Annotated in this window: 54 protein-coding genes and 2 riboswitches (2 of these 56 cut by a window edge); of the genes, 31 read left to right on the forward strand and 23 right to left on the reverse strand. The window is 45.9% G+C overall.

Annotated features, from left to right (window positions below; translation table 11 throughout):
* A protein-coding gene (locus tag TOI97_RS02130) for a c-type cytochrome (protein ID WP_321552484.1) crosses the window boundary here: on the forward strand, positions 1–131 show its end. It extends 325 nt beyond the left edge of the window; only the last 131 of its 456 coding nucleotides appear in the window; the start codon falls outside the window, past its left edge; it ends in the stop codon at positions 129–131.
* 65 nt (positions 132–196) lie between these two features.
* On the opposite strand, the gene TOI97_RS02135 is transcribed toward TOI97_RS02130, so the two are convergent.
* Positions 197–1,672, reverse strand: coding sequence for a DUF3360 family protein (locus TOI97_RS02135; protein ID WP_321552485.1), 1,476 nt, complete (start codon positions 1,670–1,672; stop codon positions 197–199).
* 219 nt (positions 1,673–1,891) lie between these two features.
* Positions 1,892–3,583 (reverse strand): NAD-dependent DNA ligase LigB, encoded by a 1,692-nt coding sequence (gene ligB, locus TOI97_RS02140; RefSeq protein ID WP_321552486.1) that lies wholly within the window; start codon positions 3,581–3,583, stop codon positions 1,892–1,894.
* 114 nt (positions 3,584–3,697) lie between these two features.
* On the opposite strand from ligB, the gene TOI97_RS02145 reads away from it, so the two are divergent.
* On the forward strand, positions 3,698–3,934 hold the full coding sequence (locus TOI97_RS02145) for a transposase (protein ID WP_321552487.1): 237 nt from the start codon (positions 3,698–3,700) through the stop codon (positions 3,932–3,934).
* A 208-nt stretch (positions 3,935–4,142) separates the two neighbouring features.
* Here TOI97_RS02145 and TOI97_RS02150 read toward each other — a convergent pair whose 3' ends face one another.
* Both TOI97_RS02150 and TOI97_RS02155 read right to left on the reverse strand, forming a co-directional pair.
* Positions 4,143–4,727 (reverse strand): YiiX/YebB-like N1pC/P60 family cysteine hydrolase, encoded by a 585-nt coding sequence (locus TOI97_RS02150; RefSeq protein ID WP_321552488.1) that lies wholly within the window; start codon positions 4,725–4,727, stop codon positions 4,143–4,145.
* A 130-nt stretch (positions 4,728–4,857) separates the two neighbouring features.
* A complete protein-coding gene (locus TOI97_RS02155) occupies positions 4,858–5,262 on the reverse strand; it encodes a DUF4878 domain-containing protein (protein ID WP_321552489.1) in 405 nt (134 codons plus the stop codon).
* 219 nt (positions 5,263–5,481) lie between these two features.
* Between TOI97_RS02155 and TOI97_RS02160 the strand changes: the two genes are divergently transcribed.
* Entirely contained in the window at positions 5,482–6,639 is a 1,158-nt protein-coding gene (locus TOI97_RS02160) for an iron-containing alcohol dehydrogenase (RefSeq protein ID WP_321552490.1), read from the forward strand.
* Between the two features lie 117 nt (positions 6,640–6,756).
* Complete coding sequence (locus TOI97_RS02165; protein ID WP_407651298.1) at positions 6,757–7,422, forward strand: DNA-3-methyladenine glycosylase; 666 nt, start codon at positions 6,757–6,759, stop codon at positions 7,420–7,422.
* Here the strand turns inward: TOI97_RS02165 and yccS are convergent.
* Positions 7,419–9,587, reverse strand: a complete 2,169-nt coding sequence (gene yccS / locus TOI97_RS02170; protein WP_321552491.1) for a YccS family putative transporter — start codon at positions 9,585–9,587, stop codon at positions 7,419–7,421. The two genes, TOI97_RS02165 and yccS, sit on opposite strands and share 4 nt — an antisense overlap.
* A gap of 90 nt (positions 9,588–9,677) precedes the next feature.
* The gene (locus TOI97_RS02175; protein ID WP_321552492.1) at positions 9,678–9,869 is read right to left on the reverse strand and encodes a hypothetical protein; all 192 of its coding nucleotides are present in this window, start codon (positions 9,867–9,869) and stop codon (positions 9,678–9,680) included.
* A 227-nt stretch (positions 9,870–10,096) separates the two neighbouring features.
* On the opposite strand from TOI97_RS02175, the gene TOI97_RS02180 reads away from it, so the two are divergent.
* The 8 genes from TOI97_RS02180 (at position 10,097) to TOI97_RS02215 (ending at position 19,450) form a co-directional block, all read left to right on the forward strand.
* Entirely contained in the window at positions 10,097–11,101 is a 1,005-nt protein-coding gene (locus tag TOI97_RS02180) for an ArsR/SmtB family transcription factor (protein ID WP_321552493.1), read from the forward strand.
* Positions 11,102–11,111: 10 nt separating this feature from the next.
* Entirely contained in the window at positions 11,112–12,302 is a 1,191-nt protein-coding gene (gene metK / locus TOI97_RS02185; protein WP_321552494.1) for a methionine adenosyltransferase, read from the forward strand.
* 268 nt (positions 12,303–12,570) lie between these two features.
* Positions 12,571–14,571: a transketolase gene (gene tkt, locus TOI97_RS02190; protein WP_321552495.1), complete on the forward strand. Its 2,001-nt coding sequence runs from the start codon at positions 12,571–12,573 to the stop codon at positions 14,569–14,571.
* A gap of 61 nt (positions 14,572–14,632) precedes the next feature.
* Complete coding sequence (gene epd / locus TOI97_RS02195; protein ID WP_321552496.1) at positions 14,633–15,691, forward strand: erythrose-4-phosphate dehydrogenase; 1,059 nt, start codon at positions 14,633–14,635, stop codon at positions 15,689–15,691.
* A gap of 13 nt (positions 15,692–15,704) precedes the next feature.
* Complete coding sequence (locus tag TOI97_RS02200) at positions 15,705–16,868, forward strand: phosphoglycerate kinase (protein ID WP_321552497.1); 1,164 nt, start codon at positions 15,705–15,707, stop codon at positions 16,866–16,868.
* Between the two features lie 86 nt (positions 16,869–16,954).
* Positions 16,955–18,019 (forward strand): class II fructose-bisphosphate aldolase, encoded by a 1,065-nt coding sequence (gene fba / locus TOI97_RS02205; protein WP_321552498.1) that lies wholly within the window; start codon positions 16,955–16,957, stop codon positions 18,017–18,019.
* Positions 18,020–18,280: 261 nt separating this feature from the next.
* Positions 18,281–18,835, forward strand: coding sequence for a cytochrome b (locus TOI97_RS02210; RefSeq protein WP_321552499.1), 555 nt, complete (start codon positions 18,281–18,283; stop codon positions 18,833–18,835).
* 39 nt (positions 18,836–18,874) lie between these two features.
* Positions 18,875–19,450 (forward strand): YceI family protein, encoded by a 576-nt coding sequence (locus tag TOI97_RS02215; protein WP_321552500.1) that lies wholly within the window; start codon positions 18,875–18,877, stop codon positions 19,448–19,450.
* A gap of 84 nt (positions 19,451–19,534) precedes the next feature.
* Here TOI97_RS02215 and TOI97_RS02220 read toward each other — a convergent pair whose 3' ends face one another.
* Both TOI97_RS02220 and TOI97_RS02225 read right to left on the reverse strand, forming a co-directional pair.
* Positions 19,535–20,443 carry a LysR family transcriptional regulator gene (locus TOI97_RS02220; protein ID WP_321552501.1) on the reverse strand — a complete coding sequence of 303 codons (909 nt, stop codon included), beginning with the start codon at positions 20,441–20,443 and terminating at the stop codon, positions 19,535–19,537.
* 286 nt (positions 20,444–20,729) lie between these two features.
* Positions 20,730–21,398 carry a TetR/AcrR family transcriptional regulator gene (locus TOI97_RS02225; protein WP_321552502.1) on the reverse strand — a complete coding sequence of 223 codons (669 nt, stop codon included), beginning with the start codon at positions 21,396–21,398 and terminating at the stop codon, positions 20,730–20,732.
* 159 nt (positions 21,399–21,557) lie between these two features.
* Here TOI97_RS02225 and TOI97_RS02230 point away from each other — a divergent pair, with 159 nt between their 5' ends.
* Positions 21,558–23,294: an FAD-binding protein gene (locus tag TOI97_RS02230; RefSeq protein WP_321552503.1), complete on the forward strand. Its 1,737-nt coding sequence runs from the start codon at positions 21,558–21,560 to the stop codon at positions 23,292–23,294.
* 67 nt (positions 23,295–23,361) lie between these two features.
* On the opposite strand, the gene TOI97_RS02235 is transcribed toward TOI97_RS02230, so the two are convergent.
* The gene (locus TOI97_RS02235) at positions 23,362–24,801 is read right to left on the reverse strand and encodes a sodium:solute symporter family transporter (protein ID WP_321552504.1); all 1,440 of its coding nucleotides are present in this window, start codon (positions 24,799–24,801) and stop codon (positions 23,362–23,364) included.
* Positions 24,802–24,897: 96 nt separating this feature from the next.
* Positions 24,898–25,004, reverse strand: a riboswitch (TPP riboswitch).
* 102 nt (positions 25,005–25,106) lie between these two features.
* Positions 25,107–25,202: riboswitch (TPP riboswitch) on the forward strand.
* Between the two features lie 47 nt (positions 25,203–25,249).
* Between TOI97_RS02235 and TOI97_RS02240 the strand changes: the two genes are divergently transcribed.
* Genes TOI97_RS02240 through TOI97_RS02250 form a run of 3 tightly spaced genes read left to right on the forward strand, consistent with a single transcriptional unit; the run spans position 25,250 to position 28,194 of the window.
* Positions 25,250–26,023, forward strand: a complete 774-nt coding sequence (locus TOI97_RS02240; RefSeq protein ID WP_321552505.1) for a 3-oxoacyl-ACP reductase — start codon at positions 25,250–25,252, stop codon at positions 26,021–26,023.
* Positions 26,023–27,339, forward strand: coding sequence for an LLM class flavin-dependent oxidoreductase (locus TOI97_RS02245; RefSeq protein ID WP_321552506.1), 1,317 nt, complete (start codon positions 26,023–26,025; stop codon positions 27,337–27,339). The genes TOI97_RS02240 and TOI97_RS02245 overlap by 1 nt, the downstream gene beginning before the upstream one ends.
* A 45-nt stretch (positions 27,340–27,384) precedes the next feature.
* Positions 27,385–28,194, forward strand: a complete 810-nt coding sequence (locus TOI97_RS02250) for a DUF3298 and DUF4163 domain-containing protein (RefSeq protein ID WP_321552507.1) — start codon at positions 27,385–27,387, stop codon at positions 28,192–28,194.
* 52 nt (positions 28,195–28,246) lie between these two features.
* Here the strand turns inward: TOI97_RS02250 and yrfG are convergent, their stop codons facing one another.
* Positions 28,247–28,921 (reverse strand): GMP/IMP nucleotidase, encoded by a 675-nt coding sequence (gene yrfG, locus TOI97_RS02255; RefSeq protein WP_321552508.1) that lies wholly within the window; start codon positions 28,919–28,921, stop codon positions 28,247–28,249.
* A 69-nt stretch (positions 28,922–28,990) separates the two neighbouring features.
* Between yrfG and nudE the strand changes: the two genes are divergently transcribed.
* The 8 genes from nudE to TOI97_RS02295 all read left to right on the forward strand — a co-directional run bounded on the left by nudE (position 28,991) and on the right by TOI97_RS02295 (position 35,184).
* On the forward strand, positions 28,991–29,557 hold the full coding sequence (gene nudE, locus TOI97_RS02260) for an ADP compounds hydrolase NudE (protein ID WP_321552509.1): 567 nt from the start codon (positions 28,991–28,993) through the stop codon (positions 29,555–29,557).
* Entirely contained in the window at positions 29,554–30,378 is an 825-nt protein-coding gene (gene cysQ, locus TOI97_RS02265) for a 3'(2'),5'-bisphosphate nucleotidase CysQ (RefSeq protein WP_321552510.1), read from the forward strand. Before nudE ends, cysQ begins: the two co-directional genes overlap by 4 nt.
* Positions 30,379–30,593: 215 nt before the next feature.
* A complete protein-coding gene (locus tag TOI97_RS02270; protein WP_321552511.1) occupies positions 30,594–31,775 on the forward strand; it encodes a YbfB/YjiJ family MFS transporter in 1,182 nt (393 codons plus the stop codon).
* A gap of 229 nt (positions 31,776–32,004) precedes the next feature.
* Complete coding sequence (locus tag TOI97_RS02275; RefSeq protein ID WP_321552512.1) at positions 32,005–32,328, forward strand: ArsR/SmtB family transcription factor; 324 nt, start codon at positions 32,005–32,007, stop codon at positions 32,326–32,328.
* Between the two features lie 93 nt (positions 32,329–32,421).
* Positions 32,422–32,625: a YgaP family membrane protein gene (locus TOI97_RS02280; RefSeq protein ID WP_321552513.1), complete on the forward strand. Its 204-nt coding sequence runs from the start codon at positions 32,422–32,424 to the stop codon at positions 32,623–32,625.
* Between the two features lie 116 nt (positions 32,626–32,741).
* A complete protein-coding gene (locus TOI97_RS02285) occupies positions 32,742–33,605 on the forward strand; it encodes an MBL fold metallo-hydrolase (RefSeq protein ID WP_321552514.1) in 864 nt (287 codons plus the stop codon).
* A 17-nt stretch (positions 33,606–33,622) separates the two neighbouring features.
* Entirely contained in the window at positions 33,623–34,051 is a 429-nt protein-coding gene (locus tag TOI97_RS02290; protein ID WP_321552515.1) for a TIGR01244 family sulfur transferase, read from the forward strand.
* A 125-nt stretch (positions 34,052–34,176) separates the two neighbouring features.
* The gene (locus tag TOI97_RS02295; protein ID WP_321552516.1) at positions 34,177–35,184 is read left to right on the forward strand and encodes a cytochrome-c peroxidase; all 1,008 of its coding nucleotides are present in this window, start codon (positions 34,177–34,179) and stop codon (positions 35,182–35,184) included.
* Positions 35,185–35,242: 58 nt separating this feature from the next.
* Here the strand turns inward: TOI97_RS02295 and TOI97_RS02300 are convergent, their stop codons facing one another.
* Together TOI97_RS02300 and prlC are read right to left on the reverse strand one after the other, a co-directional pair.
* A complete protein-coding gene (locus tag TOI97_RS02300) occupies positions 35,243–35,518 on the reverse strand; it encodes a YheV family putative zinc ribbon protein (RefSeq protein ID WP_321552517.1) in 276 nt (91 codons plus the stop codon).
* 14 nt (positions 35,519–35,532) lie between these two features.
* Positions 35,533–37,578, reverse strand: a complete 2,046-nt coding sequence (prlC, locus tag TOI97_RS02305) for an oligopeptidase A (RefSeq protein ID WP_321552687.1) — start codon at positions 37,576–37,578, stop codon at positions 35,533–35,535.
* 109 nt (positions 37,579–37,687) lie between these two features.
* On the opposite strand from prlC, the gene TOI97_RS02310 reads away from it, so the two are divergent.
* Entirely contained in the window at positions 37,688–38,218 is a 531-nt protein-coding gene (locus TOI97_RS02310; RefSeq protein WP_407651305.1) for a gamma carbonic anhydrase family protein, read from the forward strand.
* A gap of 33 nt (positions 38,219–38,251) precedes the next feature.
* Here TOI97_RS02310 and TOI97_RS02315 read toward each other — a convergent pair whose 3' ends face one another.
* Genes TOI97_RS02315 through def form a run of 5 tightly spaced genes read right to left on the reverse strand, consistent with a single transcriptional unit; the run spans position 38,252 to position 43,944 of the window.
* Positions 38,252–39,703, reverse strand: coding sequence for a TrkH family potassium uptake protein (locus tag TOI97_RS02315; RefSeq protein WP_321552519.1), 1,452 nt, complete (start codon positions 39,701–39,703; stop codon positions 38,252–38,254).
* Positions 39,704–39,736: 33 nt separating this feature from the next.
* Entirely contained in the window at positions 39,737–41,110 is a 1,374-nt protein-coding gene (gene trkA / locus TOI97_RS02320; protein ID WP_321552520.1) for a Trk system potassium transporter TrkA, read from the reverse strand.
* A 10-nt stretch (positions 41,111–41,120) separates the two neighbouring features.
* The gene (gene rsmB, locus TOI97_RS02325) at positions 41,121–42,434 is read right to left on the reverse strand and encodes a 16S rRNA (cytosine(967)-C(5))-methyltransferase RsmB (RefSeq protein ID WP_321552521.1); all 1,314 of its coding nucleotides are present in this window, start codon (positions 42,432–42,434) and stop codon (positions 41,121–41,123) included.
* The gene (gene fmt, locus TOI97_RS02330) at positions 42,431–43,375 is read right to left on the reverse strand and encodes a methionyl-tRNA formyltransferase (RefSeq protein ID WP_321552522.1); all 945 of its coding nucleotides are present in this window, start codon (positions 43,373–43,375) and stop codon (positions 42,431–42,433) included. The genes rsmB and fmt overlap by 4 nt, the downstream gene beginning before the upstream one ends.
* A gap of 59 nt (positions 43,376–43,434) precedes the next feature.
* Entirely contained in the window at positions 43,435–43,944 is a 510-nt protein-coding gene (gene def / locus TOI97_RS02335; protein WP_321552523.1) for a peptide deformylase, read from the reverse strand.
* A gap of 305 nt (positions 43,945–44,249) precedes the next feature.
* Between def and dprA the strand changes: the two genes are divergently transcribed.
* Together dprA and TOI97_RS02345 are read left to right on the forward strand one after the other, a co-directional pair.
* A complete protein-coding gene (gene dprA, locus TOI97_RS02340; RefSeq protein WP_321552524.1) occupies positions 44,250–45,359 on the forward strand; it encodes a DNA-processing protein DprA in 1,110 nt (369 codons plus the stop codon).
* 48 nt (positions 45,360–45,407) lie between these two features.
* On the forward strand, positions 45,408–45,965 hold the full coding sequence (locus TOI97_RS02345) for an L-threonylcarbamoyladenylate synthase (RefSeq protein WP_321552525.1): 558 nt from the start codon (positions 45,408–45,410) through the stop codon (positions 45,963–45,965).
* 4 nt (positions 45,966–45,969) lie between these two features.
* Here the strand turns inward: TOI97_RS02345 and aroE are convergent, their stop codons facing one another.
* Both aroE and hemF read right to left on the reverse strand, forming a co-directional pair.
* Positions 45,970–46,782 carry a shikimate dehydrogenase gene (gene aroE / locus TOI97_RS02350; protein ID WP_321552526.1) on the reverse strand — a complete coding sequence of 271 codons (813 nt, stop codon included), beginning with the start codon at positions 46,780–46,782 and terminating at the stop codon, positions 45,970–45,972.
* On the reverse strand, positions 46,782–47,702 hold the full coding sequence (hemF, locus tag TOI97_RS02355; protein WP_321552527.1) for an oxygen-dependent coproporphyrinogen oxidase: 921 nt from the start codon (positions 47,700–47,702) through the stop codon (positions 46,782–46,784). Before hemF ends, aroE begins: the two co-directional genes overlap by 1 nt.
* A 341-nt stretch (positions 47,703–48,043) precedes the next feature.
* Between hemF and mgtE the strand changes: the two genes are divergently transcribed.
* Positions 48,044–49,405 (forward strand): magnesium transporter, encoded by a 1,362-nt coding sequence (gene mgtE, locus TOI97_RS02360; protein WP_321552528.1) that lies wholly within the window; start codon positions 48,044–48,046, stop codon positions 49,403–49,405.
* A gap of 128 nt (positions 49,406–49,533) precedes the next feature.
* Here the strand turns inward: mgtE and ilvD are convergent, their stop codons facing one another.
* A complete protein-coding gene (gene ilvD / locus TOI97_RS02365; protein WP_321552529.1) occupies positions 49,534–51,378 on the reverse strand; it encodes a dihydroxy-acid dehydratase in 1,845 nt (614 codons plus the stop codon).
* Positions 51,379–51,570: 192 nt separating this feature from the next.
* Entirely contained in the window at positions 51,571–52,767 is a 1,197-nt protein-coding gene (locus tag TOI97_RS02370) for a class I SAM-dependent rRNA methyltransferase (RefSeq protein ID WP_321552530.1), read from the reverse strand.
* A 157-nt stretch (positions 52,768–52,924) separates the two neighbouring features.
* Here TOI97_RS02370 and TOI97_RS02375 point away from each other — a divergent pair, with 157 nt between their 5' ends.
* Positions 52,925–53,824, forward strand: coding sequence for an SdiA-regulated domain-containing protein (locus TOI97_RS02375; RefSeq protein ID WP_321552531.1), 900 nt, complete (start codon positions 52,925–52,927; stop codon positions 53,822–53,824).
* A gap of 137 nt (positions 53,825–53,961) precedes the next feature.
* Here TOI97_RS02375 and rpiA read toward each other — a convergent pair whose 3' ends face one another.
* Positions 53,962–54,642, reverse strand: a complete 681-nt coding sequence (rpiA, locus tag TOI97_RS02380) for a ribose-5-phosphate isomerase RpiA (RefSeq protein ID WP_321552532.1) — start codon at positions 54,640–54,642, stop codon at positions 53,962–53,964.
* Between the two features lie 122 nt (positions 54,643–54,764).
* Between rpiA and ilvA the strand changes: the two genes are divergently transcribed.
* Together ilvA and TOI97_RS02390 are read left to right on the forward strand one after the other, a co-directional pair.
* On the forward strand, positions 54,765–56,279 hold the full coding sequence (gene ilvA / locus TOI97_RS02385) for a threonine ammonia-lyase, biosynthetic (protein ID WP_321552533.1): 1,515 nt from the start codon (positions 54,765–54,767) through the stop codon (positions 56,277–56,279).
* 63 nt (positions 56,280–56,342) lie between these two features.
* Positions 56,343–56,792, forward strand: a complete 450-nt coding sequence (locus tag TOI97_RS02390; protein WP_321552534.1) for a DUF2269 family protein — start codon at positions 56,343–56,345, stop codon at positions 56,790–56,792.
* An 84-nt stretch (positions 56,793–56,876) separates the two neighbouring features.
* Here TOI97_RS02390 and TOI97_RS02395 read toward each other — a convergent pair whose 3' ends face one another.
* Positions 56,877–57,671, reverse strand: partial view of an adenosine deaminase gene (locus TOI97_RS02395; protein WP_321552535.1) — the 3' portion only. The gene runs 156 nt beyond the window's last position; only the last 795 of its 951 coding nucleotides appear in the window; its start codon lies off the right edge, out of view — the gene reads right to left on this strand; its stop codon occupies positions 56,877–56,879.

The raw sequence follows: 57,671 nt of genomic DNA on the forward strand, positions 1-57,671 counted from the left end.
TAGAGAGTACAACAGAACATTTAATTGCTAGCACTACAGAGGCACCACTCAATCAAAGCATCTTAAGGGTGCGTGTACAGGCTGTGGAAGATGCCTGTGAGTCATGTCATCAAGAGTTTCGTGCGTATTAATTCGTGTTAAGTAAAGCGACTGAGCTTGTTGTACTAAAACAGAGGCTCAGTCGGTTTGTATTGTGTTAATGCAGTGCGTTAAAGGATTCAAAAATGGCAGGAATACCAGGGAACATCCCGACACCAGCCATAATTGTGCATAACACAATGAACACAAAAGTAGGAATAATCCAACGATCTATATTGCTCATTTTTCGACCACGTTCCTTGTCGCCAATGATGCCAATATTGTCCAGTAAGACCGTGAGTGACCAACCGAAAACTGGGTTTACTAAGCTGGATGAGAAAATCACAATTGCAGCAGATTGCGCTGTTTTACCTTCACGAGTCATCTGCATACCGGCTTCCAGTAAAGGTAAGTACACTCCAACTATCAGTGCCACACTTAAGACAGGTGGCCAGATAGCCAAGTCCATAGGGTAACCCCAAACGGCCGCTATGATACAAAGTAAACCGGTTAAAATAGCACCGGCGGGAATGGGGCGTTTGGCAATGGCCGCTGGCACAATATAAGTACCCCACGAAGATGCAATATTCGCCCCACCTAGCACTGTACCCACTACCTGACGAGCGGATGCGACACACATGGTGTCATCAATGTTCATCACAACATTTTTGGCATTTTTAGGATAATTTAAATGTTGAAAGGCTCGATGTCCGAGAAAGTCAGGGGACCACATAGCCACTGCTAAAACAGCAAAAGGCGCAACAGCAATAAAGTGATGGAGTTCAGGTAATCCCAGTTTCCAACCGGTATCTTCGCCCCACCAATACGCAGGATTGAGGTTTGGCAGGCCTGGCTCTGTGGTGAATTCAAAGGGTGCACCTAAAGTAAAAGCAATTACTGCAGCCAATACTGAACCAAGTGGGATAGCGAGCCATCGCTTGCCTAAGTGTTCGAGGTAAGCATACATAATGATGGTGGCCAGAATGACTGTGAAGGCTAGATAGCCCATATCAAAACCATCGGCCCAAGTGTATAAATTTTTGATTTGTGAGGTTATACCGACGAAACCTAAGAATAATAGTAGGCCGCCACACACACCGTCACTGGTGAGGCGTGCCAGTAAGCTACCGCCTCGAAAGACGCCTAAGGTAAATCCCAATACGCCAATCATGATCCCTAGAGCCATAGGGTGGCCGCCGGAAGCAACGATGATGGGGACTAGCGGGATGAGTGGGCCGTGGGTTCCTGCTAAGTTGGCTGTAGGGATCAAGATACCGGAAAATAGCACCACAAATAAAATGGCAGCAATGAGCATTTCATAGCGAGCATTTTCAATTACAAAGGCATCAGGGAGCCCTAGTGGGGCAGCAAAGGCGGCAACAATAGCTGCAACCATGACAATTTTACCGATGGTAGCGGCCATGGCTGGCACCCAATCTTCGGCTTCGAAACGATAATCGCGCAAAGGTAAGTTGATCCGCCACCGGCGTGGCGACATGATACTGAGTTCGTGCTCTAAGTATTCTTGTCGTGAAGCAAATTCGCTGCGTGGGCGGTGTAGGGCACGGTAACTATTTGGGTCGTTATTTGCCATTTTACTGCTCTTATATGGTTTTGCCTCAAAAAAACGGGCACAGCGTATTACTTTCTAGTAACACTATGAATGAACTGTCTTGGCCGCTATTTTTATTTTTATGAGGGGCGCACAGGCGCGCTTTTATACTGACTTAGAATATAGTCGTAATAAAGCGCAAGTATTCTCCGTACTGGGGGGTGGGCTCGCAATACGCCTTTGGGAGGGGGTAATTTTAGCTTAAAAACCAGTAATACCCTGCTTGCGTAGATTGAGGGCGATTGTCTGCACTGCAGGGTGTTGGAAAAAAGCAACAGCGCGTTGTGCATTATTTGTGCTTAAGTGGCGTTGTATTTGCCAATCATTTTCATCGAGCGCAGTAAGTTGTTGCCAGGTGTCTTCTGGTTTAGGACGAATGAATGAGGGTGCACTTAGAGCGGTTAACCAAGAGCTAAAAGGTTGCTGTTTAGCTTGAGTAAAGACATTAAGTAGATGCTGACTGCGTTTGTGTGCAAAAAGAGGCAATGTAACTAAGTCCTCATGATCTAGTTCGAGCCAAGCTGTGAGATGAGGTATTTTTCCGGCATCTAATAAAGTTTGCCAAGTTTGTCTTCCTATGCCCGACATGTTGAGGGCTTTTTTATGGCCTAACCACGTCAGACGTGCAAGAAACTGTTGTCGACATTCGGGGGTATCTTGCCAACAACTGAGAGCATGATACTGCTTAGCGTTTGGTAAGTTGACTTGTTGTCGCTGAGGACTGCGCCATATAACTTTTTTGAGCTGTGGAATTGAATGACCAGATAGAGCAATAGCAACATGATCACCAAGCTGAAGATTCAATTTTTCCAGTCGCTTTAAAGAGCCTAAGCTGACCTTGCGGATAGTTTTTCCATGTAAGGGCGTGGCTGTAAGGTGAGCAATGGGGGTGATACGGCCGCTGCGGCCAATATTAAAAGTTATATCCGTGACAGTACTAAGTGCTTGTTGAATAGGATATTTATAAGCCACTGCCCACAAAGGAGGATAAGAGCTGCGTGGATGTGGAATGTGGCGTTGGCTTTGTTTAATAACGACACCATCACTGGCAAAGGGAAGGGCTGAGCTGTACCAATGGTTGCGCCAATGTTTAACCTGCGGGAGGTTTTGGACAGGCTGACTATAGTTAATACTATGGATAAAACCAAAGTCTTGTAGCTGTTGTAAGCGGTCGAGCATGCTGTCTGGACCGTCTGGCCATTCCCAAATAAAGATACCAATTTTATGTCCCTCTACGGTGCTAAGGGTTTGTCGATTTAACAGACCGGCTACTTGAGTACGTGCTGAATTATTATGTTGTTGGGCTTGAACGGTATTGGGCTGTTTTAAAAAGAGTTCACCTTGCAAAGTGATACGGTTTTGCTGAGCAGGAAGTTGTTTAGGAATTGCAGAGATGACTTGAGCGTGTTGCAACCAACTATGCCCTTTTAAGCCATCACCGCGGCTGAGCATTTGGCTCAGTTGTCCATTTTGATAAATTAAAGTGACGGCCACGCCATCCACTTTGGGTTGAACCCATAAATTTGTTCGCTGCTGCATCCAATGTTGTAGCTCTTTTTCGTTGAGTTTGCGTAAACCCATTTGACTAAAAGGGTGCATCCATTCACCGCGTGCGGATTGTAAAGCAACATTAGCCGGCTCTTCCGTTTTTTCTGTGCTGAAACAGTGTTGCCAGACACGTAATTGCTGTCGTGCTTGATCATAAACTTCATCAGGGATGAGTGGAATACCGTCATTGTGGTAACTGCTATCCCATTGAGCCAGTTGTTGTTGCAGGGTGTTAATTTCTTGTTGGGCTTGTTGGGAGTTCCAAACTGGGCAATCAATGGCGGCTAAAACAGGTGTAGCGAAACCACTAGCTAAGCATAAAACAATCAATATATAGATAAGCATAATTAGCATCCTTGCTGTTGATGGGGCTTATGTAGTGTAGTCAAGAAATTCAAAATGGCTTGGCATGGATCATGCTGCTAGCGGTATGGCTTATATGGTTGGAAAAGCGTTTACATGGTTTGGATAAAATGTATTGCCTATGCAGGCATTATTTTTAAGGATGTCAACGGGGCATATACCACCCAAACCTATAGCAGTTGTGGCGCATTGCCTGATAGCAGGCCGAAAGGTGGAATAAGAGAATGGACGTGCAGTGAGTGTGGTGCCGCCCACGACCGTGATATAAACGCGGCGCAAAACATTCTTGCGGTCGAGCATGGCCATCTAGCAGTGGGAATCCCCGTCCTTTAGAGCGGGGAGGATGTCAAAAGGTCAGTCGCAGAATACGCAAGTCTGGTTTTGTAGATGCTATTCAAAAAGGTATGCAAAAGTTGGGCTGTCCGGCTGACCATTTCCACAAAGAATACTTTCAAATGCGTTAAAGATTTTGATTGTTTATAGAGCACCGTGCTCGATCTTCTTTTGCTACTCAAGTATTACAGCATAGCTCGTTGTATATTTATTTTAGGGTATTGTGCGAGTGATAAATCCAATCGATGTCGGGGTGGGCAGCAAAGGCGCTAGGGAACAGGTATTCGCCGCTAAATAATGGAGCATTAATGTGTTGCCATACTGGTTGAAAGGACGTGTTGCTGTGTTGCAGTGCATCAGCAATGAGGGTGGTGCAATATAAGGGTTGATGTTTACGTTGGGTGAGTACAAAAGGCTGCCCAAGTTTCCGTAGTGCATGCTGGGCGGCTTTTTGCGCATCTGTGGTGGATAGAAACTTAGGGCGTGCAATAGCAAAACGACGAGCGCGTTTGGGGTCAATAAACTCACTGAGGGTTGAGGTTAGAACTTGATTAGCACGCTGTGGATCATCATCAGTGGTGGCATGTACAATCAAAGGCTCAGGGTGCAGGTTCACAATCATGCCTATATGGGAAAATTCACCACTACTTAAGGATTGAATCAGCTGGCTCTCACTTGATGTGCCGGCGCGAAAGATCCAATCTCCGACTGCAAGTTGTGGCAGTTCGGTGAGAGCTGGAGTGGCTATATTGCGTGCAGCCAATGCTTGGGCAATGTAGAGTGCAAAACTCAAGCTAAGTATTGCGAGAGTTAAGATAAGGTACAGCGGTTGTTTAAATTTTAGTTTAAAAGAGTGTCCCATAGGGCAGGGATTTATCCGTAATGTACTAAAGCGTCCGTGCTTTTAGAGTACTGTAAAGGCTTTAGAGTGAGACTTTCCAACCTTTATCGGTTTTTCTTAGAGCAATATTTTCTGTTTTAACAGGAGCGTCTTCCCGTTTGTAATGAATGGTGACGCCGATGTTAGCGCGGGTTTTATCTTCATTGTATTCAGTTTTGGAGTAGCTGACATCTTTCACACCACCCATGCTAATGGTGCGGGTACTGGTTTCTGCAAGCAATATAGTCAGTTTGCCGCGTACCAGTGAGCGTTCTTCGGCATCAGCCCCATCAGGAAAATATAAGGTATCCATCAAGCCGTCAATGTCATTGGCAAGTATTGTATCAATATAGTTTTGTGCAGCTTTTTCGGGCGTACTGTTGGGGGAGCATGCGATTAAAAAAGCTGCGGTCAGCAGTAAAAATAAGCTATTACGTAAAGTTTGCATAGAAAGTCCTTTGCGTGAATAAATGAAGTTCAATAAGTATAACTGTTGTTACCTGTGACGTACTAAACATATACCTTCAGGAGTGTTGGTCAAGCGGGATTTTTTCCATAGTAGTGATGCGGTGAATTAGGTACATTGTTTTTTAGGTGGTGGGTCGTTTGTTGATTGATCTGATGGTCATACATGCTTTTGCTGTTGCGAAATAATAGGAAATTTTAAATGTTTAATTTTGATTTTTATAACCCGACTCATATCAGTTTTGGTCAAGGTTGTATTGCCCAACTGGAACAGTTTGTACCTGCTGAAGCTAAAGTCATGGTGCTGTATGGCGGGCAAAGTGCGCAGCGTACAGGGACGCTAGGGGAAGTGCAGCGTGCTTTAGGTACACGCAGTGTGTATTTGTTTGGAGGTATTGAGGCTAATCCAACTTACGAAACTTTGATGCAAGCCGTTCACATTGCGCGTGCAGAACAAATTGATTTTTTACTCGCTGTCGGTGGTGGGTCTGTGATTGATGGAACTAAATTTGTTGCGGCTGCAGTGCCTTATCCTGACGAGCCTTGGAATATCTTGTTGACCGGTGGGCGTGATATTCAAGCGGCTTTGCCAATAGGTACTGTCTTGACATTAGCCGCAACGGGTTCAGAAATGAACAATGGCAGTGTAATTACTCGCAGTACCTTGCAGTCGAAGTTGCCATTTCACAGTAATTTTGTTTTTCCAAAGTTTTCTATGCTCGATCCAAGTAAAAGTTTTACTTTGCCCGAGCGTCAAGTGGCCAATGGTATCGTGGATGCTTTTGTGCATGTAATTGAGCAATATTTAACGTATCCGGTGAACGCGCCTGTGCAAGATCGTTTTGCAGAAGGCTTACTGCAGACTTTAGTTGAGCAGGGCCCGTTGGCACTCAGTCAGCCAGATGATTATGACGTGCGTGCTAATTTAATGTGGGTCGCCACTCTAGCGCTCAATGGTTTGATTGGTGCAGGTGTGCCGCAAGACTGGTCTACTCACTTGATTGGTCATGAATTGACAGCACTGTACGGGTTGGATCATGCACAAACGCTAGCCATAGTTTTGCCGGCAATGATGCATGAGCGTCGCGCTGCTAAACGTGAAAAATTATTGCAATATGCGGAGAGGGTCTGGGGGATACGCGAAGGTGATGATGAGCAGCGTATCGATGCAGTGATTGCACAGACTCGCGATTTTTTTGAAGGATTGGGTGTGAAAACACGCTTATCGGATTATGAGCTTGATCAGAGTGCAGTGGAGGCTGTGCTAAGGCAGTTAGAAGCTCACGGTATACTTGATTTAGGTGAACATAAGGACATTGATTTGGCGGTGAGTCGACGGGTGCTAGAAGATTGTTTGTAAGGCTGTATATCAAGCAATTGGGTCTCGCCGCTCCATTATCGTGTCTTTCGTTTGGACGGCGAGATGTTTACTTGAGCAACGAGTCAACGAGTCAGTGAGGGTGTTGGGTAGATTACGATGCTTGCAGATGATTTTTTTGATCGCCCAGCGCTTGAGTTGGCGCCAGACCTATTAGGTAAAGTGATTCGCTATTGTTACCAGGGGGTATGGCTCAGTGCGCGAATCATTGAGACAGAGGCTTATTTATTAACGGATAAGGGCAGTCATGCTTCTTTGGGGTATACCGAGAAGCGCCAAGCTTTATTTAAAGATGGTGGCACCATCTATATGTATTATGCGCGAGGTGGGGACTCGTTAAACTTTAGTGCTCATGGGCCTGGTAATGCCGTATTAATTAAGTCTGGCTATCCATACTTTGATGAGCTATCACCTCCGTCAACCTTATCGGTTTTGCAAGCCAATAACCCTGACCGTCAAGGACAGCCGCGACCGGTGTATAAGCTGTGCTGTGGGCAAACTTTGTTGTGTAAGAGCCTAGGGCTCAAAGTGCCTGATTGGGATAATCAACGCTTTTCGGCTCAGCACTTGTATGTGGAGGACTGTGGTTTACGCCCTAAAGAGATTATTCAAAGTACGCGTTTAGGTATTCCACTGGGCCGTGATGAGCACTTACCTTACCGCTTTGTCGATGCTGAATTTGCGCTATATTGTACAAAAAATCCATTACGTCGCGGGCAAGCAGAGGGGCGTGATTTTTGGCGTCTCACTCCTAAACCTATTTAGGTTTTATTCAGTACATGTGCAGCTAGGGTACGAATTGAGCCCAGTTGCTGACTGATTAATAAGAGCTGTGTTTGTAAGAGGCGTAAGGTGTCATCTTCCTCCTCAGGTAAATCACGTAAACGGTAAGTGAGTTGTTGCTCAGTTTCACTGTGGACCTCAATAGGTTCTCGTTTAATCAGTTGTTGTGCAATTTCCTCTAGACTCGCTGCCAGTAGTTGTGCATCTTGATTCAATAAGGGGTAGGTGGGGGCGTGAGCGAGTTTTTCACGGTGAGCACCCAATGCTGAAATGTAGCTAAGTAGCGTATGTGAGAGGAGTAAAAAACGAAAGCCAATATCTGTTTGGCGACGGAAGTGACCAGGTTCTTTCAGCATATTGGTTAGGGTACTGGAGAGCGTAGCATCTGCGTTATGGGCATCGCGACGGGCTACGCGGTAGGCCATATCATCTGTTTTACCTTGTGTATATTCCTGCATGATTTGCTGTAGATAGCGGCCATTATTGCGTAGTGTTTGTGCCAGCACGACGTTTAATCGGCGTGCTTGCCAGTCGGGTAAAATGAGAAATACAGCAAGACCGGCCACTGCACTACCAATTAAGGTGTCAGTAAGGCGAGGTATAAATAGATTATAGCCATCACCAATTTGGTTAAAACAGAACAGCACCATCAAAGTGATAAAAGCGGTTGAGTATTTGTAGTGACTGGTACGTGTGGTGAAGTAAGCAACGCCTGCTGCAACAGCAATGAGGGCTTGTATCCAGAGCTGTGGAAAAAGTTCGAAGAGTACCCAACTAGCACCTAGCCCAATTAAAGTGCCGATAATACGTTCGATTAGTCTAGCGCGTGTTGCTCCGTAATTAGGGCGGCAGACAAATACTGCGGTCAATAAAATCCAATAGCCTTGATTAGGATGTAACGCCAGCATGATGCCATAACAAGCGGCCACGGCAATGCTCAAACGTAGTGCGTGGCGGAAAAGCAGTGAGTGAATGCTGAGATGCTGTAGTACACGCTCGAAAGCTTCTTTGAATGTATGGGGATCGCGATCGAGAATCGCATCATCTTTAGTTAATGCTACTACATCAGGGTTTGCTGCATCACGCAGTAAGTGATCTAAGGTGCTGAGATTATTGGCCAATGCGCGCAGTGAACGTAATAGGTCACGCCATTCTGGATTATTTTGCTGCTTGAGGTAGGCAATAGCACCCTGCAAGTCTTCTAATGCTGCAGTGTGACCGCCTCCATAGTCAAAGGGTTGGCGCATTTCAATGGCCTTGGCGAGTGCTTTACAGCCATCCCCTTGTTGGCGTAATAAGCGTAAGCAGCGAAAGAGAACATCACTGTGGAAAAATGCTTCAGACAGTTTTTGGTAAGGGTAGTGTGAAGAGCTAGCACGCTCATGAATATCTTGAGCTAGAAAATACAGTTTTAAGTAGCGGTTGACTTTACTGTTATTACGCCCGCCAACACGGTGCAGAATAATGCTTTTAGTATCATTAAGAGCTGCCACAACACGGCTATTTTGCTTCGCAATAGCTAAACGGTGGCCTTCAATATCCATATTACGCAAAGGTTCAAAGAGTGCAGACTTAGCTTTTAAGTAAGCACATTGTTCGCGAAATAAGCGCGCGAGGCTGTGCTGTAAGGGTTGTTGCGAAAAAGAGCCGTACCAAATGACAGAGAGCACACCGTATACAGCAGCGCCTGTTACCAAGAGGATGGGTTGCTGCCAGATTGACACCAAAACCTCGCTGCTTTGTTCTAGGCCGATCATGGTGTAAATCGCAAGAATCAATGTGGCAAATGCCATAGTGGCATAGCGCTCTCCTAGAGCACCTAGCATGATGAGCCAGAAGGTACTGCCCGACAGAGCGACAACAAATAGCCACGGGTAAGGGTAAAGCAATTCGACAGAAAGAGCGGTCAAAAAGAAAAAAATCAGTGTGATGCAGGCAGAGAATAAACGCCCTTGCCAACTGTCATCAGACTCAGCTAAAGCACTGGCTATTACACCTAGAAATAACGGTGTAAGTAATTCCATTTGCTGGTGATACCAGCACCAAGCCATGCAACCTGCGAGTGCGATAAAAAAACGTAAGCCTGAACCAAATCGTTCTAAAGCCCAAAGACGGCGTAATGAGTGACTAAGAGAGAGAGCGCCCATAGGTTTTCCTTGCACCTGATGAATAGCTAACTATACCTGAAAAGCAAGATTTTAAGGCTCGCATAAGGTGGTGAAAACGGCAAGTCCCTTTTAGACTTGGAACTGCCAGCGGCTTGAGTCCTGTAGGGAGTGAGTTGGTACATAGCGTGGTTGACCTGTGACGGCTTCCAGTTCCGTAGTACCTGCTAATTCGTCGACGACGCGATAGCGGATTCCTTGCTGTTTATCTTGTAAGGGGTAAAGGAGTTTGATTTGTTCGGCTAATTCATTAACGGTCGACATGACTCAGATCCTTGAATGGTGTGGAAACTTAAGTTCGGCGCTATTTATAGTCTCTTTGAGTTACAGATTAATGAACGGTTCAATGAATTAAAGCAGCTAGGTAGTTGATCTGCATAGATTATTAGCAAGCCTGTATGTGTCAGCTTGGTGGGCGAATTAGGCCTATATCAATTTTTATTGATATAGGTGTTGCCGTGTGCAGCGTCAGCGTCTAAACTGTTCGTCTTATGGATACGATAGCGCAATTATCGACTCAAAATGCTACGGATGAACTGGCCGCTTTTTGTAAAGCGGCTGGTGAGCCCTTGCGTCTTAATATTTTGCGTGCTTTAAGCAATGACTCTTTTGGTGTTTTAGAGCTAGCACATATTTTCGCCACAGGTCAATCAGGTATCAGTCATCACTTAAAAGTGCTTACTCAAGCGGGATTAGTCACTTCAAGACGTGAAGGCAATGCTATTTTTTATCGCCGTAGCTTGCCGCACAGTCAAGGGCGTGATGAATTGCTACATCAAGCACTCTTGAGCAGTTTAGATAAATTACCTGTATCGGAGGAGATAGCGCAGCGTATTGAGCATGTGCATGCACAGCGTGCTCAAGCGAGTCAGGAGTTTTTTGAGCGTATGGCTGGCGATTTTCAAAGTCGTCAAGATTTAATTGCAGGTTTACCGCAGTTTCGCGATAGCTTGTTAGCACTTCTAGATTCTTTAACCTTTGCTCCTGAAGCAACTGCTATTGAGGTGGGACCAGGAGATGGGGTTTTTTTAGTGGAGTTGGCCAGTCGTTTTCAACAGGTAGTTGCGATTGATAATAGTCCGCAAATGCTAGAGTTAGCGCGACACACTTGCGCTAAGCAGGGGTTGGCCAATGTTGAATTAAAGTTGGCTGATGCTTTGTATGATGCACTGCCCGTTGCAGACTGTGTTGTAGTGAATATGGTGCTGCACCATTTTGCTGCCCCAGCAGAAGCCTTGAGCCAGTTGGCGCGGTTGATTAAGCCTGGTGGTAGTTTGTTGATCACTGAATTATGCCGTCATGACCAAGATTGGGCCAAGCAGGCCTGCGGCGATCTCTGGTTAGGTTTTGATCAGGATGAACTGGCCTTATGGGCCAGTGCCGCAGGACTCAAGCCCAGTGAAAGTCTTTACCTGGGCCTTAAAAACGGCTTTCAAATTCAGCTACGGCATTTTGCCAAGCCGGATCATGAAGCAATCTCACGAACCGGTAGTTAAAGGAACCGAAATGAGCGAATATTCAATTTTTACTTCAGAGTCTGTCTCTGAGGGACATCCCGATAAAATCGCGGATCAAATTTCCGATGCGGTGCTGGATGCAATTATTACTGAAGATAAACAAGCGCGTGTAGCTTGTGAAACTTTAGTCAAAACAGGTGTTGCAATTGTTGCAGGTGAGATTACCACTGATGCTTGGATTGATTTAGAGCAGTTGGTACGTGATGTCATAGTTGACATTGGTTACAACAGCTCTGATGTGGGTTACGACGGTGCTACTTGCGGTATTATCAATATTATTGGTAAGCAGTCAGCAGAAATTGCTCAGGGTGTGGATCGCAGTAAACCGGAAGAGCAGGGTGCGGGCGATCAAGGTTTAATGTTTGGTTATGCCAGTAATGAAACCGATGTATTAATGCCTGCACCTATTACGTTCTCCCACCGTTTAATGGAACGTCAGGCTGAAGTGCGTAAGAGCGGTTTACTACCATGGTTGCGTCCGGATGCGAAAAGCCAAGTTACTTGCCGTTATGAGCAGGGTAAGGTGGTTGGTATTGATGCAGTAGTTGTGTCAACGCAGCATAACCCAGATGTATCACAGAAAGATCTTCACGAAGCTGTAATGGAGCTGATTGTGAAGCAGACACTGCCTGCTGAGCTGTTACACAAAGATACTCAGTTCCATATCAATCCAACCGGTAAGTTTGTTATTGGTGGACCTGTGGGTGATTGTGGTTTAACTGGCCGTAAAATTATTGTCGATACCTATGGTGGTATGGCCCGCCATGGTGGTGGAGCTTTCTCGGGTAAGGATCCATCTAAAGTAGACCGTAGTGCTGCTTACGCAGGTCGTTATGTGGCAAAAAATATTGTTGCTGCAGGCTTAGCAGAGCGTTGTGAAATACAGGTGTCTTATGCCATTGGTGTTGCGGAACCTACTTCAATTTCTTTGAATACCTTTGGTTCAGGAAAAATCAGCGACGAGAAAATTATCCAGGTGGTGCGCGAGGTTTTTGATTTACGTCCGTATGCCATCACACATATGTTGGACTTATTGCATCCAATGTATAAGGCTACAGCTGCTTATGGTCATTTCGGTCGTATACCTTATGAAATGACGGTAGAGGGTGATACGTTCACTGCGTTTAGCTGGGAAAAAACCGATCGTGTTGATGCCTTACGCGCCGCTGCTGGTTTGTAAAAACTGCATCACAACAGTTTTGCCAGTGCGGTGAAACTGTTGTGATTGCCTGCTTGATGTATAGAAAATAGATTAAATTGTGTGCAGTTCTCGTGTGTGAATAAAAGCTTCTTGTCTGTAGTGCAGTAAAGTGCTGTCACAAATGCCCAATTTTTAACGGTTATCCGTTATCATGTCGCCTGAGATTTACTACAAAGTTTGCCCCCTGAGTTAAGGTGGGTGAAAATAGCCGTCTTTATTTTAAATTTTAGCGTCAGGAGATTCAGTAATGCCCAGCCGTCGTGAGCGAGCCAATGCCATTCGCGCCCTAAGCATGGATGCTGTTCAAAAAGCCAACAGTGGCCACCCGGGAGCACCAATGGGCATGGCGGATATCGCCGAAGTCCTGTGGCGTGATCATCTGAAGCACAACCCTAAAAATCCCCAGTGGATCGATCGCGACCGTTTTGTGCTGTCCAATGGCCACGGTTCAATGCTGTTGTATTCGTTACTGCATCTAACGGGTTATGATGTCAACTTAGATGATCTTAAAAACTTCCGTCAATTACACAGCCGCACCCCTGGGCACCCTGAATATGGTTACACTGCTGGTGTTGAAACCACTACGGGGCCGTTGGGTCAAGGCTTAGCCAATGCAGTAGGTTTTGCTTTAGCTGAAAAAGTGCTAGGCGCACAGTTCAACCGTCCTGGCCATGAAATTGTGGATCACCAGACCTATGTGTTTTTAGGTGATGGTTGCTTGATGGAAGGTATTTCCCATGAAGTTTGTTCGTTGGCTGGTACTTTAGGTCTCAATAAACTGACTGCTTTTTACGATGACAATGGAATTTCCATTGATGGCCAAGTGCAGGGCTGGTTCAGTGATGATACGCCTCGTCGCTTTGAGGCCTATGGTTGGCATGTGATTCGTAATGTGGACGGTCACAATCCTGATGAGATTGAAGTTGCACTTGAAGCAGCACGTGAAAGCGACAAGCCCACTTTGATTTGTTGTAAAACTGTGATTGGTTTCGGTTCACCTAACCGTGCTGGTAAAGAAACCAGTCATGGCGCACCGCTGGGTGATGACGAAATTGCTTTAACGCGTGCTGAATTAAATTGGCCGCATGCACCTTTCGAAATTCCAACGGATATTTATGCCGAGTGGAATGCTGAAGAAGCAGGTGCTAAAGCTGAAGCCGAGTGGGATGCGCGCTTTGCCGCTTATGCTGCTGAATTCCCAGAGTTGGCAGCTGAGTTTAAGCGTCGTATGGCCGGTGACTTACCTGCTGAGTTCGCAGAGAAATCTGCGCAGTACATAGCAGAGGTTGCGGCTAAAGGTGAAAGCATTGCGAGTCGTAAAGCTAGCCAAAACAGTTTGAATGCTTATGGTCCATTACTGCCAGAATTGCTCGGTGGTTCTGCTGACCTAGCGGGTTCTAATCTTACTCTGTGGAGCGGTTGTAAAGGCATTTCAGAAGTGGATGCCTCAGGTAACTACGTGTTTTATGGTGTGCGTGAGTTTGGTATGAGCGCGATCATGAATGGTGTAGCGTTGCACGGTGGTTTGATTCCTTACGGTGCGACCTTCCTGATGTTTATGGAATATGCACGTAACGCAGTGCGTATGTCAGCGCTTATGAAGCAGCGTGTGCTTTATGTCTTTACTCATGACTCTATTGGCTTAGGTGAAGATGGTCCAACGCACCAACCGATTGAACAGTTGGCAAGTTTGCGTACCACGCCAAACTTAGATACTTGGCGTCCATGTGATGCGGTTGAGTCAGCTGTTGCGTGGAAGTATGCATTGGAACGCAAAGACGGTCCAAGTGCATTAATTTTTAGCCGCCAAAACTTGAACCATCAAACACGTAGTGCTGAGCAAATCACTGATATTGAACGCGGTGGATATATTTTAAAAGACTGCACAGGTGAGCCTGAGCTAATTTTGATTGCTACCGGTTCAGAAGTAGGCTTAGCGGTGGATGCGTATCAGGCGTTAACTGAGAAGGGCCATAAAGTTCGAGTCGTTTCAATGCCGTGTACCAGTGTGTTTGACGCACAAGATGCAGAATACAAACAAAGCGTTCTGCCAATTGAAGTCGGTGCGCGCATTGCCATTGAAGCTGCTCACACCGACTACTGGTACAAATACGTAGGTCTTGATGGTCGCGTGATCGGTATGCAAAGCTACGGTGAATCAGCACCAGCGAACCAACTGTTTGAAATGTTTGGTTTTACGCTTAATGATGTACTTAATGTAGCTGCTGAGTTGCTTGACGACGAGTAAGCGGTGTTATTCTGCCGCGCAGGGTTGAGTGCTATGCGCGGTTTTTTCAGTAAGGATTTTCATGTCTGCACGCCCATTTCGAGTTGCACTTAATGGTTACGGTCGTATTGGTCGTTGCGTGCTACGTGCATTAAGCGAGCGTCATAAGCAGGGAGGTGCTAATTTTGACATTATTGCCCTTAATGACATCGCTGACCAAGCCAGTATCGAATACCTCACCCGCTTTGATTCCACTCATGGCCGCTTTCCCGGTGAAGTACGGGTGGAGGGTGATTGTTTACATATCAACGGTGTATGTGTCCAAGTGCTCTGTGCGAGTGAGCCAGAGCAGGTTGATTGGGCTGCTTTAGAGATTGACTTGCTGTTGGAGTGCTCTGGGCAGTATGCCACCCGTGAAGATGCGCAGCGTTTTATTGATGCAGGAGTACCACGGGTGCTGTTCTCGCAGCCGATGGAAAGTGCAGCAGACGTTGATGCCACTATTGTTTATGGGGTCAATCATGCGACGCTAGATGGGAGTGAGAGGATAGTCTCTAATGCGTCCTGTACCACCAACTGCGGCGTACCTTTGCTTGAGTTACTCGAACAGAGTGTTGGTATTGAGCATGCTTTTATTACTACTATCCATTCTGCTATGAATGATCAGCCGGTGATTGATGCATATCACCATAAAGACTTGCGGCGCACCCGCTCTGCTTTTCAATCTGTAGTACCAGTATCAACTGGTCTTGCCCGTGGTATTGAGCGTTTACTGCCGCAGCTTAATGGTAAAATTCAAGCTAAGGCAGTGCGTGTACCTACGGTGAATGTGTCGTGCTTAGATATCACAGTAAAAACTCAGCGAGATACTGATATCACATTTATTAATCAATTGTTTAAACAAGCAGCTGCGCACGGTGCGCTGCATGGACTGCTTGATTACACTGAATTACCGCACGCCAGCTGCGATTTTAACCATGATCCACATTCGGCTATTTTTGATGCCAGTCAAACCCAGATGAGTGGACCTCGTATGCTTAGCATTGTGGCCTGGTTTGATAATGAATGGGGTTTTGCTAATCGCATGCTCGATGTTGCGCAACATTTCCTCAATATTGCCTGTACCACTAATCGCCAGTAAAGGACTGAATTCCATGACAGTGTTAAATATGACTGACCTCGATCTTACTAATCAGCGTGTTTTGATCCGTGAAGACCTTAACGTGCCAGTAAAAGACGGTGTTGTGCAAAGTGACGCACGAATTGTGGCATCTTTACCAACCATTCGTTTGGCCTTAGAAAAAGGCGCGGCGGTCATGGTTTGTTCACACTTGGGGCGTCCTGAGGAAGGGCTGTTTAGTGAAGAAAACAGCTTAGCACCGGTAGCAGCTTACTTAAGCAAAGCATTGGATCGTGAGGTGCCTTTGGTACGTGACTATCTAGATGGTGTTGAAGTTGCACCTGGTGACATCGTGTTACTGGAAAATGTGCGCTTTAATATTGGTGAGAAGAAAAATACCGATGAGCTAGCACAGAAATATGCAGCACTTTGCGATGTCTTTGTCATGGACGCTTTCGGCACTGCGCACCGTGCTCAAGGCTCTACCGAGGGTGTTGCTAAATTTGCTAAGCAAGCCTGTGCTGGACCGTTGCTTTCAGCTGAGCTAGCTGCGTTAGGTAAAGCTCTAGACGCGCCTGCGAAGCCAATGGCAGCTATTGTTGCTGGTTCTAAAGTGTCAACTAAGCTAGATGTACTCACCAGTTTATCGGATATCTGTGATCAGTTAATTGTGGGTGGTGGTATTGCTAATACCTTCCTTGCTGCTGCTGGTTTCCCTGTGGGGAAATCACTCTATGAAGCAGAGTTGGTTGATACTGCAAAAGCCATTGCAAAGAAAGTTAATGTGCCTTTGCCGGTTGATGTGGTTGTGGCTAAAGCTTTTGCTGCTGATGCGCAAGCAACGGTTAAGGCGGTCGCCGATGTGGCCGAAGACGATATGATTTTGGATATCGGTCCAGAAACAGCTCAGCAGTTTGCTGAACTGTTGAAGAACTCACAAACTATCCTGTGGAATGGTCCAGTGGGTGTGTTTGAGTTTGATCAGTTTGCTAATGGTACAAAAGTGTTGGCGCAAGCGATTGCTGCTAGTAACGCATTCTCAATTGCAGGTGGTGGTGATACGCTGGCGGCAATTGATAAGTACAATGTCGCTGACAAGATTTCGTATATTTCCACCGGTGGTGGCGCCTTCCTTGAGTTTGTTGAGGGCAAAGTTTTGCCAGCGGTAGCTGTCTTAGAAGAGCGTGCTAAAGGTTAAACCTATTTTATTAGTACACTGACTGACACTAATCGGCTTACATAGGGTGAGCCGGATCGAATTTAATGACCTTGCGGGGAAACAATATGGCTCTAATTAGTATGCGTCAAATGCTTGATCACGCCGCCGAGTTTGGCTATGGCGTACCAGCATTTAACGTGAACAACCTAGAACAAATGCGTGCAATTATGGAAGCGGCGGATAAAACAGATTCGCCAGTGATTGTTCAGGCGTCAGCAGGTGCGCGTAAATATGCTGGAGCTCCTTTCTTGCGCCATCTGATCTTAGCGGCAATTGAAGAGTTTCCTCATATCCCAGTGTGTATGCACCAAGACCACGGTACTAGTCCTGATGTTTGCCAGCGTTCTATCCAGTTGGGTTTCTCATCCGTAATGATGGATGGTTCATTGGGTGAAGACGGCAAAACACCTATGGATTATGAGTACAACGTAGATGTGACGCGTCGTACCGTTGAAATGGCGCACGCGTGCGGTGTATCTGTCGAAGGCGAGTTAGGCTGTTTAGGTAGCCTAGAAACAGGTATGGCCGGCGAAGAAGATGGGATTGGTGCAGAAGGCGTGTTGGATATGGCGCAAATGCTGACAGATCCTGAAGAAGCTGCAGACTTTGTTAAGCAAACTAAAGTGGATGCTTTAGCTATTGCGATCGGTACCAGTCACGGTGCTTACAAGTTCACTAAACCACCTACAGGCGACACCTTAGCTATTGAACGCATCAAGGAAATTCATAAGCGTATTCCGAACACGCATTTAGTAATGCATGGTTCTAGCTCTGTACCACAAGAGTGGTTACAGGTTATCAATCAGTATGGTGGTGATATTAAAGAAACCTACGGCGTGCCTGTAGAAGAAATTGTTGAAGGTATTAAGCACGGCGTGCGTAAGGTCAATATTGATACAGACCTACGTCTAGCTTCAACTGGTGCAATGCGTCGTCATATGGCGTTACATCCAAGTGAATTTGATCCACGTAAGTTCTTTGCTGAAACCGTTACGGCGATGCGTGATATCTGTATTGCTCGCTATGAAGCTTTCGGTACAGCGGGTAACGCGTCAAAAATCAAGCCAGTTTCTTTAGAAAAAATGTATCAGCGCTACGCTAGTGGTGAGTTGTACCAAAACATCAAATAAAACGCATTCTGCTTGCAGAAACCCGCTGCAATAAAGTACTTCGTTTAGAAGCTTTATTAAGGCGGGTTTTTTATTGCTTAAGGGCATGGTGCTTACACAATCATGGATTGCAGCATTAGGCTGAGGATTGGGGAGTAGGGTGAATCAGCATGACTTCCCTTTTATATATCTAAAAATTCGATATTTATAAGCTATAATTAGAACTTTTTATTAATATTTAACTGGCTACAATAGAAAAGATTAAAAATCTGGAGAGTTGATATGCGGTTGCGAAATTCATCAGATCGGTACGGTTTAGTCAGTATGGCTATGCACTGGTCGGTAGCACTAGCAGTGTTTGCGCTGTTTGCACTGGGGTTGTGGATGACCGGTTTAAGTTATTACAGCGAATGGTACCGTACGGCTCCCGCATTACATAAAAGCGTTGGAGTTGTGTTGTTTGCTGTGATGGTGTTTCGAATACTGTGGCGCTTAGTGACGCCGCAACCAGCAGCATTAAGCACTCATTCTCCGGCAGTACAATTACTCAGTCGTTTAGGTCATGCGTTACTGTACTTGGGATTGTTTGTGGTGATGATTTCAGGTTATTTGATTTCTACAGCTGATGGGCGCGGTATCAGTGTCTTTGATCTATTTGAGATTCCTGCGTTGATCACGGGTTTACCCAATCAGGCTGATTTAGCTGGTGCAGTGCATTGGTATGCGGCTTGGGTACTAGTGATTTTGGCGGGATTGCATGCTTTAGCTGCTCTAAAACACCACTTGATTGATCGCGATACCACGCTTATGCGTATGCTAGGTTGTGGCGTTAAATAATTAATATACAACGTCGACTCACAAGATAGAGGTAATAAGATGTTTAAGAAAACTTTTGCAGCATTGCTCCTTGGTTCAGTATTGACCAGTGGTGCCGTTTCAGCAGCAGATTATGTGATTGATCAGGAAGGTCAGCATGCCTTTGTCAACTTTAAAATCAGTCATTTAGGTTTTAGCTGGTTATACGGCACTTTTAAAGATTTTGATGGCACATTTAGTTATGACGCAGAGCAGCCTGAAGCGAGTAAGGTGAATGTGACCTTGCGTACAGCGAGTTTGGACAGTAACCATGCTGAGCGTGATAAGCATTTGCGCAGTGCTGATTTTTTAAATACAAGTAAGCACCCAAAGGCAACCTTTGCCTCGACTCAGGTTGTGAGTACAGGAGAAGGTACCGCTGATGTGATTGGTGATCTAACGCTCAATGGTGTAACCAAAGAGATCGTGATTGATGCGCAATTTATTGGTGAGGGTGATGATCCATGGGGTGGTTATCGTGCCGGCTTTGAAGGCACGACAACGCTTAAACTGGCTGACTTTGGTATTACTACTGATCTAGGACCAGCTTCAGAAAGTGTAGAGCTGACTTTGGCTGTTGAAGGAATTCGTCAGTGATATAACAGCAAGGCCAAGGCATTATTGCGGCACAAATATTCTCGCGCTCGGGCATGCCAGCCTAGCAGTCGGAATCCCCGTCCTTTAGGACGGGGAGCATGCCAAACGAGGTAGTGCATTGGCTTGGATACAGTCCATTAGTGTTTTGGCCGCTTTTCCAAGCGGCCTATCTTTTTGGCTGTATAAGTAAAAAGGTTGATGACGAATACTACCGGTTTGTAACGGCAGTTTCTTCAGTAAACCAATGGCTAAGTCATCAGCCACTACATGTTCAGGCAGCCAAGCAAAACCTAAGCCTGCGCGAATAAACTCAGCTGATGTAGCAAGACTTGCAACCGTCCAACGTTGTTCCGCGCCTAACCAACCGATATCACGCGGCTGACGTTCTCCTGAATCACGTATCACTACTTGCATATATGCCGATAAATCATTGGCGCTCAATTGATGTTCCAATTGATGCAGCGGGTGCTGGTGGTGAGCGACAGCAATGAAGGTAATTGAACCCAGTTCAATGGGAAGGTACCCTGTAATGTTGAGCGCACTTATAGCAATATCGGCAGCGTTATCTTGCAGTAACTCTTCTGTGCCGGAAAGTACTTCTTCCCGTAATAGTACCCTGCAGCCTTGACTTAAGGGTTTGAAGGCTTGCAGTGCTTGGACGATATTTTGACTGGGATATGCAACATCGACCACTAAACGTACTTCAGCTTCCCAACCTTCTTGCATTTGTTGAGCTAAGACCTCGAGTTGGCTTGCATCGGCGGTGAGTTGTCGTGAGCGGCGTAAGAGTACTTCCCCTATTGGAGTGAGTACCGCTTTACGGCCTTCGATACGCAATAGTGGCACGGCTAGCTGTTCTTGTAGGCGAGCAATGTTATAGCTGATGGATGATTGTGAGCAATGTAATGCCTGTGCTGCTTGTGCATAGCCGCCATGATCAATCACAGCTTGTAATATTTTCCATTGGTCTAAGGTGATGCGTGGTGCTTTCATCGGCAGGCTATCGTCAGTGATACTTAAGCTTAGGGTGTATGAATTGGTGTAGTAACACAGTTTGGGCTTGGTAGTTAAGTCGATTTATACCGTATTGCGATCCTTTAGAATGTTTGCGTTTAGAAAAATTACCGTAAACCCTCGCATAAAATCGGGGAACAGGGCAAGCATGTTGTCACACTAGATCAGCAGAAAGCATAACTAATTTATATCTTTACAGATCGACGACGAGCGTGTTCTGAGTGGCATTTAGATTATGACTGTGCGTGACAGGATCTGGTTCAGCTTATGCTGTGGGCTGTTGCTGACATCCGTTTAAAAAAACATCCACCACAAGGTCAACCCATTGTTGACGAGCAGTTTGATCAAATGAACGCAGGCCTAGACTTACTAAGCGTAGTGGTTCTAATACAACAGAAGCGATAAACAATTGAGAGAGTGGAGCAAGTGCATGACTGGTAAGATTTCCCTTAGCCTGTTCTTCTGCGAGTAGGGTTTCCAGGAGTTGTTGGCCTGCAAAAGCAGATTTTTCATCACTGAGGCGGGCCAGTTCTGGGAAACGCTCCGACTCAGCCACGATGATGTTATACATCCGTAAAGTTTTGGGATCAAGCAGTGCATCAAGCATGTGTAAGGCCAAGTCTTTTAGGCGCTCTTGCAAACTTCCTGAGTCGAGCACTATGGGCGCAAAATGTGTGCTCAACACTCGATTACTGACTGCAATAAATAAAGCTTCTTTATTGTTAAAGCGCGCGTACACCGTTGCTTTAGAGGTGCTTGCTTGTTTAGCGATGGCTTCGATGCTTGTGGCGCTAAATCCATCTTGTAAAAAATGTTCTTCAGCTGCGTCTAAAATGCGTACTTGAATATCTGCTGCTTGTTTAAGCGAAGGCCGTCCGCCTCGGCGAGTTGGCGCTTTTTTAGTTTTGTTCATTGTCGATGCTTGCTTGTCCATTGTGTTGTGTTCCAAAGTTTTATTTGAATAAACTAAACGTTGCGTTTAGTTTAAATCAAGTGGAATATTATGTTTGTGCTGTGACTTGCTCAATTGATTTAAAAATAGTGGTTGCCGTCAATGCAAGATAACAATAAAAACTTTGGAGGAGCTTCTGTGATGAATAAATTTGACCCTGATTCAGATGTATGGTTTTCATCAGTGCAGAGGCCTGAAATTATTGCTCAGGCTGACAGTATAGTGTGGGATGATGGTGCTGATTTTGTTGTAGTAGGGTATGGCGGCGCTGGAATGGCTGCAGCCTTGGAGGCGGTAGAAGGTGGCTTAGAAGTTTTAGCATTAGATCTTTTTGATGGTGGTGGCTCTACAGCTATGAATGGAGGGGTTGTGTATGCTGGCGGTGGTACCAGTGTGCAGCAAGAAGCGGGGGTCGTTGATGATGCAGAAGAAATGTATAAATATTTGCAGCTTGAAACCCAAGGAGTGATCAAAGATTCTACTTTGCGTCGGTTTTGTGAGCAAAGCCCCGCAATGATTGATTGGCTAGTGGATCATGGAGTGCGTTTTGACAGCACACTGTTTCGGGCTAAAACGTCTTATCCACCGCAAGGTTATTATCTTTATCATGCAGATAGTTCGTTAGCGCCTGCTTATGCTGCGGTTGCGAAACCAGCAGCGCGTGGCCATAAGGCTTGGTGTCCACCAACGAATGCAGCCATTGGCTTTGGTAAACACTTGACTGATCCGCTGCGTAAAAGTGCTTCTCGTAAAGGCGTTCGTTTTATGGCGCAAACTGAAGTACGGCGGCTCATTTTGGATGATAAGGGGACTGTACTCGGTGTTAGTGTGGTACAGCTACCGCCTGGCCCTGAAGCTGAGCGGTGCCGTAGGTTGATGGCGTTGGCGACCAAGTGGCAAATGATGCTGCCGAGCAGTTTTCCAGGTTTTAATATTACGAATGGTATTGCTGAACGTTATTGGAAGCGGGCTGATGAAATAAAGTCTGCACATAGCATTGTTCGTCGTATTCGTGCCCGTCATGGAGTGTGTCTGAGTACCGGTGGTTTTATTCAGAACCGTCCTATGGTGCAGCATTATGCGCCTGGCTATAGTGCTAGTATGGCGATGGGGGCTCCGGGCGATAACGGTAGTGGGATTCGCTTAGGTCAGAGTGTCGGTGGAGCTGTGGATCGCTTACAGCGCATCAGCAGTTGGCGCTTTTTGAATCCGCCACAAGCATTTTCTGCGGGAATGTTGGTGAATGCTCAGGGGGAGCGTTATGTTAACGAGGCGTTGTATGGTGCTGCTGTAGGGCAGGTACTCGGTGAAGAGCAGCAAGGTGTGGGGTGGTTGATTTTAGATAAAAACCTGTACCGTAAAGCTCAACAACAATTACGTAAAGATGACATGTTGCCGTTTCAACGGCAGCCGGGGAAATTGGCTTTACTCTTTGCTAAGAAAGCGCGGACTTTGGATCAGTTAGCCGCAAAGTGCGGCTTTGATCCACATACTTTACGTGAGACAGTAAAGCGTTATAACCACACTGCGGCGGGTTGGCAGGATGACCCTTTTGGTAAAGATCAAAGTGACATGCATAGCATTGTGGATGGGCCGTTTTATGCCATTGATGTTGGGGCGAAAAGCAAACTTTTACCGCTATCGACGATGACTGTGGGAGGCTTGATAGTGGATGAAGATACAGGGGAAGTCCTGCGAGAAGATGGCAGTCCTATACAGGGTTTATATGCTGCTGGTCGCGCAGCTTTGGGTTTACCATCGCATTTGTATATCAGTGGTTTGTCTGCTGCAGATTGTTTCTTCTCTGGGCGTCGAGCCGGTGCGCATGTGGTGGCACAAGCAACAACAGATGCCCCTACAGCTGATCCAAAAGTGTGAATCAGTGTTTAATATGCACTGCAATCTAAGCACCGACATATGTTAGCGTTTAGATTGCAGTGGACTTTTAGCCTTGTAAGTGTCGTACTCGCTTAGCCAATGCAGAGAAGTCAAAGCGACTACTGCTTGGCAATAGCAGCAAAATCAGCGAAATAATGACGGGCACCAAGGAGGCTAAAAGGAAAGATTCCAATAAGTAGGTGGTTGGTTCCCCTGGCGCTGGGAACACCAACAGGCCTGCGATTAATCCAGCTAAAGTGCTCAGCACAGCGTTATAGCTTTGGTAGCGCTCGCTATAGAAACCAAAGAACACAGGGAAAGCTGCAGCACAGCAGAGTAAGTCTGCTAATAAAAATAAGTACAGAATGCTATAACCCTGCGCAGCGACGAGTAAGACAGGTACAGACAATAAAATAATCAGCCAGCGTGAAATTAAGAGCAGTTTTTGTCCACTGAGTTGCGGTAATAAACGGTGCATATCCACTACGAAAATACTGGAAAGACCACTAATAGTAGAGTCGGCACTGCTCATGATTAAGGCCAAGCCAAAGGGTAACAGGCCAATAGCAAACCAAGTTGGAGCATCTGCTAATAGGACACTAAATAACGCGACTGAGCCGTCTCCAGGTAAGCCTAAACCGACAAAGGCTAAGCCAAATAAGCCCATAATAAAAATAATGGGGAAACTGAGTGCACCACTAAGAATAAAGCCGTTACGAATGACTTTATTATTGCGTGCGGCGAAAACACGTTGCCAAGTGCCTTGGTAAAAGAGCCCAGTGAGAACCACGGCGATAAAGAATGTAAGGCCAGATTTTAGGCCGTTGAGGTCCCAAGGATTTAAGAGCTGTGGGGCTTTATCTTGTAGACCTTGTAGCGCAGGAGCGATCCCCCCAGTGGCGTGCCAGCCAAAAGAAACGAGTACAATTAAAAATGGAATGATAACTAGCATCTGTAAGCGGTCGGTAAAAATAGTGACACGCAAACCACCGTAGAGGGTATAGAGCAGAGTTGCTGCCATAACAATGCTAGCGGTCAGCCACAAAGGCACTGGGGCCAGTAATGACACCATTTTAGCAATCGCGGTGAGCCCAGCAGTGAGGCTGATAAACATATAGAACATCATAATGATCAGTACGAAAGCATACATGACACGTCCGTATCGGCCTAGGACAAACTCAGTCAAGGCATGACCTTCAGGCATCAAGGTGCGAATGCGATTGCCTAGAGGAATCATGATTAAGCGGGGTACCAAAGCTCCTAGTGCATAACCAGTCACAGCGCCAATCCCACCCCACGTTGCGGCTTGCGCTGGACCAAATAAAATCCAAGTGCCCAAGGTGGTAGCTAATAAGGTGAGCAGTGTTGCGGTGCTGTTTTGGCTGTTACGGGCAACTAGAAAGTCATCCAGCTTATCTTGCGCTTGGCGTGCGTAGAGCAAGCCCGGAACAGCAAAAAGTATGGCGAATGCAGTGAGCCACACTACAGCAGTTGAAGTACTTAACATGGGTGGTTTCCTTGCCATTCGGCATTCGTATATACGCCTCTGTGGCGTAGAACAGGTACGACAGCAAAGAAATGAAAGGTGCGCAAAGGCAAGGCTATGATTAGCATTCTCCATCCCTTCGCTGGCATTACCCAGATCAGGTTCAAAGGGTTACTGCGCAGTTGCAGAGTCTCAGCCGTGATGTGGCGCCCCTTGGATGGCATACAGACTAAAAAGCTTGTGGGTGATTGTCAATTTTATCTGTTACTCCCTGTGCTGCTCGGTGTCGCTGTCTATAGTTTCATAGGGGATGTGTGCTATGGTTTTCGCTCGGCACGGGGTGTCCTTCTTTTGGGGCTGAGAGTATACCCGTTGAACCTGATCCAGTTCATACTGGCGAAGGGATGTCTGTCGCAGGTTAAGTTCCAGTCTGTCTATACATACCTTCGCCTCTTTTTTGAGGTGTCTAATGCAAAATTTTACCCGTCTTGATCAACAGCTGGTGCTGATTACTGGTGCAGCACGTGGTTTAGGGGCGCATTTGGTGCGTGCCTTTTTGCGTGAAGGTGCACGAGTAGTGATCAATTATTGCAACAGTGCTGAGGCAGCACAAAAATTGGCCAACGAAGCGCCAGATCAGCTGTTAGCGATTCAAGCGGATGTCACCGACAAAGAAGCGGTACAAGCGATGTTTATGCGGGCACGTGAGCATTTTGGTATGCCAGTCACCACCGTGATCAACAATGCTTTACCCAGTTTTTCTTTTAATGGTGACGCACGGCCAAGTGTTGAAGCTTTAACTCTTGCACATTTAAATCAGCAGTTTGAGGGTGTGGTTGGTGGTGCGCTCAATACAACGCAAGCTGCCTTGGCGGGTATGCGCGAAGCTGGTTTTGGTCGTATTGTGAATATCGGCACTAATTTATTTCAAAACCCTGTGGTGCCTTATCATGATTACACCGCAGGTAAGGCTGCCTTGTTGTCATTGACTCGTACTTTATCTCAAGATCTGGGTCCCGATAATGTAACGGTGAATATGGTATCTGGTGGTTTATTGCGTACCACAGATGCTTCTGCTGCAACTCCTGAGGCTGTATTTGAATACATTGCACAGAATACACCGCTGCGTCGTGTTACTACTCCAGCAGAGTTTGCCGATGCTATTTTATTTTTTGCTTCGCCTTGGGCGCGTGCGGTTACAGGGCAGAACCTCATTGTTGATGGTGGCTTGGTGAAAAACTGATGAGTACTGAACAAAAACAGCAACGCATGATGCATATTAATTTGTTTATTATGGGTTGTGGTCATCATAAAGCGGCTTGGCGCCATCCTGACTCTATGGTTGAGCAATTGGGTGATATCGCTTACTACGAGCGTTTAGCGCAAATTGCTGAGCGTGGCAAGCTAGATGCGGTATTTTTTGCAGATGGTGCTTCGGTGGGGAATGTTTCTGATGGGAGTCCTTGGTTTTTAGAACCGCTGACTGCTGTAGCTGCAATGAGTCGTGCTACAGAAAAAATCGGGTTTATCAGTACGGTCTCCAGTACTTTTTACACGCCATTTCATGCGGCGCGTTTGGTTGCATCGTTAGACCATATCAGTAAAGGCCGGATTGGTTGGAATGTGGTTACTTCGATGTTTGATGTGGAAGCGCGTAACCATGGCTATCAAACGATGCCACCTCATGCTGAGCGTTATCGTCGTGCAGAAGAATTTGTCAAAACAGTGTTAGGGTTGTGGGATTCTTGGCAAGATGATGCTGTAGAGTTTGATCGCCAGGGACATTATGCTAACCCAGATAAAGTACAGCCGATTAACCATGAGGGAGAGTTCTTTTTAGTGGATGGGCCATTGAATATCCCGCGCCCAGTGCAAGGACATCCAGTACTTTTTCAAGCAGGTGCTTCGGAACAAGGCCGTACTTTGGCGGCGCAATGTGCCGAAGCGATTTATGCGGTAGCTTACGATTTACCTGCTGCTCAAAGTTATTATCGAGACATTAAGCAGCGGGTGAAAGCTTCTGGACGTAACGCTGAGGTGCCGATTATGCCTGGTTTAGTGACCTATGTAGCTGCAACAGAGGAAGAGGCGCGGGCGAAACAACGTGAGTTGGATGAGTTGTTGCCAGTGGACGCTTCTTTACGTCAGTTGAGTGTGTTTACGGAGCAGGACTGTATGACTTGGGAGTTGGATGCGCCTGTTCCTCAATTGCCTCCATTATCTGAGTTTAAAGGTCCACAAGGACGTTACAGCACTATTTTGCGCATTATTGAGACAGAAAGCCCCACAGTACGTCAGTTACTAGGCCGTTTAGCAGCAGGTGGCGGTCATTGCACCATGGTAGGTACTCCTGAACACATTGCTGATAAGATGGAAAAATGGTTTCGCAATGAGGGAGCCGATGGCTTTAATTTAATGCCACCATCGTTACCTGAAGGCATTGAGGATTTTGTTGAGCAAGTGATTCCCGAGCTGCAACGTCGTGGTTTATTTCGTACTGAGTATGAAGGCAGTACTTTGCGCGAACATTTAGGCTTGGCCCGTCCTAATCATTATTAATCATTAATTGTGCGGTATTGTTCTGCAGAAAAGAGATGTCATGTGATGCAAAGACTTATACAGAGAATGATCAGTGGTGCTTTATTGAGCAGTGTGTCGTTAGGAGTGCTGGCGGCAGTAGATGTTGAACAGAAGGTGCCATTGATTGCACCTAAGATTGTGGAGGTTTCAGAGTTACATCAATGTTTTGATGAATCAGAAAATTCCTCTTGTGCAGAAATCAAACTTCAGGCAGAAATCACTGGCCTTGCTTGGTTGGATCAACAGTTGTTGGCAAAGCTGCATTTGACTGAAGTAAGCGATGTGATGGAATTGGATGCGCACATAAAATTGTTACAGCAGCAAAGTACAGACTGGCTGAAATCTAGTATTGATGATATTGCAGAGGTGCGTGGAGAGGATGCTTCGGCTTTTATTGCCTATGAGCATTCTGACAGCTTAAGGTTTATTGCTCAGCGGTACCATTTAGCCAGTTTTAAGCAGTTCTCTTATATGTACAGTGGCGGAGCTCATGGTATGCATGGGACGCGGTATTTTTTATATGACTTAAAAGATAAGAAGCAATTGCTATTAGCGGATATTTTGGAAGACAGTGTGCATTACACCTTGGTAGGTATGCTGCGAGAGGTCTATCGATATGAATATCCTGATTATGCGCAAAGTTGGATTGGGAATAGTGTAGAGGAACAAGCTGAAGTACTGTTGACTGATAACTTTTTTTTCCATGAACACGGTATCACCTTTAGTTACCCACCCTATGTCTTAGGGCCGTATGCGGAAGGTGAAATACAACTTGCTTTAGATTTTGGTCAATTAAATGGTGTTTTAAAATCAGAATACTTGTTTGGCTTTTAAGCAAACTAGACTCAACCAATATTTGGGTCTAGCTTGCTTCAGTTGGACCTTATTAGTGCGTTGAAGGTAAGTCACTGACAAGATCATTCAAGTCCATGGATGGAGTAAATTCTGCACAATCTTTCTCTGGTCCTTGGCTATCGGGCTGCAATACTGCACGTAAATAACCAATGCCATAGCGCTGAGCACTTCGCAGCACAGGAAGGCTGTCATCAATAAATAAACTGCGTTCAGGCTGGAAGTCCACTGCTTGGCTTAAACACTCCCAAAAACGTTGGTCTTCTTTTGGGTAGCCGTAGTCGTGCGAGCTAATGATGACGTCTAGGAATGGCTCTAAATGAACTTTTTTAAGTTTGATGTCTAAAGAGGCGCGATGGGCATTGGTGATTAAAATACAGCGTTTACCGGCTTTTTGCAGTGCCTGTAAAAACTGATCAGAATTTGCGCGTAAGTTGATTAAATGCGCAGTATTTTGTTTCATTTGACGAATAGGTAACTCGAGTTTTTCAGTCCAAAAATCGACACAGTACCATTGAATCTGGCCAGTATAAGAAGCCAGTAGTGGTCTGATATAGGCATCAGCAGCTGCGCGCGAGATACCGTTTTTATCTGCATAATATTGCGGCATATAATCGAGCCAAAAGACATTGTCGAAGTGTAAGTCCAGTAAAGTACCGTCCATATCTAATAAAACGGTATCAATTTTGTCCCACGGTAGCTGCGGCATCGCTCATTCTCTCTAAAACTGTGTGTTCAAGCGCGCTATGATACCCGTATAAGTATTTGGAGTTTTGTTATGCGAGATAAGCCAGTCATTTTGTCCACTGAAGAAGTGGCGCGTAGTCGTATTTTTCGTGTTGAGCAATTACAACTGCGTTTTAGCAATGGTGTAGAGCGCACTTACGAGCGTTTGCGTGGTAAGGCCGGTGGTTTAGGTGCAGTCATGATTGTCGCAATGCACGATGAAGAACATGTCGTATTAGTTGAAGAGTACTGCGCAGGGACTGAGTCTTATGAGTTATCACTGCCGAAAGGTTTAATTGATCCTGGCGAGGATGCTCTGCAAGCAGCCAATCGAGAGTTACAAGAGGAAGCAGGCCTTGCTGCGCGCTCATTGGAACTGATTACCGAATTAAGTCTATCACCAGGGTATATGAGCCAACGTATTCATGTGGTGTTGGCACGTGACTTATATCCATCACGTTTAGAAGGGGATGAGCCTGAGCCTATGCGGGTTGAAACAACGAGCATACGGAACTTGTTAGGACTATTAGAACATCCACAGTTTTCTGAAGGCCGTGCATTAGCTGCTATGTATGTCGTACGTGATTTACTCTTGCAGCGTGGAGAATTAAAAGCATGATGCACCCTTTAGTTGAGCCTGTCTTGGCGTTAGTGGACGCAGCTGGACAAGCTACTTTGGCTTATTGGCAAGCAGATGTTGCAGTGGATATTAAAGAGGATGACTCCCCAGTAACTGCAGCCGATATGGCTGCGCATCGAGTGTTGGCGGCGGGCTTGTCTGAGTTGGATGCGAATATTTTTGTTTTGTCAGAGGAGGATTGTGAGATCCCATTGGCAGAGCGTCAGCAGTGGCAGCGTTGGTGGCTAGTGGATCCACTAGACGGCACCAAAGAATTTATCAGTGGTACCGCTGAATATACTGTTAATGTGGCGTTGATCGAGCAAGGAAATGTGGTTTTTGGTGTGGTGGGAGTGCCTGTTACTGGTGAGATTTATTATGGGGGTGCTGCCTTTGGTGCATATTGCCGTGATAAAGATGGTAATACACGTCATCTACATATGCGTAGGGCGTCATACGATGAATTAGTGGTGGTGGCCAGTCGCCGTCATACGAGTCCAGCGCAGGAAGCTCTACTCGATCACTTGGCGCATAATGTACCAGCGCTGCAGCTTGTTAATGTCGGAAGTTCACTCAAATTTTGCCAGATGGCCGAAGGTGCTGCAGATTTTTATCCGCGTTTGGCTCCAACCTCTCAATGGGATACTGCTGCCGCACAAGCTGTATTAGAGGGCGCTGGCGGCGAGGTTTTAAACTTACAAGGTCAAGTGTTGACCTATGCTGCACAAGTCGGTTACTTAAACCCGTTTTTTGTTGCGCTGCCAAAGCAAGCACCTTGGCGTGAGCCGTTTTTAGAGTATCTTGCGCAGACACAGAGTTGAATAGATTTAGCGCAGTTAGCGTAATTCTCGCTGGTAAGACGGGGATATTAGTTGGAGTAAAATAGCATTACCTAAATGTTATGAAACATAGCTAATGTACGGGATGGTTTTCAGCATAAAGATACTTTAACTCTGATTTACAGGCCGACTAACGTCTTAAAGCGGAGCGAATCAAAGCACTGCAAACTAAGATTTTTAAAATAAGAATAAGGCTTATGACTCAGAAAACTCCAGAACTATTGCGGGTGATTATTGCCGGTGCTTTAGTGCTACTGGTCGTACATACTTTAGGGCGCTTTATTTATACCCCGTTATTGCCTTGGTTGGTGAAAGACGGGGTTTTGAGCTTAAAGCAGGGCGCTGATATTGCCAGTTGGAACTACTTAGGTTATTTGATTGGCGCATTATTAGCGATGCGTTGGCATCGCGTTGCGCAGATTCGTAAAATATTACCTTGGGCTTTAGCCATTAATGTTTTGAGTACCTTATTGCAAACTCAAGCAGAAACAGTGGAGGCGCTGTCTGTTTTACGTTTGATTAATGGCATTACTAATGGATTGGTTTTTGTTCAAGCACCTTCATTTATTTTGGAATGGTTGGCACGTCACGGTCGTGCGACAGCCAGTGGTTTAGTTTATTTAGGTGTGGGTTTTGGCTTAGTGGTATCTAGTGCGCTAGTGGCGATTCCGGCACAGTGGCTAGACGGCCCTGAGCGCTGGTGGCCCGCATTTGTCCTCAGCGTACCTTTAGCCTGGTGGGGGTGGTGTCAGCTTAGGGGCTTAGATATACCTGAGCCACTTGAAAAAGCTCTGTCCACTGATATTACTGCACCATCCATGCGCTTATTTGATCGAGCAAGTACGCCTTTATTTCTGTCATATGCGGGAGCGGGTTTAGGCTATATCTTACCCATGACTTTCTTGCCGATGTTGGCCAGTATTGAGCTAGCACCTGATAGTTTTTTGGTGAATGGAAGTTGGTTGTTAGTTGCTTTAGCAACTCTACCAGCACCATGGATATGGAATAAGTTGGGGGCATTGCTTGGTGACGCATTAGCGTTAAGATTCAATTATATTTTACAGTTGCTCAGTGTTTTGGCGGTATTGCTATTGCCGAGTGCGTGGGGAGTTGTGATTTGCGCACTTTTAATTGGTGGTACTTTTTTAGGTGCCGTGTTGCTAACGCAGCGTTTAGCTCGAACTTTGCATCCTCATCAAGGGCCACGTTTGTCGGCTGCATTGGTTGCTTTATATGGTTTTACCCAGTTGGCTGGGCCTTGGCTTACAGCGCAATGGTTAGCTGCTAATGGAAGCTTACAAGGAGCTTTTTGGTTGGGTGCCGGTGCTTTATTTTGGGGGTTGACTTGGGCTCTTCTTGTACCAGAAAAGAGCAAATAAAAAAATTGATCTATATCAAGTAGGCTTCAAATATCTGTATGGCAAAATATTTAATTCCTTTAAGTATTGTTGCTATGAGCTGTTGGGAGTCTGAGTATTCAGAATTCCTTACTTCTTATATTGTCAATTAATATTAACGGTTAATAAGCAGTGCAGTGGTTGCACCTTGTTGATATAAATTTATATCAGTGAAACGCTGGCTGCTCTAATTTTGCTTAGGGTATGGTCTATGAATAATTCAGCTGTTGTGATCGATGTTGAACAACTGCGTCGTAATGCAGGTGCCGCAGGGCAGCTATTAAAAGCTCTAGGCAATCCCGATCGACTGTTATTGCTATGTCAGTTGGTACAAGGGGAAATGAACGTTGGTGAGCTGGAAGAGTGTCTGCAAATTGTGCAGCCAACTTTGTCACAGCAATTGGGCGTTTTACGTCGCGAAGGTTTAGTCGATACACGTCGTGATGGTCGACAAATTTATTACAGCATTAGCAGTTCACATGCTTTAGCTGTGATTGAAACGCTACATGTACTTTACTGTGAGACTGATCAGTAAGTTGCATGCACTGCGCAAGAGCGTTATATTATTAATAATTTATCATTTTGTATGCTACTTTGTTGATAAGAGCAATGAGCAGAAGGTGAAATTATGAAAAATAATATAGGTTCAATTGAGCGTAGCTTGCGCATTATTGTGGGCTTGATATTGGTTGTTTTAGCTCTGTTCGACATTATTGGTTGGTGGGGCTGGGTTGGTCTGATTCCAATTTTGACGGGAGCTTTAGGAACTTGCCCTTTGTACAGTATTCTAGGTGTAAGCACCTGTGGTGGTAAAGGCTGTCCGAAAAAGTAATTGGTTTCAAAAAAGGCGCCCTAGGGTGCCTTTTTATTTCGCATGCATTTTAGGGCTGTATATTAAGATATTTTGTTCTTTGGATGAGTTAATTTTTAACCCTGTAAGGAGATATCATGCAAGCTGTAGTCACTGCTTTTTTCGACCCCATCACCTACACCTACACTTATGTGGTAAGTGATCCTGCGTCTCAGGCTTGTGTAATTATTGACTCTGTTCTTGACTATGATCCTGCTTCGGGACGGACGAATACAGAAAGTGCTAATACTATTATTCACTTTGTTCGTGAACAGCAACTAAAAGTTGAGTGGTTATTGGAAACGCATGTACACGCAGACCATCTTTCTGCCGCTCCTTATTTAAAAGAGCAGCTAGGCGGGCGTTTGGCTATTGGCGCCAATATTACGACGGTACAGCGAGTGTTTGGTGAGATCTTTAATGTTGAGGCGGGGTTTGCCACTGATGGCAGTCAATTTGATAACTTATTGTATGATGGTGATATTTTACGATTTGGCAAACTCAGTGTTGAGGTGATTCATACTCCAGGACATACTCCAGCATGTTTAAGTTATATGATTGGCGATGCAGTTTTTGTTGGCGACACACTGTTTATGCCTGATTATGGTACTGCGCGTTGTGACTTCCCTGGTGGCGATGCGCGCACTCTGTATCAATCTATTCAACGTTTGTTTGAGTTGCCAGATAATACCCGAGTGTTCTTATGCCATGATTATAAGGCAATAGGACGTGAAGAGCATTGTCACGAAACTACCATCGGTGAGCAACGAATGCATAATATTCATGTGCATGAAGGCGTGAGTGCTGAAGAGTTTGTTAGATTACGTACTGAGCGTGATGCAACCTTATCGATGCCAACTTTGATTTTACCGTCCGTGCAAGTCAATATGCGAGCTGGAGCCTTTCCACCCGCAGAAGATAACGGTGTACGCTATTTAAAAATCCCTCTTAATGCCTTGTAACTTTGGAGAAACGCTCGATGGAATCTATCAAATACATCACACCCTTTATCTCAGTTACTGGGCAAATACAGCCAGAAGATATGGCGTCTATAGCTGCTGCGGGTTTTGTTACTGTAATCAATAATCGACCTGATGCTGAGGCTGAAGAACAGCCGAGCAGTGTGCAAATGGCTGAAGCAGCAGGTATTGCAGGTTTACAGTATCATTATTTACCTATCATTTCAGGGCAGCTGACAGATGAAAATGTCAGTGATTTTGCTCAGCTTTTAACTGGAGTAAAGGGGCCTGTTTTAGCATTTTGTCGTTCAGGTACACGCTCATGCAGCTTGTGGGCACTCAGTGAAGCACATCGTCTAACACCTTCGGCAGTATTGGTCGCGGCAAAAAATGCAGGTTACGACTTATCAGGGCTATTACCACGATTAGAGCAGCGTTGGGCTGAGTAAAGGTGGTTGGTTTCCAGTATTCATTTGCTTAAAACTGTTATGTTTTGATTCAGGTCAGAATGGATGCAGGCCTTTTGGGGTAGGTTAATGAAAAGTAGATATTGATACTTAGGAGAGGAAGCCTAGTGCGTAAATTATCATTATTAGCGCTTGCTATAAGTATGAGCGCAACTGCTATTGCAGCCCCAAAACCAAATGAACCAATTCAGCCTATTGAGCCGTATGAGGTGACCGATGCAGCTAAAGTGGAATTGGGCAAGCAATTATTTTTTGACCCACGCTTATCTAAGTCTGGATTTATCTCGTGCAACTCTTGCCACAACTTGAGTATGGGTGGCAGCGATAACTTGCCGACTTCTATTGGTCATAATTGGCAAGAAGGGCCGATTAACTCACCAACGGTTTTGAATTCGAGTTACAACATTGCTCAGTTTTGGGACGGCCGCGTTGCAGACTTACAAGAGCAAGCAGGTGGCCCCATTGAAAACCCTTTGGAGATGGGATTTACCCATGAGTTAGCTGTAGATGTAGTGAGCTCGATTCCGCAGTATGTGCAATCATTTAAAAATGTCTATAACGTCGATAAAATCACTATCAATGAAGTAACGAATGCAATTGCTGAGTTTGAAAAAACACTAGTAACGCCTAATTCGCCTTTTGATCAGTGGTTAAAAGGTGATACAGAGGCTATTACTGCTGAGCAAAAAGCGGGTTACCAATTATTTAAAGAGGTAGGTTGTACTGCATGTCACAGCGGCCCTGCGGTAGGTGCTAATACTTTCCAAAAGATGGGCTTATTTGAAGACTATAAGACCAATAACCCAGCTGAAGGTGTTGCCGGTTTAACCGGTGAGGACACTGATCGCTTTAAGTTTAAAGTACCGACATTGCGTAACGTTGAACTGACCTATCCCTATTTCCACGATGGTGCTTATTGGCAGTTGGAAGAAGCAGTGGATGTTATGGCGCGTTTGCAGTTAGGACGTAAGCTGGAAAGTGAGCAAATAAGTCAAATTACTGCCTTTTTGAAAAGCTTAACAGGTGAGCAACCAAGCTTTACTATGCCGCTACTGCCACCTTCTACAGCCGAAACTCCATTACCAGAGCCTTTTGTTAAAAAAGCAAAAGAATAAAACAGTCATAACCAATAAAAAACGGCCTTATAGGCCGTTTTTTATTGGGTTTAAGCTGTTATTTTTTCAGCTTTGGATTGGGAAAAAATTGCAGTGCTTGACCCTTCTGAATTTTATTGGTGTGTAAAGCGCTGGTATTGACCCGCGTTGGTATCTCATTAGGTACTACATTGCCGTCAGCATTTAGAGTATCGCTATAGCCGCAGTGAACACAGTCTCGGTGTGGTATATCTTCAACTTCCCACATGCGAATGCCATCCATTGCTTGGCATGCTGGACATACGGCGCCGGCGATAAAGCGTTTTTTAATTTCACTTTTACTTGGTGTTGTCATAATTATCTCTTTGATTAGGCTGCATGCTCGCTGCTTAAACCGCTGTGACGCAGTAAAGCATCAATCTCAGGTTCACGGCCACGGAACTCAACAAAGAGCTGCATAGGTGACTGTGAGCCGCCTTTGGCCAGGATTGAGTCACGGAATGCGCGGCCTGTGGTTGGATTGAGTACACCTTCCTCTTCGAAGCGTGAGAAGGCATCAGCGGACAATACTTCGGCCCACTTATAGCTGTAATAGCCAGCTGCATAACCGCCTGCAAAAATATGGGCAAAGCTGTTTGCGAAACGGTTCCAACGAGGGGGTACCATGACTGCTACCCGTTCACGTACGCTGTCTAAAACATCTAGTACTTTGCGGCCATCACTGTGATTGCAATGCAATTCAAAGTCGAATAATGAAAACTCCAGTTGACGCACCATCATAAGGCCTGACTGAAAGTTACGTGCAGCGAGCATTTTGTCCAGTAGTTCTTTGGGAAGTACTTCTTGGCTTTCATAATGACCAGAAATCAAGGCCAAACCTTCAGGTTCCCAGCACCAGTTTTCCATAAATTGACTGGGTAATTCGACCGCATCCCACGCAACACCATTGATACCGGATGCTCCAGCATATTCGATACGGGTAAGCATGTGGTGTAAACCATGGCCAAATTCGTGAAATAAAGTAGTGACTTCGTCGTGGGTGAGTAATGCAGGCTTATCTTGACTGGCTGGGGTGAAGTTACAAACTAAGTAAGCAATAGGCTTTATCAAAGTGCCGGTGGAGTCGCGATACTGATCGCGTGCGCCGTCCATCCAGGCACCACCACGTTTGTGTGAGCGTGCGTATAGGTCAAAAAAGAAGCGACCAACAGGTTGGCCATTTTCGCTGATTTCAAACAGACGTACATCAGGATGCCAGCTATCAAAGTCACTCAACTCTGTGATTTGAATGCCATACAGTTTTTCTACAATGCTAAATAAGCCACTGAGTACTTTGTCGATTGGAAAGTATGCGCGTAAGGCTTCTTCACTGATGTTATAGCGCTGCTCACGGAGTTTCTCACTGTAATAACCTAGATCCCAACTATTTAAATCGTTTACACCGAGTTCGGTAGCAAAAGCTTTGAGTTCAGTTAAATCTTGCTCAGCAAAAGGCTTGCTGCGTTGGGCTAAATCATTTAAGAAAGTCAGTACTTGCTCGGTTGATTCAGCCATTTTAGTGCTGATGGATAATTCGCTGTAGTTATTAAAGCCCAGAAGCTGGGCCAATTCAGCTCGCAGGTCTAAGATTTCTTCCATGATAGGTGAGTTATCTAACTGACCGGCATGAGGTCCTTGATCAGAAGCACGGGTACTGTATGCACGGTACACTTCTTCACGTAAGTTGCGGTCATCGGCATAAGTCATGACGGCATAGTAGCTTGGAAACTCCAAGGTGATCAGCCAACCGTCTAAGGCTTTATCTTTGGCAGCTTGAGCCATTTGTGCTTTAGCTGAGTCAGTTAAACCAGCTAAATCTTGTTCATTGGTGATGTGCTTAGTCCAAGCTTGAGTTGCGTCCAGTAAGTTGTTGGAAAAGGTGCTGGACAGTTCTGATAAACGCTTTTGAATCTCGCCATAACGCTGTTGTTGCTCGGCAGGTAAATCAATACCAGATAAGCGGAAGTCTCGTAGCTCATTTTCTAAAATTGTTTTCTGCGCAGTAGAAAACTGCTCTGCTTCTGGGCTTTTAGCTAATGCTTGATAGGCTTCAAATAAAGCTCGATTTTGCCCCAACTCAGTCCAGAATTCTGAGAGTTTTGGTAGGCAGGCCTCATAGGCTTCACGTAGCTCAGGGCTGTTGCAGACGCTATTGAGATGGCTGACAGGCCCCCAAGCTTCACCAAGGCGTGCGCCCAGTTCGTCCATAGGTAAAACTAAATTACTCCAAGTTGGTTGTAGTCCACTGTTTAGCAGCTGCTTAATGGCTGCTCGACTCTCGGCTAGAATTGTATCGATAGCCGGCTCAATGTGTTCAGGACGGATTGCCGAGTAATGCGGCAAGTCAAAATCTTGCAATAAAGGGTTGTCTTGAATAGTCACTCGAATACCTGTAAATACAAAAATGAATGGCGCAACATAACCAATGCTGCCTCTATCTTAATACAAATTAGCGCTGAAGCGACTTAAGGTGTTTATTGTGTCGATGAGAAGTTATAACGAAATATTACCACAGTGTGGCAGTCGGGTATTTATTGATTCCACTGCAGTTATCATTGGAGATGTACATTTGGGTGATGACTGTTCTGTTTGGCCGCTAGCGGTGATTCGTGGTGATATGCATAAAATTCGTATCGGTGCTCGAACCAGTGTACAAGACGGCAGCGTGTTACATATTACACATGCCAGTGATTTTAATCCCGATGGTTATCCGTTGACGGTTGGCGATGATGTAACCATTGGTCATCAAGTTTTATTGCATGGTTGTACCATTGGATCACGAGTATTAATTGGTATGGGCTCGATTGTGATGGATGGTGCACGTATAGATAATGATGTGGTACTGGGTGCAGGCAGTATAGTAGCGCCGAATAAGCATCTTGAAAGTGGTTATTTATATGTGGGGCGGCCTGCACGCAAGGTTCGCGCATTAACTGAGCAGGAAATGAAATTTTTTACTTATGGTGCGAGTAATTATGTACGCTTAAAAGATAAATATTTGGCCCAAGCACAATAAGTACTCGGGCCTTAATCGTGGTGCTGTAGGAGGTTAATAACGCCAAAAAGCTGGGGATAATAGAACCAGTAGCGAGAAAACTTCAAGGCGACCAAGGATCATCGCCAAGCTGAGAATGAGGTGAGCTGCATCCGGTAAGTTACCGTAGTGTGCGGTGGCATCGCCCAACGCAGGGCCTAGGTTATTCATGCATGAGGCTAAGGCTGAAAAAGCTGTAATGGGATCTAAATTACAAGCGAGCAATGCCAGCATCAAGGTAAAAAAAGTGACCATATAGACCACGCAAAACCCCCAAACTGACTCAATCACGCGGTCAGGAACTTTGCGTTTACCTAGTTTGATCGTGAAAACCCCATTAGGGTGGAGCAAGCGGAGAATCTCTCGCTGACCTTGACGGTAGAGCAGCATAACGCGCATGACTTTCATGCCGCCGCCTGTGGAGCCTGCGCAGGCGCCAATAAAGGTAGTGTACAGTAATAAAAACGGTAAAAAACTTGGCCAAATACTGAAGTCAGTAACACCAAAGCCTGTAGTGGTTGCTACGGAAACTACTTGAAAAGCAGCGTAGCGTATTGACAAGAGAGGATCGTCGTAGTGGTTGTATAAGATTAATATCGCCGCAGCAATGACAAATACTATGGTGAGAATTTTCAGATATGTCAGGCATTCAGGGTCTTTTAAATAGGCTTTTAAGGAACGACTACGCAGAGATAAAAAGTGCAGTGCGAAGTTCATTCCAGAGATAGCCATAAAAAAGATACAAATCAACTCAATCAATGGGCTGTCAAAATAACCAATACTGGCATCATGGGTCGAAAAACCACCAATGGCGATGGTAGAGAAACTGTGACCAATGGCATCGAAGACATTCATGCCGGCAAGCCAGTAAGCTAAAGCACATAAGAGTGTAAGCGCACAATAAATCATCCAAAGAGTTTTGGCGGTGTCGGCAATGCGTGGTGAAAGTTTATTATCTTTTAAGGGACCTGGCATTTCTGTGCGGTACAGTTGCATTCCACCTACGCCCAACATGGGCATAATGGCTACGGCCAAGACAACGATACCCATTCCCCCGAGCCATTGTAGTTGTTGTCGGTAATAAAGGATTGAGCGGGGCAGTTGGTCAATGCCTGTGAGTACTGTTGCACCTGTTGTGCTTAAACCTGAAAAAGCTTCAAACAAGGATTCGCTAATACCCATGCTAGGACTTGGGGATAGCATAAAAGGAATAGCCCCGAAGGTACCCAGTACAATCCAAAATAAAGCAGTAATAAGATAGCCATCACGCACTCTTAATTCAGCTCGAGCACGGCGCACAGGGAGCCAAATGAGTAAGCCAGTACAGACAGTAATGGCAAAGGCCCAGGCAAAACTTGTACTGGAACCACCATCATCGTAGAGGGCGATTAGAAGCGGTGGGACATGGCTGATACTGAAGAGCATCAGCAGTATGCCAAGAATTCGACCAATCGCGGCAAAGTGCATGGTGATTACTCGCTAAAAATACGTCGGTAAAAGTTAGAAAAAAGTCAGACCTGGTTGGAACAAACGCTCCACATCACGAATATATTTTTTATCTACTACAAACATAATAAAGTGGTCGTCGGCTTGAATCACTAGGTCATCATCATCAATGAGCACTTCATCGTTACGAATAATGGCTCCGATGGTTGTCGCAGGTGGTAATTTAATCTCGCTGAGCCTACGACCAATGACTTTGCTTGATTTGCGATCACCGTGAGCAATGGCTTCAATGGCCTCTGCAGCGCCGCGGCGTAAGGAGTGGACGCTGACGATATCACCCCGACGTACATGCGTCAGTAGGGTGCTCAGAGTAGCCAGTTGCGGGCTGATGGCAATATCAATGGCACCGCCTTGCACTAAGTCAGCATAGGCAGGGTTATTAATGATAGCCATTACTTTGCGTGCTCCAAGTCGTTTAGCGAGCAGAGATGCCATAATATTAGCTTCATCATCGTTGGTTAGGGCTAAGAAAATATCCACTTCATCGATGTTTTCTTCCACGAGCAGGTCACGATCTGAGGCGCTTCCTTGCAAGACAATCGAAGTGTCTAAGCTGTCAGATAAGTAGCGGCAACGGGCGGCATTGATTTCGATGATTTTAACTTGGTAGCGACTCTCGATAGCTTCTGCGAGACGTTCACCTACATGCCCACCACCGGCAATGATGATCTTACGATAGCCGTCTTCCATGCGCCTTAATTCACTCATTACTGCACGAATGTGCCCGCGTGCTGCAATGAAGAAAACCTCATCATCCACTTCAATAATAGTGTCGCCAGTAGGGAAAATGGGGCGATCACGGCGGAAAATAGCAGCAACGCGGGTCTCAACATTGGGCATATGTGCACGCAGTTGACGTAGCTCTTGGCCGACCAACGGTCCGCCATAATAGGCCCGTACGCAAACCAATTGTGCTTGGCCATCGGCGAAGTCTAAAACCTGCAGAGCACCAGGGTATTCGATTAAACGTTTAATATGGTTGGTGACGGCCTGCTCAGGACTGATTAAGACATCAATTGGGATTGCTTCAGTACTGAAGAGCTCGGTACGTGTGATATAGGCCGCTTCGCGTACTCGAGCAATTTTTGTGGGTGTGCGAAATAAAGTATGTGCCACTTGGCAAGCGACCATATTGGTTTCATCGCTATTAGTGACGGCTACTAGCATATCAGCATCATCGGCACCGGCTTGACGCAAGACTGTGGGAAAGGAACAGTGACCAACAACGGTACGAATATCTAAGCGATCACCTAAATCACGTAAACGCTCTGTATCGGTATCTACTACGGTAATGTCATTGGCTTCGCTAGCCAGATGTTCTGCTAGGGTACCACCTACTTGCCCTGCACCAAGAATGATGATCTTCATGCCAATGTCCTTAAGTGCTCTGTATTGCTGCTTGTTTAATCAAGCGCGCATAGTAAAAACCATCATGACCATCCACTTGCGCAAGTAATTGGCGGCCATGGGGCTGTGCTTTACCAAAGTTTGCGGTAAAGGGTAGCTCTTGGGCATTCTGAGTTCGTTGTAAAAACGCAGCAATGACCTCTGTATTTTCTGTTGGTAGTGTGGAACAGGTGGCGTAAACCAGGATGCCATTATCTTCTAGTGTCGGCCAAAGCGCATCTAATAACTCACCCTGTAATTGCGCTAGAGGAGCAATATCATCGGCTTGACGGGTCAGCTTTATATCGGGGTGGCGGCGAATCACTCCTGTAGCTGAGCAGGGAGCATCCAGTAAAATGCGCTGAAACTTTTCTCCATTCCACCACTGGTCCGTGGCGCGGGCATCACCAGCTAGCAGGGTTGCTGATAAGTTGAGACGTTTTAGATTGGCCTGTACACGCTCTAAACGCTGTGGTTCTAAGTCAATGGCAACGACTTCCTTTAGTTGTGGCTGACTTTCTAAAATATGACAGGTTTTTCCGCCAGGAGCGCAACAGGCATCGAGTACTCGCTGTGCAGGCTCCAACATTAATAATTCAGCAGCCAGTTGCGCTGCTTCATCTTGAACGCTTACTGTACCGTCAGCAAAGCCAGGTAATGCTGTGACATCACAGGGGTGAGTTAAGGTGATGCCGTCTTGGCTAAAGGCAGTGGCTTTTCCCTCAATATCAGAGTGTGCTAGCTGTGCAAGGTAAGCGTCGCGGCTGATGACTTTTTGGTTCACTCGTAGAGTAAGGGGTGGGTGGCTATTATTGGCATTGCAAATCGCTAGCCAGTCTTCAGGCCAAAAGGCTTTGAGGGATTTTTGTAACCAACGAGGGTGGGCTGTGAGAACTACGGGATCTTTTTCTAGCTCAGGCAGAAGGGTATCTGCTTCGCGCTGGGCACGACGTAAAATAGCATTGAGTAAACCTTTGGCCCAAGGTTTTTTTAATGCTGTAGCGCAGCCGACGGTTTCTGCAATAGCTGCGTGAGCCGGAATGCGTGTATAAAGTAGTTGGTATAAGCCGATTAATAATAAGGCTTCAATATCTTGATCAGCTTTACGAAAAGGTTTACTGAGCATGGCAGCAGCTAACGCCGATAGCCGTGGCTGCCAGCGTGCTGTACCAAAAGCGAGTTCTTGTACTAAGCCTCTATCGCGCTCAGCAACACGCTCCAGTTGTGCTGGCAAACTGCTGGCCAACGAGGCTTTACCTGTAATAACAGCAGTGAGGGCGCGGGCTGCGGCAAGGCGAGGATTCATAAACCAAGTACCTGGCCGGGAGCAAATAAGGATTGTCGACCATTGAATAGGTCACTAAAAGGTAAAGCCCGTGCATTGGGTAATTGCAAACGAGTTAAGAGCAATGCTTGCTCTCCGCAAGCTACTAGCAAGCCACTGTGGTCGGCATGCAGAATTTCGCCAGGTTGGCCTTGACCTTCGGCCAACTCGGCAGCATGAATTTTTAAGTTTTGACCTGCTAAAGTGCTATGACATACCGGCCACGGATGCATGGCACGGATCTGTTGATCCAACTCTTGAGCGGGACGTAGCCAGTCAATTGACGCGGCGTTTTTATTGAGTTTGTGTGCATAAGTAGCTAAACCATCTAATTGCTTTTCACCTCTTAGCGTGCCATTAGCTAAACCGGTAATGGCTTGTAACACTGCTGGAGGCCCAAGCTCGGCAAGGCGGTCATGTAAGCTGCCACCGGTGTCAGAGTTGTAAATGGGGGTAGTGACTTTCAATAACATCGGTCCAGTATCTAAACCTGCCTCCATTTGCATTACTGTAACGCCGCTTTCTTGGTCACCGGCTTCGATGGCTCGTTGGATGGGAGCAGCACCGCGCCAACGTGGCAGCAGAGATGCATGACTATTGATGCAGCCTAAGCGCGGGGTATCAAGAATAGCTTGCGGCAAAATCAAACCATATGCCACTACGACCATTAAATCAGCTGCTAAATTGGCCAGTTCTTGCTGTGCTTCAGGACTGCGCAAGTTGAGCGGTTGCAGTACGGGGATGTCATGTTTGAGTGCTAGCTGTTTAACGGGGCTTGGGGTGAGCTTTTGTCCACGCCCAGCAGGACGGTCAGGTTGCGTATAGACTGCTACAACGCTGTGCTTGCTATCGAGTAAGGCTTGCAAATGTTTAGCGGCAAACTCAGGTGTACCGGCAAACACAATACGTAGAGAGGAAGACATACAGTTACCTTGCAATTTTAGAAATGGGAGCACAACGTGGCCAGTTTGATACTGGGGACTCAGCTTTTTTGCAGACGTTGGTTTTTTTCGAGTTTTTTCTTAATTCGATTACGCTTCAGTGCTGATAAATAATCAACAAAGAGCTTACCGTTTAAATGGTCACATTCATGTTGAATGCAGACCGCTAGTAAGCCATCAGCGACCATTTCAAAGGGCTTACCATCACGATCTAATGCGTTAATTTTAACTCGCTCTGGACGTTGGACATCTTCGAAAAAGCCTGGTACAGACAGGCAACCTTCTTGGTACAACTCTGTGTCGTCGGTGAGCGTTTCAATTTCAGGGTTAATAAACACCATAGGTTCAGATTTATCCTCCGATAAGTCCATCACTAACAGGCGGATATGCTGATCCACTTGGGTTGCAGCTAAACCAATACCAGGTGCGTCGTACATGGTTTCAAACATGTCATCAATGAGTGTACGTATTGTATCATCAACCTTTTCCACAGGCTTAGCTATGGTGCGTAGTCGAGGATCTGGGTATTCGAGAATCGTTAAAATAGCCATATGCGTTTTGAAGTACTTTTTAAAAATTAGAGAGCTGCTTGTCGATGCGCGCAGCATAATCAAGAAACTGCAGTAAAGCCAAAACTGCGATTAAGGCTTGCATTCAAGATGTTGGATTATGCACCTATGATAAAGGGAATCGGTGCTTGAGGAAAATTTTTCACTCATTATCTATCACTGACTGATAAGTAGTAAGCAGGGAGGCGTTTTAAAGTTGTGCGGTAACTTTGCATTTCAGTGACTGCTTACTACACTAAATACAACACCTGACAAGATGTCCAGTGTAGCTAAATAGGGATATTACCATGACGCATTGCTCCCCTGCAGAACTTGAAGCGCGTTTACGTTTACATTGTTTACCAGAAATTGGCCCCCAGCGTTTTTATCGTCTACTGGAAGCATTTACTTCAGCCAACTCAGCACTCAGTGCGCCTGCCGCCGCTTGGCGCGCTCTAGGTATTCCGCAGAGCAGTGTGGATGCACGGCGCAGTGAGGCGGTGCGTGACCACACATTGCAGGCTTTACGTTGGTTGGAAATGCCGCATCACCATGTACTTTTACATGATATGCCACAGTATCCAGCCTTGTTAAAAGAAACTGGTGGGGCACCACCTTTGTTGTTTGTTCAGGGCGATCCAAGTATTTTAGAAAAACCACAAATTGCTATTGTGGGCAGTCGTCGTGCGACCCGGCCGGGGCTTGATACAGCACAAAGCTTTGCTCGCAGTTTGGCACAAGGTGGTTTTGTTGTAACCAGTGGTTTGGCCTTAGGTGTGGATGCTGCTGCGCATCAAGGTGCTTTAGATGTACAAGGCAAGACGATTGCTGTTGTGGGTACAGGGTTGAGGCGTGTTTATCCTGCACGGCATCGAGCTTTAGCACAAAGAATTATTGAACAGGGTGGTGCTTTGGTATCGGAGTTAACCTTGGACAGCGCACCTCATGCCAATCATTTTCCACGGCGCAATCGCATCATCAGTGGTTTATCGTTAGGGGTGTTAGTCGTTGAGGCTAGCCCTTCTAGCGGTTCTTTAATTACAGCACGCTTAGCTGCCGAACAGGGACGTGAGGTTTACGCAATCCCGGGCTCTATTCATTCTCCCAGTGCAAGAGGGTGTCATCAACTGATTCGTAATGGTGCAACGTTAATTGAAACCGTGGATGATATTTTAGAAACATTGCAAGGTTGGCAGCGAATTGGACCCGTTGCAGAGCCGCCAGAACAACAAACTCTCGCATTACAACATCCTTTGTTAGAGCTGTTAAAAGTGCAACCTCTAGATACAGAGGAACTAGTAGTCTTGAGTGAACTGCCCTTGCTAGAAGTGTTGAGCCTACTGACCGAGTTTGAAATTGATGGTTGGGTGAGTCGTGAAGGTGGTTTATGGCTGTATCGTAAGGCTGGACAGGTTTAAGATAGGGGGCTTCATTGACCGAGTAACACCTGCTTACGAGTGAAATTCATGACCAGTGCTTGGCAGATCCAACAAGTTGCGCAAAAAATACGACAAGGGGCGGTAATCGCTTACCCTACAGAAGCAGTCTGGGGATTAGGCTGTGACCCTTTTAATGCGACTGCGGTAGCGCGCTTATTAGCTTTAAAAGATCGACCAGCGCATAAGGGCCTTATTTTGATTGCTGCTGATATTGAGCAGTTTGATTGGCTGCTTGAGGGGCTTACAGATGATGAAATGGCACAATTAAAGCAGTGCTGGCCAGGGCCTCATACTTGGCTAGTACCCCATTATAATCGTGTGCCGGAATGGATTAGTGGTGAGCATAACACTGTTGCCATTCGCGTGAGTGCCCATCCATTGGTGGCACGATTGTGTGCAGTGACAGGGCCTTTAGTATCTACGTCTGCAAATCCCAGTGGCTTTTCACCTGCGAAAAGCCGTTTGCGTATTGAGCAATATTTTCGTGGCCAGTTGGATGCTGTGCTCAATGGTGAGTTGGGCCAGCAAACCAAGCCCAGCACCATCCGTGACTTGCGGAGTGGACAGGTGCTGCGCTCGGCTTAAGTTATTAGAGTTGTGCGCGTAAAGCTTTTAGCACGGGGGTGGGGTTCGGGCGCACCCCCGTCCAGATATAAAAAGCTTCTGCTGCTTGTTCCACCAGCATTCCTAGGCCATCTAAAGTGCGTGCTGCACCACGCTGTTGTGCCCATTGATTAAAGACAGTCGTGTCTTTGCTATACATCATGTCGTAGCACAGAGTATCACCGGCTTTTACTAGAGTGTCGGCTAAAGGAGGTAATTCTCCACTTAAACTGGCAGATGTACCATTGATAATGATATCAACAGGTGCATCAATCCAATCATAACCGCAAGCGGCCATCGGGCCTAAATCAGCAAATTCATTAGCTAGCTGTTCAGCTTTTTCTACAGTGCGATTGACAATGGCGATTTCTTTAGGGTTATGTGCTAGTAAAGGTTCAAGAATACCTCGTACCGCACCACCTGCACCTAAAATGAGAATACTCTTCCCTGTGATCTGTACATGATTATTGAGCAAATCATTGACCAGTCCTGCACCATCAGTGTTATCCCCCAGTAGTTTGCCATCTTCTAGCTTTTTGAGAGTGTTGACTGCTTTAGCGCGTTGCGCGCGAGTACTGAGTTGATCTGCTAGGGCGAAAGCTTCTTCTTTAAAAGGCACCGTGACATTAGCACCGCTCCCTGTTTGAAAAAAATTTGTTACCGCGGTGGTAAAACTGTCTAAAGGTGCTAACAATGGTTCATAACTAATATGTAGGTCAGTTTGCTCAGCAAATAAGTGATGAATCAATGGCGATTTGCTGTGGGCTATAGGGTTACCAAAGACACCGTAGTATTTCATTATGCTTGTGCCTCTCCTAACCAGTCACGGTCTTGTAAGAAGTATTCTGTGAGTTGTGCTTCACGGCTGCCTGCTTCTGGCTTCCAGTCGTAGCCCCAGCGCACTTGCGGTGGTAATGACATTAAAATTGATTCTGTACGCCCACCGGATTGCAAACCAAAGAGGGTACCGCGGTCAAAGACAAGGTTGAATTCAACATAGCGACCACGGCGATGGGCTTGGAACTCACGTTCCTGCTCGGTAAAAGGTGTGTGGCGACGGCGCTCGACAATGGGCATGTAAGCTTCAAGGTAGGCATCACCAACTGAACGAATAAAGGCAAAGCAGGTATCAAAATCCCACTGATTGACGTCATCAAAAAATAGGCCACCGATACCTCTTGGCTCGTTACGGTGTTTGAGATAAAAGTAGCGGTCGCACCAAGCTTTATAGTCTGCATAAATGTTGTCGCCAAAAGGCGCGCAGGCATCGTGAGCTACTTGGTGCCAGTGAACACAATCTTCTTCTACAGCATAGTACGGCGTGAGGTCAAAACCACCACCAAACCACCAGATAGGCTCTTCTCCAGGCTTTTCTGCAACAAATAGGCGTACATTTGCGTGGGAGGTTGGGATATGTGGATTTTCTGGGTGGATGACTAAAGATACGCCCATGGCTTGGAAGGAGCGTCCTGCTAGTTCTGGGCGGTGGGCACTGGCGGATGGTGGCAAAGAGTCACCATGCACGTGCGAGAAGTTTACCCCACCTTTTTCAATGAGTGCGCCATCGGCTAATACTCGGGTGCGGCCGCCGCCACCACCTGGTCGGTCCCAGCTTTCTTCAAAAAATTTACCGCTGCCATCAGCTTGCTCTAAAGTAGTACAAATACGATCTTGTAGATCGAGTAAGTAGTTTTTTACATCATCAATTGTGGCGGTCAAAATAAGCTCCAAAAAAGGGTGTACGGCACCGCTAAAAATACTTTATTTTAAGAAAATGATTTGAATTAAACTAAGCATACCACTATCAGAATAATCGGCTAACTGAATCGGTGAAAGAGTTGCAGTTGTTATTATGGGGGGCTTGTCTTAGTATTCGCACGCCGTATAAACGGTTCAAGAGAAAATAAGGTTCTATGGAAAGTTCGTGTATAAGTCCGCATTGGGCTGTATTCCTGATAATAAAACAGCAAAATAACCAACAGCGTATAATGGATTAACCTCAGTCACGTATGACTTGGAGTCTCCGTACGCTGCCAATGCTGGCTGTTTGGAGATTGACGATGAGTCGTACCGAGACAGACCTAGTGCTCGTTCTGAGCCAGGCAATTGAAAAAAATGATTTTGACAATGCTTTCATCGCACTTAAAGGTTTGCGTCCTATTGATGTTGCTGATGCATTAGAACAGTTGGAGCCAACGTTGTGCTGGCGCCTACTGGAGCTTTTACCTAATCGTGCAGAAATTTTTAGTTATTTTGAGCCGGAAGAGCAAGTTTGCTTTGCCCGTGAATTCCCACGTGCAAGCTTAGCTGAGTTGGTCAGTGAAATGCCGGCGGATGAGCGAACAGACTTATTTAAACGTTTGGATCCTAGTCAACGAGCAACTCTACTGCCGGCTTTAGCTGAGGAAGATCGTGCAGATATTCATAAGCTGTCTGCTTATGTTGAAGGGACTGCTGGTGCTTTAATGACTTCGGATTATGCTGCGTTAAAGCAAGATATGACTGTACTTCAGGCCATGACTTACTTGCGCGAAGAGGCACCGGATGCTGAAACCATTTACCAAGCCTATGTGGTAGATGATCAAAAGTGTTTACTTGGTGTGGTGTCTTTACGTGATCTAATTATTTCTGATTTGGATAAGTCAGTTAAAGACTTAATGACCAGCGATGTCGTCAGCGCTAGTGCTTTTGATGATCAAGAAGATATTGCTAAGAAAATAGCTCGCTATGACTTATTGGCTTTGCCTATTGTGGATAAGCAAGGTGCGCTTATTGGTATTGTCACCTATGACGATGCGATGGATGTAGTGAGTGAAGAAGCGACGGATGATATTCATAAATCTGCTGGTGTAAGCACTATTATTGGTAGCATTAAAGGTGCCAGTATTGGGCTGCTTTATCGTAAGCGTGTGTTTTGGCTAGTATTGTTAGTCTTTGGTAATTTGTTTTCTGGTGCGGGTATTGCGCACTTTGAAGACATCATTGCAGCTAATATTGTGCTGGTCTTTTTTTTACCACTGCTAGTCGACAGTGGTGGTAATGCCGGCTCCCAGTCAGCAACCCTTATGGTGCGAGCTTTAGCGACCGGTGAAGTGGTGATGCGTGACTGGTTATACTTGATTGGTCGTGAAGCCTTAGTGGCTTTAGCGTTGGGTTGTACTATGGCTGCAGCAGTGTCTATTTTAGGCTATATACGAGGTGACTCTACAGTGGCTTTGGTCTTGGCACTGAGCATGGTCAGTATTGTTATGATTGGCTGTATGATCGGGATGAGTTTACCTTTTATTCTCAGTAAGTTTAACCTTGACCCCGCCAGTGCTAGCGCCCCTTTAATCACTTCGGTGTGTGATGCAACAGGGGTTGTCATATACTTATTTATTGCATCATTATTATTGGCTGATTTGAGCATCGTCCCAGTTTAGTTAGGCAATCGAGTGAATTGCAACTGACACCAAAATAAAAAGCCCCAGTTCACATACGCATCGTTGAACTGGGGCTTTGTTATGCTTTGAGTGCTTCAGCTCAAAAGCATTTAACGGGGTGAGGCTGTTTAAAACATCTCGTCCAATAGTGCTTTATTACGTACGGCACCTTTGTCGGCACTGGTTGCCAGTACACCATAAGCTTTTAGTGCTGTGCTGACTTTGCGTGAGCGAACTTCGACAGGCTTCCAGCCTTTCTTGTCTTGTTCTGCACGACGAGCTGCAAGTTCAGCATCACTGACTTCAAGGTTGATAGTACGGTTAGGGATGTCAATTAAAATACTATCGCCTTCTTGCACTAAGCCAATAGCACCGCCAGAAGCAGCTTCTGGAGAGGCGTGACCAATAGATAAACCCGAGGTACCACCGGAGAAACGACCATCAGTCAGTAGTGCACACTCTTTACCTAAGCCTTTAGATTTCAAGTAGCTAGTTGGGTAGAGCATTTCTTGCATGCCTGGACCGCCTTTTGGACCTTCGTAACGGATAATGACGATATCGCCTGGCTCGATTTCATCATTAAGAATGCCGCGTACTGCAGAGTCCTGGCTCTCAAAAATTTTGGCTTTGCCTTTAAAAACAAGGATAGATTCATCGACACCTGCGGTTTTAACCACACAGCCATCTTCAGCGATATTGCCGTACAGCACTGCGAGACCACCTTCGTGGGAATACGCGTGTTCAACGCTGCGGATACAGCCGCTTTCGCGATCTAAATCTAAGCTCGGCCAGCGTGTGTTTTGGCTAAAGGCGGTTTGTGTTGGAATGCCTGCAGGGCCTGCTTTAAAGAAGGTATGTACAGCTTCGTCTTCAGTTTGAGTGATATCCCACTTGGCAATGGCTTCAGCCATCGTTTTGCTGTGGATTGTAGGTAGGTCTGTATGGAGGAAACCGCCACGCGCCAGTGAGCCTAAAATACTGAAGATACCACCGGCACGGTGTACATCTTCCATATGGTATTTTTGGATGTTGGGTGCAACTTTACACAGTTCAGGGACTTTACGCGATAAGGCATCGATATCGCGTAAATCAAAGTCCATTTCAGCTTCTTGTGCCGCTGCCAATAGATGCAGAATAGTGTTGGTTGAACCGCCCATAGCAATGTCGAGAGACATAGCGTTTTCAAAGGCTTTCACGTTGGCAATGTTACGCGGTAGTACGGATTCGTCATTTTCTTTATAGTAACGGCGGCATAAATCAACAATAGTGCGACCGGCTTCTAAGAACAGCTCTTTACGGTCGGCGTGTGTAGCTAAAACTGTGCCGTTACCTGGCAGGCCTAAACCTAGGGCTTCTACCAAGCAGTTCATGGAGTTGGCAGTAAACATTCCTGAGCAAGAGCCACAGGTTGGGCAAGCGCTGCGCTCATACTCTGCAACCTTTTCATCTGAGGCACTATCATCGGCGGCGATCACCATTGCATCCACTAGGTCTAAACCGTGATTTGCTAACTTAGTTTTACCCGCTTCCATTGGGCCACCAGAAACAAAGACCACAGGAATATTTAGACGCAAGGCAGCCATCAACATGCCTGGGGTGATTTTGTCACAGTTTGAAATACAAACTAAAGCGTCAGCGCAGTGTGCGTTGGCCATGTACTCAACCGAGTCAGCAATGATCTCACGGCTGGGCAGTGAGTAGAGCATGCCATCGTGACCCATAGCGATACCATCATCAACGGCAATGGTATTAAATTCTTTGGCTACACCACCGGCACGTTCAATTTCACGGGCGACTAATTGCCCCATATCTTTGAGATGCACATGTCCCGGTACAAACTGAGTAAAAGAGTTTGCAACGGCGATGATGGGCTTGTGGAAATCTTCGTCTGTCATGCCGGTTGCACGCCATAGTGCACGGGCACCCGCCATATTGCGGCCGAAGGTAGAGGTTTTCGAACGATAATCAGGCATGAGTAACTTCCTGCAAAAATAAAAAAGGGCGGTTAGCGCATCTGCAACTGTTGCTGCGGGGTGACCGTGCGGTCGGCAAAGCACATTTGAGCTCGCCTAGGGTAGTGACGAGAATATCTCATTCTACGCTGCCCTAGGCGGCTGGGCAAAGGGCAGCAGGTGTTTTGCTGGATTGAATTGGGTCCAGTTGTCTCAGCTATTGGGCAAAATACGGCACACGGTGTATTTCAGATAGCGTGTTTCTGGGATAGCAGGGTGCATAGGGTGATCAGCACTTTGCCCGCTTTGTTCCAGAATTTGAATGTTACGGTCTAAATGGCGCGCGGCAGCCAATAGGGTGCTGTGCATGCTTTCTTCAGTAAAAAAAGGTGAGCGTGATGAGCAAATAAAGATTCCGTCACGACTGAGCAGTCGTATGCAGTGTTCGTAGAGTTTGCGGTAACCTGCTTCACCGCTTTTGATATCTTTTTTGCGTTTAATAAAGGCTGGAGGATCTGCAATAATCACATCAAAACGTTCTTCATCGGCTTTAAGTGATTCTAGAGTCTCCAATACATCACCTTCTGCGCAGAGTAAGGTTGCACCAATCTCATTAAGTTGGGCATTACTTTCGAGTGCGTCTAAGGCTTGGCCAGAAGCATCGGCACAGAGTACTTCGCTAGCACCAGCTAATGCTGCCGGAATAGCCCAGCTGCCTGCTCCACTATAGACTGAAAGGACACGGTTATTGATGCAGTATTGAGTGGCTTGCATACGGTTAAAGCGCTGATCGTAATGCCAACCAATGACCTTTTTCTGCAAAATGGGAGTGTTATAAGTTAGGTTGTTTTCTAATAACTGCACCCACTCAGGTACTTCACCGTACGCTACTTCTAAATAGCGTTCTAAACCTTCTAAATCACGGGTTGGCGCATCGTTTCGCCAGAGCACACCAGTTGGCTTACATACCTGAAGTAAGGCTTCTAAAATAATATCTTTATGGGGTTCCATGCAGGCAGCACTGATTTGTACGACCAAAATATCACCAAAACGATCCACCTCTAGGCCCGGCAGTAAATCACCTTCGGCATGAATTAAACGATAGAAGGGGGCATCAAATAAACGTTCACGTAGGGATAGAGCAATATTGAGACGATGCACCAGTAGTGACTTATCCAAACGGTGCTCGATATCGCGGGAAACTAAACGTGCGCAGATCAGTGCTTGTGGACTCAGAATAACAACACCTAAGGGCTTGCCCGAAGCGTTTTCTACAATGGCTTGGTCGCCGGTTTGAAATCGGTTTAACGGTGTTTGTTTGGTATCAATTTCATTGCTATAGATCCATAAGTGGCCGCTGCGTAAACGGCGGTCGGCATTAGATTTTAAGCGTAAAGAAGGCAAAGGCATGGAGTTCTCCAATAAAACGATACACAGAGTATAACGATTGTCCGAAGGGCGGGTTTGACTTTATAAATTAGGTTGGGAGTTGGATGCAACCTATTGTCGATGTGTGCTGTCTATTTGCGTGAGAATATTTTTTAACTTTATAGAGCAAGGTTGAAGCGTGTCGAAAGGATTGAAACCATGGGTCGTAGTGTTGCTTGGGGCAGGTATATTGATAGCCTTGTTGGATTATTTTCACTGGGATGACCGTGGATGGCTGTTATGGCAAACAGCTGATTTAGATGAGTTGCAGCAGAAAGAAAATATTTGGTTGTCTGACTATCGCGTCGTCATACAAGGTAAGCCATTGGCTTGGCCTGTGGATGAGCAAGCGTCAGGCCTGAGTTGGAACCCCAGAACCAATACGTTATTTACAGTCGCAGGTAGGTCAGCCAAATTGGTTGAGCTTTCTTTAGAGGGTAAGGTCTTACGTGCAGTGGAACTTCAGGGGTTTGCTGACCTTGAAGGCATTGCTGTGCTCAATGATGGTCGTTTTGCTGTGATTGATGAACGCAATGCAAGTTTGACTGTGTTTGAGCTGACTGATGACACTGCGCATATTGCAGCGAAGGATTGGCCTACAATCAACTTAGGAGCGTCTCGAGCACATAATAAAGGATTTGAAGGGATAGTTTGGGATGAGGTTCATCGGCGGTTTTTACTGGCTAAAGAGCGTGATCCTTTAGGTTTGTATGCGCTTCCCTTGGCTGCTGGGTCAGCTGTTGCTGAGATGACCGAGCAGGATTTAATAGCGTTGCCTTCAGAGCATATTTTTGCCCTTGATTTTTCGGGATTGGCGCTTGATCCGCGTACTGGGCATTTGTTGGTATTATCGGATGAGTCCCGCATGCTGCTTGAGTTGGATGAGGAGGGGCAACCTGTCAGTTTTATGAGTTTTATTATGGGGTTTAATGGTTTAACGGCCAATATTAATCAAGCGGAAGGAGTTGCGATAGATGCTGAAGGGACGATTTATATTATGAGTGAGCCTAATTTGTTTTATGTGTTCACGAATCAATAGTTATTATTTTAGGTCGGGGAGGATGTCAATCAGCAATACTGTTAAGCAACAGTTCGCGGCTATTAAGGGAGGCTTTAGCCTCCCCGTTCTCTTCTGTTCTATACTAAAAATATGCGAATTTCCGCGATTGGGTCAGCTTAGTGCGCATTACGCACTAAAGTTTCAACACCGGCTTTAGTGCCGAGCAGTAAGATGTCGGCTGGGCGGTGAGCAAATAGACCATTACAAACAACGCCTACTAAGGCGTTAATTTTGTCTTCTAGGCCACGCGGATCAGTGATTTGCATATTGTGAATATCTAAGATCACATTACCATTATCGGTGGTCACACCTGTACGGTAGACTGGGTCACCACCCAGTTTTACAATTTCACGTGCTACATAGCTGCGAGCCATTGGGATGACTTCAACAGGCAGTGGAAACCCCCCTAAAAAGTCAACCTTTTTACTTTCATCAGCAATGCAAATAAAAGTTTTTGCTACAGCTGCAACAATTTTTTCGCGTGTTAAGGCTGCACCACCACCTTTGATCAGTTCGAGGTGCTTATTGCATTCATCCGCACCGTCTATATAAAACTCAAGTTCTTGCACATTATTTAAATTATGTACTGTAATGCCATGTTTTTTTAAGCGCTCGGCCGTGGCTTCAGAGCTGGCTACAGCACCGGCAAAATCGTATTTATGCTTGGCCAGTAAATCAATAAAAAAGTTTGCTGTAGAGCCTGTGCCTACACCAATAATACTGCGCTGTTCCAAGTGCGGCAGAATATAGTCAATGGCCGCTTGGGCGACGGCTTGTTTCAGTTGATCTTGGTTCACGAAGGACTCCGGTCAGTAAAGAATATGGATTGATTATAGCGACTTAAACTGCATGAATGTGGTTGAGTTGTTATCGGTGGAGTAGACTGTTTGACTTTGTTGCCCTGTTTAGTGAACTGATCATGCTCGAACAATATGTGAAGAAAACCTTAAACGCCCGTGTTTATGACGTGGCGCATGAAACCCCTTTGCACCATGCCCCTCAATTATCTGAGCGGTTAGGCAATAAAGTGTTGTTGAAACGTGAAGACTTGCAGCCGGTCTTTTCTTTTAAAATCCGTGGGGCCTATAACAAAATTGCCCAACTGACGGCGGAAGAACGTGCTCGAGGTGTAGTGACTGCATCGGCCGGTAACCATGCGCAAGGTGTCGCCTTGGCGGCAAAATTCCTTGGTATTAAAGCCACCATTGTGATGCCTAAAACAACGCCGGAAATTAAAGTTAAGGCTGTGCGTGCCCGAGGTGGTCGTGTTGTTTTACATGGTGATGCATTTCCTGAGTCATTGGCTCACTCTTTGAAGCTGGTTGCAGAAAAAGGTTTGGTATATATCCATCCTTACGATGATCCAGAGGTGATAGCTGGGCAAGGTACCGTAGCGATGGAGATTTTGCGACAGCATCAAGGCCCGTTACATGCTGTATTTGTACCGTGCGGCGGAGGCGGATTAATTGCTGGAGTAGCGGCTTACATTAAATATGTACGTCCGGAAATTAAAATTATTGGAGTTGAGCCAACAGACTCTAACTGTTTACAGCAAGCGATGGCAGCCGGTGAGCGTGTGGTTTTACCGCAAGTGGGGCTTTTTGCTGATGGTGTAGCTGTCACCCAAATAGGGGAGCATACCTTTGATATTTGCCGTCATCATGTGGATGAAGTGATCACGGTGAATACGGATGAAATCTGCGCGGCAATGAAAGATATTTACGATGACACTCGTTCAATTACTGAGCCGGCGGGTGCTTTAGCTGTTGCAGGTATTAAGAAGTATGTTGAGCGCACTGGTGTTGTGGATCAGCACCTTGTGGCTATTGATTCTGGCGCTAATGTGAACTTTGACCGTTTGCGTCACGTGGCGGAGCGGGCTGAGTTGGGTGAGCAGCGCGAGGCGATTATTGCGGTCAGTATCCCAGAGCAGCCAGGTAGCTTTAAAAAGTTCTGTGAAGCTATTGGTAAACGTCCCATCACTGAATTTAATTACCGCTACCACACCGATGGTATTGCTCATATTTTTGTAGGTGTGCAGACGCATCCAGAGCTAGACCCTCGCGCTGCCTTGGTGGACAGTTTGCGTGAGCAAGGCTTCCCTGTATTGGATCTTACTGATAATGAGTTGGCGAAGCTGCATATTCGTCATATGGTTGGTGGTCATTCTGAGGCGGTTGGTAGTGAGCGTGTGTATCGTTTTGAATTCCCTGAGCATCCAGGTGCGTTGTTCAATTTTTTAAACAAGTTGGGTGGGCATTGGAATATTTCCATGTTCCATTACCGTAATCATGCAGCCGCTGTCGGGCGTGTATTGGCTGCGTTACAGGTTCCTGCGAATGAGGAATTATTGATTGAGGAAACCTTAGACAGAATTGGTTATCCCTATTGGGATGAAACTGATAACCCAGCATATCAACTGTTTTTAGGTTAGGGTCATATGCGCTCCAGTATGGGGTACATATTGTTTGTTTATGAGTTATGAGGAGTCAGACAATTGGAACATTATTTAGCGTTGCGCATAGGGCACAGTGTGCCAGCTGTGTTATTGATGTTGGGTTTGCTTGCCCATATTGTTATTGTTTGGCGTGCCAAAGGAAAAAAACCTGAAATATTGCAAGAAAAGTTGTACCGGACACGGGTGATTAGCTTACCGGTGTTTACGCTCTTGGCTGTGAGCGTGCCCATTACAGGATGGTGGATGACTCACCTGAGCGGTTTGCCGTTAAGTCAGAAGTGGTTGATGTTGAGTATTGCTTTACTGCCCTTGATCTTTATTTTTGGTGCTTTTTTGTACAGTAATCTTAGCCGCTGGCAATTACAGTTAATCAATAAAGAGCCAACTCGGGGGCGTGATCAGATCTTTGCAGTGATTTGGGCGGTGCTGATTTTAATCGTACTGTTAGCTATCAGTGCACTGATGGGAGCTAAGCCCGGCTTCAATTAATTGGGCTATTGAACTGTAGCGGCGTGCGTGAGTACGGCGCTACAGTTTGTCATCAAAGCGTTGTGCCCTAGAGGATGCTACGAGTTAGGGCGCTAAACGTGCATTAAGACTATTATTGGCCAAGCGTTGTGCTTGTGCTTGGCTCATACCCAAGTCTTTGTGTAAGGCAGCAAAATTCTCTGTTAGGTAGCCGCCAAAATAAGCAGGGTCATCAGAATTTACTGTGACCATTGCACCTTGCTCGAGCATTTGCAGAATAGGATGCTCGCTCATATTGTTATATACGCGCAGCTTGGTATTGGATAAAGGGCACACTGTTAGTGGAATTTGTTCCTCAATGATACGTGCCATTAAGCGTGGATCTTCCCACGCACGCACCCCATGATCAATGCGATTGACTTTGAGTAAGTCTAAGGCTTGCCATACATACTCTGGAGGGCCTTCTTCACCTGCATGGGCTACAGTTAATAAGCCTTCAGCACGGGCTTTGGCAAATACATTAGTGAATTTACTTGGAGGGTTGCCTTGTTCTGAACTGTCTAAACCAACAGCGAAAAACAGGTCACGAAAAGGCATGGCTTCTTCTAATGTCGCAAAAGCGTCTTCTTCAGAGAGGTGGCGTAAAAAGCTTAGAATTAAACCACTACTGATGCCAAGCATATCACGGGCATCAGCTAAGGCTTCACTGATCCCTGTGATCGCCACTTGTAGCTCAATACCACGTTCAGTGTGGGTTTGTGGATCAAAAAAAGGTTCCACGTGAATCACATTTTGTTTTTCACATTTCTTTAAATACGCCCAAGTGAGGTCGTAAAAGTCTTGTTCAGTTTGCAGGACGTTGGCGCCTTGATAGTAGATGTCCAAAAACTCCTGCAAGTT

This window comes from Denitrificimonas halotolerans, from assembly GCF_034259425.1.
GTDB lineage: Bacteria > Pseudomonadota > Gammaproteobacteria > Pseudomonadales > Pseudomonadaceae > Denitrificimonas > Denitrificimonas halotolerans.

Coding starts and splice junctions, on each gene's coding strand:
- TOI97_RS02135 (WP_321552485.1), bottom strand. CDS start 1,672: ATGGCAAATAACGACCCAAATAGTTACCGTGCCCTACACCGCCCACGC.
- ligB (WP_321552486.1), bottom strand. CDS start 3,583: ATGCTTATCTATATATTGATTGTTTTATGCTTAGCTAGTGGTTTCGCT.
- TOI97_RS02145 (WP_321552487.1), top strand. CDS start 3,698: ATGGTTTGGATAAAATGTATTGCCTATGCAGGCATTATTTTTAAGGAT.
- TOI97_RS02155 (WP_321552489.1), bottom strand. CDS start 5,262: ATGCAAACTTTACGTAATAGCTTATTTTTACTGCTGACCGCAGCTTTT.
- TOI97_RS02160 (WP_321552490.1), top strand. CDS start 5,482: ATGTTTAATTTTGATTTTTATAACCCGACTCATATCAGTTTTGGTCAA.
- TOI97_RS02165 (WP_407651298.1), top strand. CDS start 6,757: ATGCTTGCAGATGATTTTTTTGATCGCCCAGCGCTTGAGTTGGCGCCA.
- yccS (WP_321552491.1), bottom strand. CDS start 9,587: ATGGGCGCTCTCTCTCTTAGTCACTCATTACGCCGTCTTTGGGCTTTA.
- TOI97_RS02175 (WP_321552492.1), bottom strand. CDS start 9,869: ATGTCGACCGTTAATGAATTAGCCGAACAAATCAAACTCCTTTACCCC.
- TOI97_RS02180 (WP_321552493.1), top strand. CDS start 10,097: ATGGATACGATAGCGCAATTATCGACTCAAAATGCTACGGATGAACTG.
- metK (WP_321552494.1), top strand. CDS start 11,112: ATGAGCGAATATTCAATTTTTACTTCAGAGTCTGTCTCTGAGGGACAT.
- tkt (WP_321552495.1), top strand. CDS start 12,571: ATGCCCAGCCGTCGTGAGCGAGCCAATGCCATTCGCGCCCTAAGCATG.
- epd (WP_321552496.1), top strand. CDS start 14,633: ATGTCTGCACGCCCATTTCGAGTTGCACTTAATGGTTACGGTCGTATT.
- TOI97_RS02200 (WP_321552497.1), top strand. CDS start 15,705: ATGACAGTGTTAAATATGACTGACCTCGATCTTACTAATCAGCGTGTT.
- fba (WP_321552498.1), top strand. CDS start 16,955: ATGGCTCTAATTAGTATGCGTCAAATGCTTGATCACGCCGCCGAGTTT.
- TOI97_RS02210 (WP_321552499.1), top strand. CDS start 18,281: ATGCGGTTGCGAAATTCATCAGATCGGTACGGTTTAGTCAGTATGGCT.
- TOI97_RS02215 (WP_321552500.1), top strand. CDS start 18,875: ATGTTTAAGAAAACTTTTGCAGCATTGCTCCTTGGTTCAGTATTGACC.
- TOI97_RS02220 (WP_321552501.1), bottom strand. CDS start 20,443: ATGAAAGCACCACGCATCACCTTAGACCAATGGAAAATATTACAAGCT.
- TOI97_RS02225 (WP_321552502.1), bottom strand. CDS start 21,398: ATGGACAAGCAAGCATCGACAATGAACAAAACTAAAAAAGCGCCAACT.
- TOI97_RS02230 (WP_321552503.1), top strand. CDS start 21,558: ATGAATAAATTTGACCCTGATTCAGATGTATGGTTTTCATCAGTGCAG.
- TOI97_RS02235 (WP_321552504.1), bottom strand. CDS start 24,801: ATGTTAAGTACTTCAACTGCTGTAGTGTGGCTCACTGCATTCGCCATA.
- TOI97_RS02240 (WP_321552505.1), top strand. CDS start 25,250: ATGCAAAATTTTACCCGTCTTGATCAACAGCTGGTGCTGATTACTGGT.
- TOI97_RS02245 (WP_321552506.1), top strand. CDS start 26,023: ATGAGTACTGAACAAAAACAGCAACGCATGATGCATATTAATTTGTTT.
- TOI97_RS02250 (WP_321552507.1), top strand. CDS start 27,385: ATGCAAAGACTTATACAGAGAATGATCAGTGGTGCTTTATTGAGCAGT.
- yrfG (WP_321552508.1), bottom strand. CDS start 28,921: ATGCCGCAGCTACCGTGGGACAAAATTGATACCGTTTTATTAGATATG.
- nudE (WP_321552509.1), top strand. CDS start 28,991: ATGCGAGATAAGCCAGTCATTTTGTCCACTGAAGAAGTGGCGCGTAGT.
- cysQ (WP_321552510.1), top strand. CDS start 29,554: ATGATGCACCCTTTAGTTGAGCCTGTCTTGGCGTTAGTGGACGCAGCT.
- TOI97_RS02270 (WP_321552511.1), top strand. CDS start 30,594: ATGACTCAGAAAACTCCAGAACTATTGCGGGTGATTATTGCCGGTGCT.
- TOI97_RS02275 (WP_321552512.1), top strand. CDS start 32,005: ATGAATAATTCAGCTGTTGTGATCGATGTTGAACAACTGCGTCGTAAT.
- TOI97_RS02280 (WP_321552513.1), top strand. CDS start 32,422: ATGAAAAATAATATAGGTTCAATTGAGCGTAGCTTGCGCATTATTGTG.
- TOI97_RS02285 (WP_321552514.1), top strand. CDS start 32,742: ATGCAAGCTGTAGTCACTGCTTTTTTCGACCCCATCACCTACACCTAC.
- TOI97_RS02290 (WP_321552515.1), top strand. CDS start 33,623: ATGGAATCTATCAAATACATCACACCCTTTATCTCAGTTACTGGGCAA.
- TOI97_RS02300 (WP_321552517.1), bottom strand. CDS start 35,518: ATGACAACACCAAGTAAAAGTGAAATTAAAAAACGCTTTATCGCCGGC.
- TOI97_RS02310 (WP_407651305.1), top strand. CDS start 37,688: ATGAGAAGTTATAACGAAATATTACCACAGTGTGGCAGTCGGGTATTT.
- TOI97_RS02315 (WP_321552519.1), bottom strand. CDS start 39,703: ATGCACTTTGCCGCGATTGGTCGAATTCTTGGCATACTGCTGATGCTC.
- trkA (WP_321552520.1), bottom strand. CDS start 41,110: ATGAAGATCATCATTCTTGGTGCAGGGCAAGTAGGTGGTACCCTAGCA.
- rsmB (WP_321552521.1), bottom strand. CDS start 42,434: ATGAATCCTCGCCTTGCCGCAGCCCGCGCCCTCACTGCTGTTATTACA.
- fmt (WP_321552522.1), bottom strand. CDS start 43,375: ATGTCTTCCTCTCTACGTATTGTGTTTGCCGGTACACCTGAGTTTGCC.
- def (WP_321552523.1), bottom strand. CDS start 43,944: ATGGCTATTTTAACGATTCTCGAATACCCAGATCCTCGACTACGCACC.
- dprA (WP_321552524.1), top strand. CDS start 44,250: ATGACGCATTGCTCCCCTGCAGAACTTGAAGCGCGTTTACGTTTACAT.
- TOI97_RS02345 (WP_321552525.1), top strand. CDS start 45,408: ATGACCAGTGCTTGGCAGATCCAACAAGTTGCGCAAAAAATACGACAA.
- aroE (WP_321552526.1), bottom strand. CDS start 46,782: ATGAAATACTACGGTGTCTTTGGTAACCCTATAGCCCACAGCAAATCG.
- mgtE (WP_321552528.1), top strand. CDS start 48,044: ATGAGTCGTACCGAGACAGACCTAGTGCTCGTTCTGAGCCAGGCAATT.
- ilvD (WP_321552529.1), bottom strand. CDS start 51,378: ATGCCTGATTATCGTTCGAAAACCTCTACCTTCGGCCGCAATATGGCG.
- TOI97_RS02370 (WP_321552530.1), bottom strand. CDS start 52,767: ATGCCTTTGCCTTCTTTACGCTTAAAATCTAATGCCGACCGCCGTTTA.
- ilvA (WP_321552533.1), top strand. CDS start 54,765: ATGCTCGAACAATATGTGAAGAAAACCTTAAACGCCCGTGTTTATGAC.